This window comes from Methylobacterium bullatum (assembly GCF_014845095.1).
Classification (GTDB): Bacteria; Pseudomonadota; Alphaproteobacteria; order Rhizobiales; family Beijerinckiaceae; genus Methylobacterium; species Methylobacterium bullatum.
Genome location: NZ_NKUG01000072.1, coordinates 1 through 50,145, shown reverse-complemented (window position 1 = coordinate 50,145; position 50,145 = coordinate 1). Strand labels below are relative to the sequence as shown.

At 63.3% G+C, this 50,145-nt stretch carries 79 protein-coding genes (1 of these 79 only partly in view); 23 read left to right on the top strand and 56 right to left on the bottom strand.

Annotation, left to right across the window (positions count from 1 at the left end; all coding sequences use genetic code 11):
* The 10 genes from MBTS_RS11310 to MBTS_RS11265 all read left to right on the top strand — a co-directional run.
* A protein-coding gene (locus MBTS_RS11310; RefSeq protein WP_192215691.1) for a hypothetical protein crosses the window boundary here: on the top strand, window positions 1–240 show its 3' portion. It extends 12 nt beyond the left edge of the window; only the last 240 of its 252 coding nucleotides appear in the window; the start codon falls outside the window, past its left edge; the stop codon is at window positions 238–240.
* Window positions 240–461, top strand: coding sequence for a hypothetical protein (locus MBTS_RS11305; RefSeq protein ID WP_210322764.1), 222 nt, complete (start codon window positions 240–242; stop codon window positions 459–461). The genes MBTS_RS11310 and MBTS_RS11305 overlap by 1 nt, the downstream gene beginning before the upstream one ends.
* Entirely contained in the window at window positions 458–706 is a 249-nt protein-coding gene (locus MBTS_RS11300; RefSeq protein WP_192215689.1) for a hypothetical protein, read from the top strand. Before MBTS_RS11305 ends, MBTS_RS11300 begins: the two co-directional genes overlap by 4 nt.
* Window positions 703–969 carry a hypothetical protein gene (locus MBTS_RS11295; protein WP_192215688.1) on the top strand — a complete coding sequence of 89 codons (267 nt, stop codon included), beginning with the start codon at window positions 703–705 and terminating at the stop codon, window positions 967–969. Before MBTS_RS11300 ends, MBTS_RS11295 begins: the two co-directional genes overlap by 4 nt.
* A 118-nt stretch (window positions 970–1,087) precedes the next feature.
* Window positions 1,088–1,291, top strand: coding sequence for a hypothetical protein (locus MBTS_RS11290; RefSeq protein ID WP_192215687.1), 204 nt, complete (start codon window positions 1,088–1,090; stop codon window positions 1,289–1,291).
* On the top strand, window positions 1,288–1,686 hold the full coding sequence (locus MBTS_RS11285) for a hypothetical protein (RefSeq protein WP_192215686.1): 399 nt from the start codon (window positions 1,288–1,290) through the stop codon (window positions 1,684–1,686). Before MBTS_RS11290 ends, MBTS_RS11285 begins: the two co-directional genes overlap by 4 nt.
* 54 nt (window positions 1,687–1,740) lie before the next feature.
* Window positions 1,741–2,031: a hypothetical protein gene (locus MBTS_RS11280; protein ID WP_192215685.1), complete on the top strand. Its 291-nt coding sequence runs from the start codon at window positions 1,741–1,743 to the stop codon at window positions 2,029–2,031.
* Window positions 2,032–2,088: 57 nt separating this feature from the next.
* Window positions 2,089–2,370: a hypothetical protein gene (locus MBTS_RS11275; RefSeq protein ID WP_192215684.1), complete on the top strand. Its 282-nt coding sequence runs from the start codon at window positions 2,089–2,091 to the stop codon at window positions 2,368–2,370.
* Window positions 2,371–2,378: 8 nt separating this feature from the next.
* Window positions 2,379–2,669, top strand: a complete 291-nt coding sequence (locus tag MBTS_RS11270; protein WP_210322763.1) for a hypothetical protein — start codon at window positions 2,379–2,381, stop codon at window positions 2,667–2,669.
* 44 nt (window positions 2,670–2,713) lie between these two features.
* Entirely contained in the window at window positions 2,714–2,938 is a 225-nt protein-coding gene (locus MBTS_RS11265; protein WP_192215682.1) for a hypothetical protein, read from the top strand.
* Window positions 2,939–3,189: 251 nt separating this feature from the next.
* Here MBTS_RS11265 and MBTS_RS11260 read toward each other — a convergent pair whose 3' ends face one another.
* The 56 genes from MBTS_RS11260 to MBTS_RS10990 form a co-directional block, all read right to left on the bottom strand.
* Window positions 3,190–3,798 (bottom strand): hypothetical protein, encoded by a 609-nt coding sequence (locus tag MBTS_RS11260; RefSeq protein ID WP_192215681.1) that lies wholly within the window; start codon window positions 3,796–3,798, stop codon window positions 3,190–3,192.
* Entirely contained in the window at window positions 3,795–4,040 is a 246-nt protein-coding gene (locus MBTS_RS11255) for a hypothetical protein (protein WP_192215680.1), read from the bottom strand. The genes MBTS_RS11260 and MBTS_RS11255 overlap by 4 nt, the downstream gene beginning before the upstream one ends.
* Window positions 4,037–4,390 (bottom strand): hypothetical protein, encoded by a 354-nt coding sequence (locus MBTS_RS11250; protein WP_192215679.1) that lies wholly within the window; start codon window positions 4,388–4,390, stop codon window positions 4,037–4,039. Before MBTS_RS11250 ends, MBTS_RS11255 begins: the two co-directional genes overlap by 4 nt.
* Before the next feature lie 29 nt (window positions 4,391–4,419).
* Entirely contained in the window at window positions 4,420–4,932 is a 513-nt protein-coding gene (locus MBTS_RS11245) for a hypothetical protein (RefSeq protein ID WP_192215678.1), read from the bottom strand.
* Window positions 4,933–5,165: 233 nt separating this feature from the next.
* Window positions 5,166–6,005, bottom strand: a complete 840-nt coding sequence (locus MBTS_RS11240) for a hypothetical protein (protein ID WP_192215677.1) — start codon at window positions 6,003–6,005, stop codon at window positions 5,166–5,168.
* A 669-nt stretch (window positions 6,006–6,674) separates the two neighbouring features.
* Entirely contained in the window at window positions 6,675–6,950 is a 276-nt protein-coding gene (locus tag MBTS_RS11235; RefSeq protein WP_192215676.1) for a hypothetical protein, read from the bottom strand.
* Window positions 6,951–7,264: 314 nt separating this feature from the next.
* Complete coding sequence (locus tag MBTS_RS11230; protein WP_192215675.1) at window positions 7,265–7,498, bottom strand: hypothetical protein; 234 nt, start codon at window positions 7,496–7,498, stop codon at window positions 7,265–7,267.
* Between the two features lie 110 nt (window positions 7,499–7,608).
* The gene (locus MBTS_RS11225; protein WP_192215674.1) at window positions 7,609–9,804 is read right to left on the bottom strand and encodes a hypothetical protein; all 2,196 of its coding nucleotides are present in this window, start codon (window positions 9,802–9,804) and stop codon (window positions 7,609–7,611) included.
* 403 nt (window positions 9,805–10,207) lie between these two features.
* Window positions 10,208–10,858, bottom strand: coding sequence for a hypothetical protein (locus MBTS_RS11220; RefSeq protein ID WP_192215673.1), 651 nt, complete (start codon window positions 10,856–10,858; stop codon window positions 10,208–10,210).
* 44 nt (window positions 10,859–10,902) lie between these two features.
* Window positions 10,903–13,560 (bottom strand): phage tail protein, encoded by a 2,658-nt coding sequence (locus MBTS_RS11215; protein WP_192215672.1) that lies wholly within the window; start codon window positions 13,558–13,560, stop codon window positions 10,903–10,905.
* Window positions 13,553–13,888, bottom strand: a complete 336-nt coding sequence (locus tag MBTS_RS11210) for a DUF6950 family protein (RefSeq protein ID WP_396660869.1) — start codon at window positions 13,886–13,888, stop codon at window positions 13,553–13,555. Before MBTS_RS11210 ends, MBTS_RS11215 begins: the two co-directional genes overlap by 8 nt.
* 47 nt (window positions 13,889–13,935) lie before the next feature.
* Window positions 13,936–14,511: a hypothetical protein gene (locus tag MBTS_RS11205; RefSeq protein ID WP_192215670.1), complete on the bottom strand. Its 576-nt coding sequence runs from the start codon at window positions 14,509–14,511 to the stop codon at window positions 13,936–13,938.
* Between the two features lies 1 nt (window position 14,512).
* On the bottom strand, window positions 14,513–17,686 hold the full coding sequence (locus MBTS_RS11200; RefSeq protein ID WP_192215669.1) for a phage tail length tape measure family protein: 3,174 nt from the start codon (window positions 17,684–17,686) through the stop codon (window positions 14,513–14,515).
* Between the two features lie 414 nt (window positions 17,687–18,100).
* Complete coding sequence (locus MBTS_RS11195; RefSeq protein WP_192215668.1) at window positions 18,101–18,268, bottom strand: hypothetical protein; 168 nt, start codon at window positions 18,266–18,268, stop codon at window positions 18,101–18,103.
* The gene (locus MBTS_RS11190; RefSeq protein ID WP_192215667.1) at window positions 18,268–18,702 is read right to left on the bottom strand and encodes a gene transfer agent family protein; all 435 of its coding nucleotides are present in this window, start codon (window positions 18,700–18,702) and stop codon (window positions 18,268–18,270) included. Before MBTS_RS11190 ends, MBTS_RS11195 begins: the two co-directional genes overlap by 1 nt.
* Window positions 18,702–19,151, bottom strand: a complete 450-nt coding sequence (locus tag MBTS_RS11185) for a phage tail tube protein (protein WP_192215666.1) — start codon at window positions 19,149–19,151, stop codon at window positions 18,702–18,704. Before MBTS_RS11185 ends, MBTS_RS11190 begins: the two co-directional genes overlap by 1 nt.
* A gap of 24 nt (window positions 19,152–19,175) precedes the next feature.
* Window positions 19,176–19,586, bottom strand: a complete 411-nt coding sequence (locus MBTS_RS11180) for a DUF3168 domain-containing protein (RefSeq protein ID WP_192215665.1) — start codon at window positions 19,584–19,586, stop codon at window positions 19,176–19,178.
* The gene (locus MBTS_RS11175; RefSeq protein WP_192215664.1) at window positions 19,579–20,037 is read right to left on the bottom strand and encodes an HK97-gp10 family putative phage morphogenesis protein; all 459 of its coding nucleotides are present in this window, start codon (window positions 20,035–20,037) and stop codon (window positions 19,579–19,581) included. The genes MBTS_RS11180 and MBTS_RS11175 overlap by 8 nt, the downstream gene beginning before the upstream one ends.
* Window positions 20,037–20,390 carry a phage head closure protein gene (locus MBTS_RS11170; protein WP_192215663.1) on the bottom strand — a complete coding sequence of 118 codons (354 nt, stop codon included), beginning with the start codon at window positions 20,388–20,390 and terminating at the stop codon, window positions 20,037–20,039. Before MBTS_RS11170 ends, MBTS_RS11175 begins: the two co-directional genes overlap by 1 nt.
* Before the next feature lie 23 nt (window positions 20,391–20,413).
* Window positions 20,414–20,701, bottom strand: coding sequence for a head-tail connector protein (locus MBTS_RS11165; RefSeq protein WP_192215662.1), 288 nt, complete (start codon window positions 20,699–20,701; stop codon window positions 20,414–20,416).
* 57 nt (window positions 20,702–20,758) lie between these two features.
* Complete coding sequence (locus MBTS_RS11160; RefSeq protein ID WP_192215661.1) at window positions 20,759–21,637, bottom strand: glycine-rich domain-containing protein; 879 nt, start codon at window positions 21,635–21,637, stop codon at window positions 20,759–20,761.
* Complete coding sequence (locus MBTS_RS11155; protein ID WP_192215660.1) at window positions 21,637–22,428, bottom strand: hypothetical protein; 792 nt, start codon at window positions 22,426–22,428, stop codon at window positions 21,637–21,639. The genes MBTS_RS11160 and MBTS_RS11155 overlap by 1 nt, the downstream gene beginning before the upstream one ends.
* A gap of 12 nt (window positions 22,429–22,440) precedes the next feature.
* Window positions 22,441–22,779: a hypothetical protein gene (locus MBTS_RS11150; RefSeq protein WP_192215659.1), complete on the bottom strand. Its 339-nt coding sequence runs from the start codon at window positions 22,777–22,779 to the stop codon at window positions 22,441–22,443.
* Window positions 22,776–23,102 (bottom strand): hypothetical protein, encoded by a 327-nt coding sequence (locus MBTS_RS11145; RefSeq protein ID WP_192215658.1) that lies wholly within the window; start codon window positions 23,100–23,102, stop codon window positions 22,776–22,778. Before MBTS_RS11145 ends, MBTS_RS11150 begins: the two co-directional genes overlap by 4 nt.
* Window positions 23,102–23,281 carry a hypothetical protein gene (locus MBTS_RS23770; RefSeq protein ID WP_238254172.1) on the bottom strand — a complete coding sequence of 60 codons (180 nt, stop codon included), beginning with the start codon at window positions 23,279–23,281 and terminating at the stop codon, window positions 23,102–23,104. Before MBTS_RS23770 ends, MBTS_RS11145 begins: the two co-directional genes overlap by 1 nt.
* A 500-nt stretch (window positions 23,282–23,781) precedes the next feature.
* On the bottom strand, window positions 23,782–24,111 hold the full coding sequence (locus MBTS_RS23765) for a hypothetical protein (RefSeq protein WP_238254173.1): 330 nt from the start codon (window positions 24,109–24,111) through the stop codon (window positions 23,782–23,784).
* 79 nt (window positions 24,112–24,190) lie between these two features.
* The gene (locus MBTS_RS11135; protein ID WP_192215656.1) at window positions 24,191–24,634 is read right to left on the bottom strand and encodes a hypothetical protein; all 444 of its coding nucleotides are present in this window, start codon (window positions 24,632–24,634) and stop codon (window positions 24,191–24,193) included.
* 5 nt (window positions 24,635–24,639) lie between these two features.
* Complete coding sequence (locus MBTS_RS11130; protein ID WP_238254175.1) at window positions 24,640–25,770, bottom strand: collagen-like domain-containing protein; 1,131 nt, start codon at window positions 25,768–25,770, stop codon at window positions 24,640–24,642.
* Between the two features lie 18 nt (window positions 25,771–25,788).
* Window positions 25,789–27,168, bottom strand: a complete 1,380-nt coding sequence (locus MBTS_RS11125) for a phage portal protein (protein WP_192215655.1) — start codon at window positions 27,166–27,168, stop codon at window positions 25,789–25,791.
* Between the two features lie 2 nt (window positions 27,169–27,170).
* Window positions 27,171–27,491, bottom strand: coding sequence for a hypothetical protein (locus MBTS_RS11120; RefSeq protein WP_192215654.1), 321 nt, complete (start codon window positions 27,489–27,491; stop codon window positions 27,171–27,173).
* 63 nt (window positions 27,492–27,554) lie between these two features.
* The gene (locus tag MBTS_RS11115) at window positions 27,555–29,507 is read right to left on the bottom strand and encodes a phage major capsid protein (protein ID WP_192215653.1); all 1,953 of its coding nucleotides are present in this window, start codon (window positions 29,505–29,507) and stop codon (window positions 27,555–27,557) included.
* 19 nt (window positions 29,508–29,526) lie between these two features.
* The gene (locus MBTS_RS11110; protein WP_238254176.1) at window positions 29,527–30,957 is read right to left on the bottom strand and encodes a terminase large subunit; all 1,431 of its coding nucleotides are present in this window, start codon (window positions 30,955–30,957) and stop codon (window positions 29,527–29,529) included.
* 70 nt (window positions 30,958–31,027) lie between these two features.
* Window positions 31,028–31,780 (bottom strand): HNH endonuclease signature motif containing protein, encoded by a 753-nt coding sequence (locus MBTS_RS11105; RefSeq protein ID WP_192215651.1) that lies wholly within the window; start codon window positions 31,778–31,780, stop codon window positions 31,028–31,030.
* Between the two features lie 39 nt (window positions 31,781–31,819).
* Window positions 31,820–32,230, bottom strand: a complete 411-nt coding sequence (locus tag MBTS_RS11100; RefSeq protein WP_192215650.1) for a hypothetical protein — start codon at window positions 32,228–32,230, stop codon at window positions 31,820–31,822.
* Between the two features lie 653 nt (window positions 32,231–32,883).
* Window positions 32,884–33,117, bottom strand: a complete 234-nt coding sequence (locus MBTS_RS11095; protein WP_192215649.1) for a hypothetical protein — start codon at window positions 33,115–33,117, stop codon at window positions 32,884–32,886.
* Between the two features lie 158 nt (window positions 33,118–33,275).
* Entirely contained in the window at window positions 33,276–33,887 is a 612-nt protein-coding gene (locus MBTS_RS11090; protein ID WP_192215648.1) for a hypothetical protein, read from the bottom strand.
* Window positions 33,888–33,908: 21 nt separating this feature from the next.
* Complete coding sequence (locus MBTS_RS11085) at window positions 33,909–34,169, bottom strand: hypothetical protein (RefSeq protein WP_192215647.1); 261 nt, start codon at window positions 34,167–34,169, stop codon at window positions 33,909–33,911.
* On the bottom strand, window positions 34,166–34,609 hold the full coding sequence (locus MBTS_RS11080) for a hypothetical protein (RefSeq protein ID WP_192215646.1): 444 nt from the start codon (window positions 34,607–34,609) through the stop codon (window positions 34,166–34,168). The genes MBTS_RS11085 and MBTS_RS11080 overlap by 4 nt, the downstream gene beginning before the upstream one ends.
* Window positions 34,606–34,746: a hypothetical protein gene (locus MBTS_RS11075; RefSeq protein WP_192215645.1), complete on the bottom strand. Its 141-nt coding sequence runs from the start codon at window positions 34,744–34,746 to the stop codon at window positions 34,606–34,608. Before MBTS_RS11075 ends, MBTS_RS11080 begins: the two co-directional genes overlap by 4 nt.
* Window positions 34,743–34,925 (bottom strand): hypothetical protein, encoded by a 183-nt coding sequence (locus MBTS_RS11070; protein ID WP_192215644.1) that lies wholly within the window; start codon window positions 34,923–34,925, stop codon window positions 34,743–34,745. The genes MBTS_RS11075 and MBTS_RS11070 overlap by 4 nt, the downstream gene beginning before the upstream one ends.
* Window positions 34,922–35,575 carry a DNA-methyltransferase gene (locus MBTS_RS11065; RefSeq protein WP_192215643.1) on the bottom strand — a complete coding sequence of 218 codons (654 nt, stop codon included), beginning with the start codon at window positions 35,573–35,575 and terminating at the stop codon, window positions 34,922–34,924. The genes MBTS_RS11070 and MBTS_RS11065 overlap by 4 nt, the downstream gene beginning before the upstream one ends.
* Window positions 35,572–35,766, bottom strand: coding sequence for a hypothetical protein (locus MBTS_RS11060; RefSeq protein WP_192215642.1), 195 nt, complete (start codon window positions 35,764–35,766; stop codon window positions 35,572–35,574). The genes MBTS_RS11065 and MBTS_RS11060 overlap by 4 nt, the downstream gene beginning before the upstream one ends.
* Complete coding sequence (locus MBTS_RS11055) at window positions 35,763–36,701, bottom strand: hypothetical protein (RefSeq protein ID WP_192215641.1); 939 nt, start codon at window positions 36,699–36,701, stop codon at window positions 35,763–35,765. Before MBTS_RS11055 ends, MBTS_RS11060 begins: the two co-directional genes overlap by 4 nt.
* Window positions 36,698–38,110, bottom strand: coding sequence for a replicative DNA helicase (locus tag MBTS_RS11050; RefSeq protein WP_192215640.1), 1,413 nt, complete (start codon window positions 38,108–38,110; stop codon window positions 36,698–36,700). The genes MBTS_RS11055 and MBTS_RS11050 overlap by 4 nt, the downstream gene beginning before the upstream one ends.
* A complete protein-coding gene (locus tag MBTS_RS11045) occupies window positions 38,107–38,328 on the bottom strand; it encodes a hypothetical protein (protein WP_056157953.1) in 222 nt (73 codons plus the stop codon). Before MBTS_RS11045 ends, MBTS_RS11050 begins: the two co-directional genes overlap by 4 nt.
* Window positions 38,329–38,332: 4 nt before the next feature.
* Complete coding sequence (locus MBTS_RS11040; RefSeq protein ID WP_192215639.1) at window positions 38,333–38,590, bottom strand: hypothetical protein; 258 nt, start codon at window positions 38,588–38,590, stop codon at window positions 38,333–38,335.
* A complete protein-coding gene (locus tag MBTS_RS11035; RefSeq protein ID WP_192215638.1) occupies window positions 38,587–38,784 on the bottom strand; it encodes a hypothetical protein in 198 nt (65 codons plus the stop codon). Before MBTS_RS11035 ends, MBTS_RS11040 begins: the two co-directional genes overlap by 4 nt.
* Window positions 38,781–39,176: a RusA family crossover junction endodeoxyribonuclease gene (locus tag MBTS_RS11030; protein WP_192215637.1), complete on the bottom strand. Its 396-nt coding sequence runs from the start codon at window positions 39,174–39,176 to the stop codon at window positions 38,781–38,783. Before MBTS_RS11030 ends, MBTS_RS11035 begins: the two co-directional genes overlap by 4 nt.
* Entirely contained in the window at window positions 39,173–39,661 is a 489-nt protein-coding gene (gene dcd, locus MBTS_RS11025) for a dCTP deaminase (protein WP_238254177.1), read from the bottom strand. The genes MBTS_RS11030 and dcd overlap by 4 nt, the downstream gene beginning before the upstream one ends.
* 205 nt (window positions 39,662–39,866) lie before the next feature.
* The gene (locus MBTS_RS11020; protein ID WP_192215636.1) at window positions 39,867–40,370 is read right to left on the bottom strand and encodes a RuvC family protein; all 504 of its coding nucleotides are present in this window, start codon (window positions 40,368–40,370) and stop codon (window positions 39,867–39,869) included.
* Window positions 40,371–40,375: 5 nt separating this feature from the next.
* Window positions 40,376–40,636, bottom strand: coding sequence for a DUF2312 domain-containing protein (locus tag MBTS_RS11015; protein WP_192215635.1), 261 nt, complete (start codon window positions 40,634–40,636; stop codon window positions 40,376–40,378).
* Between the two features lie 15 nt (window positions 40,637–40,651).
* Window positions 40,652–40,957 (bottom strand): helix-turn-helix domain-containing protein, encoded by a 306-nt coding sequence (locus tag MBTS_RS11010; protein ID WP_192215634.1) that lies wholly within the window; start codon window positions 40,955–40,957, stop codon window positions 40,652–40,654.
* The gene (locus MBTS_RS11005) at window positions 40,954–41,358 is read right to left on the bottom strand and encodes a hypothetical protein (RefSeq protein WP_192215633.1); all 405 of its coding nucleotides are present in this window, start codon (window positions 41,356–41,358) and stop codon (window positions 40,954–40,956) included. Before MBTS_RS11005 ends, MBTS_RS11010 begins: the two co-directional genes overlap by 4 nt.
* 297 nt (window positions 41,359–41,655) lie before the next feature.
* A complete protein-coding gene (locus MBTS_RS11000; protein ID WP_192215632.1) occupies window positions 41,656–42,228 on the bottom strand; it encodes a helix-turn-helix domain-containing protein in 573 nt (190 codons plus the stop codon).
* A 3-nt stretch (window positions 42,229–42,231) separates the two neighbouring features.
* Window positions 42,232–42,429: a hypothetical protein gene (locus MBTS_RS10995; protein ID WP_192215631.1), complete on the bottom strand. Its 198-nt coding sequence runs from the start codon at window positions 42,427–42,429 to the stop codon at window positions 42,232–42,234.
* Complete coding sequence (locus MBTS_RS10990) at window positions 42,426–43,070, bottom strand: hypothetical protein (protein ID WP_192215630.1); 645 nt, start codon at window positions 43,068–43,070, stop codon at window positions 42,426–42,428. Before MBTS_RS10990 ends, MBTS_RS10995 begins: the two co-directional genes overlap by 4 nt.
* A 501-nt stretch (window positions 43,071–43,571) precedes the next feature.
* On the opposite strand from MBTS_RS10990, the gene MBTS_RS10985 reads away from it, so the two are divergent.
* The 13 genes from MBTS_RS10985 to MBTS_RS10925 all read left to right on the top strand — a co-directional run bounded on the left by MBTS_RS10985 (window position 43,572) and on the right by MBTS_RS10925 (window position 50,109).
* The gene (locus MBTS_RS10985) at window positions 43,572–44,249 is read left to right on the top strand and encodes a LexA family transcriptional regulator (RefSeq protein ID WP_192215629.1); all 678 of its coding nucleotides are present in this window, start codon (window positions 43,572–43,574) and stop codon (window positions 44,247–44,249) included.
* Window positions 44,250–44,344: 95 nt separating this feature from the next.
* Window positions 44,345–44,896, top strand: a complete 552-nt coding sequence (locus MBTS_RS10980) for a hypothetical protein (protein WP_210322761.1) — start codon at window positions 44,345–44,347, stop codon at window positions 44,894–44,896.
* Window positions 44,897–44,899: 3 nt separating this feature from the next.
* Window positions 44,900–45,049, top strand: a complete 150-nt coding sequence (locus MBTS_RS10975) for a hypothetical protein (RefSeq protein ID WP_192215627.1) — start codon at window positions 44,900–44,902, stop codon at window positions 45,047–45,049.
* A gap of 1 nt (window position 45,050) precedes the next feature.
* Complete coding sequence (locus tag MBTS_RS10970; protein ID WP_192215626.1) at window positions 45,051–45,347, top strand: hypothetical protein; 297 nt, start codon at window positions 45,051–45,053, stop codon at window positions 45,345–45,347.
* A 3-nt stretch (window positions 45,348–45,350) separates the two neighbouring features.
* Entirely contained in the window at window positions 45,351–45,680 is a 330-nt protein-coding gene (locus MBTS_RS10965) for a hypothetical protein (protein ID WP_192215625.1), read from the top strand.
* A gap of 3 nt (window positions 45,681–45,683) precedes the next feature.
* The gene (locus MBTS_RS10960; RefSeq protein ID WP_192215624.1) at window positions 45,684–45,992 is read left to right on the top strand and encodes a hypothetical protein; all 309 of its coding nucleotides are present in this window, start codon (window positions 45,684–45,686) and stop codon (window positions 45,990–45,992) included.
* Window positions 45,992–46,333, top strand: a complete 342-nt coding sequence (locus MBTS_RS10955) for a hypothetical protein (protein ID WP_192215623.1) — start codon at window positions 45,992–45,994, stop codon at window positions 46,331–46,333. Before MBTS_RS10960 ends, MBTS_RS10955 begins: the two co-directional genes overlap by 1 nt.
* A 105-nt stretch (window positions 46,334–46,438) precedes the next feature.
* Window positions 46,439–47,221 (top strand): ERF family protein, encoded by a 783-nt coding sequence (locus MBTS_RS10950; RefSeq protein WP_192215622.1) that lies wholly within the window; start codon window positions 46,439–46,441, stop codon window positions 47,219–47,221.
* On the top strand, window positions 47,218–47,847 hold the full coding sequence (locus tag MBTS_RS10945) for a lambda exonuclease family protein (protein WP_192215621.1): 630 nt from the start codon (window positions 47,218–47,220) through the stop codon (window positions 47,845–47,847). Before MBTS_RS10950 ends, MBTS_RS10945 begins: the two co-directional genes overlap by 4 nt.
* Complete coding sequence (locus tag MBTS_RS10940) at window positions 47,844–48,368, top strand: hypothetical protein (protein WP_192215620.1); 525 nt, start codon at window positions 47,844–47,846, stop codon at window positions 48,366–48,368. Before MBTS_RS10945 ends, MBTS_RS10940 begins: the two co-directional genes overlap by 4 nt.
* Complete coding sequence (locus MBTS_RS10935; protein WP_192215619.1) at window positions 48,369–48,758, top strand: HNH endonuclease; 390 nt, start codon at window positions 48,369–48,371, stop codon at window positions 48,756–48,758.
* Window positions 48,755–49,900 (top strand): WYL domain-containing protein, encoded by a 1,146-nt coding sequence (locus MBTS_RS10930; protein ID WP_192215618.1) that lies wholly within the window; start codon window positions 48,755–48,757, stop codon window positions 49,898–49,900. Before MBTS_RS10935 ends, MBTS_RS10930 begins: the two co-directional genes overlap by 4 nt.
* Complete coding sequence (locus MBTS_RS10925) at window positions 49,900–50,109, top strand: hypothetical protein (RefSeq protein WP_192215617.1); 210 nt, start codon at window positions 49,900–49,902, stop codon at window positions 50,107–50,109. The genes MBTS_RS10930 and MBTS_RS10925 overlap by 1 nt, the downstream gene beginning before the upstream one ends.
* Window positions 50,110–50,145 lie beyond the last annotated feature (36 nt).

The following is a 50,145-nucleotide window of genomic DNA, read 5'->3' as shown; positions in this document are numbered from 1 at the left end:
ATCCTCACAATCGATGACGACGCGGCGTGGCGCACCGACGCAAAAGAGCATGGTTGGGTGCTGCCCCCGAAAGCAGCATGGCCGCTTCGCCTGCCTGTCGTGCGATGGCTTCGCGCCACCTACCACACGATACGGGTCCACCACTTCACTGGCGTTTGGGCGTCAGCCGGTGTCGGGCTCGGGCCGCCGAACCAGCGCGATTTATGGGTGATCTATGCCATCTCGCGGGGGTGGTGCTGATGAAACGCATCCCCATCAGCGCGGCCCGCCAGATCGCCGAAGCCTATGGCTACGATCAGGTCGTCATTTACGCCCGCAAGGTCGGCGACGATCCGGCTCCGCACGGCGAGCACATGACGACCTACGGCGCGAACAAGGAGCACTGCTCTGTCGCTTCCAGGATCGCCGACACCCTTCAGGCTTTCATGGGCTGGAAGCCCGCCACCAAGGACGTCGCGTGATGGAGATCAACAACACCGAGAAGCACGAACGGGTGCTCTATGCTCATCTCCGGCGCGGCCAACTTGACGCCCTCATCGAGCGCGCCGTGGCCGAGGCGTCAGGCATTCCCGTCGAGACCATCCGCAAGCACGGGAAGGTCGAGATCGAGAAGAACATGGAGGGCTCACCTTCCTACCACAGCGGCTACACGGCGACCGTCCGCGCGACGATCCCGCTCTCGGAGTTGGGGGAGGAGTTGCCGTGAGCGAGCAATACGAAAAGGCCCGCGCCATTGCCGAGGGCGCTGCCAATGGCTGGGACAAGTTCTCAGATACGGCAGGCGTGACGTGGCTCGCCGACCAGATCAGTCATGCGATTAGCGATGCGGTCGCCAACGAGGTCCGGCAGCGTGACGGCTGGAAGGCGCTCTATGAGCAGACCGACCCGAACAGACCGAGCGAGCTATGCAACTGCCGGATCGGCGACTGCACGCGGGTGACGGTTCGGTGTCGGGAGTTTGCACGATGACTCGCCGGACCAAGCTTGCCGATGCACCCACCCAGCAAGGCTTCATCCTGTTGCGGTGGCGCGGCAAGTGCCTCTTGCTGAGGGTGTACGTCACCACTCGCATCGTGAGTGACGGGCCATGGTGAACGCCCAAGACAAGGCCAATGCCGCGCTGCTTATCGCTGAAGCAGACCGCTTGGAACGGCTGGCCGACGAAATGGCAGCGGATAGCACCCGGCATTGTGGCGGCACCGCAGAGAAACTGCGGGGCCTCAAACAAGCTCATCTCGTCAGGATGGAAGCACAGGGTTTGCGAGAAAAGGCAGAGAGGTTGACGTCATGAAAAAGCGCATCCCCCTCGGCCCCGACTATCACGCCGAACCCGGCGAGACGAAGGGCCACCAGCACGACGTCTACACGACGAAGGGCGAGCTTCACGGCTACACCCGCATCCACGTTGGGACGCTGATGAAGAGCGCGGTGGAGGATCTGGCGAAGGCGCTAGCGCAAGGTGACGAGGCCGACTCGCGCCTTGCCGATGCCATGGACGGCGCGATGGCCGATGCCCTCACGATAGATGAGGCACGGTGGCGGATCGCGGACCTTGAGCATGCGCTGACGGAAATCCGTGGCCTGCCGGGCGAGATGAAGTGCGACAAGTACAAGATCGATCGCGCTCAGCTTGTCGCCAGCAATGCGCTTCGAGGCATCACGCGCGCACCGCGTCCCCCTCGGTAGCCACCCCCCTAACACTCACCTCGGGCATCCGGCGGGAGAAGAGGAACAGGACGCATGAGTGAGACGATGAACACCCAACAGAATTTGCCCGAAGGCTGCGAATGCCGCCTCGATTTTTACCTCGTGTCCGACACCGCAGACGTCGAAGTGGTGGTTGGACTTGGGGGGATGACGAAGGTTCCTCAGGTGGAGGGCGTCGACAAAATCCTGGCCGTCGTCCGCTCGCTTGGTGTGGCGACCGCTCCACTTGAAGGAATGGCCGACGACTGGAGGCTGATGAACCGGGCCGAGATCGCGGACTACAAACGCCGACAGGAAGAAGACATCGAGGAGGAGGAATTTTGACCGCCCCCTCTCCAAGCTGGAGGCGCTGAGCCCCTTCCCCCAAACAGGACGCCCATCATGAGTGAACCCAAGATTGCCTACGTGACGAAGTACGCACTGAGCGGCGGGATCGCGGTCCGCGAGATCATTCGCGCCGACGAAGACGGATATGCCGTGGTCCGGTGGCCAGGCGGATTGAATGGACAGTTTGGTATCGGCAAAGGCGATTGGTCTCCGACTCTCCAAGCCGCCATTGCCCGCGCCGAGGCTATGCGCGTCGCCAAGATCGCCTCTCTCAAGAAGCAGATCGCCAAGCTCGAAAAGCTGGAGTTCTCAATCCCGCAAGCGCCTTCGGTCTGAGGAGAAGGATGGTTCAGATGCTAGGCTGGAAATACCGCCTGTCGATCAAAGAGCTTTGGCAGGATCGCGAAGACGATGATGACGATCAGGCTCGCGACGTAGCCCCTGAGGTGGCGAAGCGCATCCGAGCTCTGGCGGCACGAGTGGCCGCTAAGAGCTTACGCCTTTCGGCCGAGCTCGACGAAATCGCGGAACGGTTCGAATGCGTTCCAGAGGTTGAGGCGCCTGCGCATTACTTCAATGGAGCCCTGACCGATCTCTATAATGCGGGAGACGATTACCGGATTTCGGTGTCGTAGGTCCTCCCCAGACTGATCCGCCCGGCGGAGAGGAGAACGAGCGCATGGCAACGCAGAAGCGAATATGGCCGACGATGTTGGTGGGCGGGGTTGTAGGAGCCTGCGCGTTCCTTGCCGCGGCCTACTTCGGCACGCCATCGGCGATCCGGCAATTCAACGGGGGCTACGCCTTAGCGAGCAGCGCTCCGTATGTTCACCCACTCCTGATTTGGATTGCGGTGAGCGTCGCCGCATCCATCGCCTACGATCTGGCTTTCGAGAGCCGCTAACCCCTTCCCCGCCCTGACGGCGGCCGGGCTTGAGGAGAGGATGCCCCCGAAACGCAAAAAGACCTCGCCCAGCCGAAGCTGAACGAGGCCATTCGCAACACCAATGCAGGGCGAGGCGGCAGTACGTAAGGAATCCTTACCAACTGGCCGGCCGCGAAACGAACTAACAAAAACCCCGCTCCAGCTTTCGCCGGGCGGGGTCTCTCGTTCTCTCAGGACGACCGACAGGCGCGGTAGCGCGTCGGGTGGAGCTACCTAAACCAAGCTCGCATTCCGGCTGACGCTCGATCGATCAGCCCAAGGAACCACGAGGCGGTATCCTCAAGGACGAACCGGCTGGCCTCGACGTAGTCGGAGATGTCCGGTCGGGTCCACAGCACGATGCAGATCCCCATCACGGCCACGCCCATGCCCATGCCGAGAACGATGCGGTTGCGCCGCGGCACCACCCCATCGACAGCGCCAGGCGCGACGATATGCAGGACGCCGGAGATCGCGCTCATCAGGATCCAGAGCGAGTTGGCGTCGATGTTCGTGAACCACATCGGCATGCCGGCAAGGCGGAAGATCACCGAGAACATCGCCTGACAGAACGTGGCGCACCACCCGATGGTCACACCGACGATGAGGTAGTCCCCGCGCTCGGGGGCTTCCGAGAGCCACGCGGCTCGGGCATCAGGCCAGTAGACCACCACCACCGTCGCAGCGACTGACGCCTGGAAGATGCGCTCGGCCAGGATCAGATCGGCGTTCGGCACGAAGAAATTGAGCATGAACACCGTGCCGACGAGCACAATGGTGGCGAATACGATTTGCTTCTTGATGGTCTCAGGCGAGGCGTCGTCATACCGCGGCATCATTGTTCGACTTCCTCGCCATCGATCCGATCGTGCCGGAGCCGGTCGACGGCGGAGTTCGCCACCTTCCTCATATCTCCGACGCGCAAACCGGTTTTTCTGCTCTCGTTCGCCGCGTTCTGCGCCGACAGGATGTGAAGCTTTTCAGCTCGCTCGAGCCTGTCCTCGCCTGGGGTGTTGTGATGCCCCCCAAGGTGGGGGCACAGGGCGCGGCAGAACCCTTCCCGGATGCGATCAAGGATCATGATGCGCGTGCTCCCGTATTCCGGTCGATCGCCTTACGGGATTCCTCGATCTCTTTCAGAATGGCCTTGTCGTTTGCTGCGCTGGTGAGGGCGGCTTCGGTCGCGGTCTTGAGGATGGCGGCCTGCCCCTCGCGCAGTTCCTTGATTGCCTCCGTGTGGTCGACACTGGTCGCCGATTGCCTCTCGATCGCGGTGGCGACGCGCTCCACCATCGTCTGCTTGTCGTCCAGGCGAGCCTGCCACGACTCCTTGAGCCATTTGACCAGAACGCCGATGGCCGCGCCCGCCAGGGCCAAGGCGCCGACCAGTCCGTAGTCCTTGAGGAGGCCGGCGATCACGGCAGCGGTCATCTGCTCGGCCTCTCCAGGCATCCGCCCGCCTACTTCACGAACGACAGCGTCGACAGCGCCTGGACCAGCGGCGTCAGGGTGTTCTTGTCCGACACCGTCTCATCGAACTTGAAGACGCGGAACAGGCGCTCGGAGATGCCCTTCGGCCCGCCCATCTCCTTGATGAGCCAGTCGGGGGTCGAGCCGAGGATGCGCTCGAGCGCCACCTTCAGGACGGTGTAGCCGACATCGACCGAGATGGCCTTGCCAGCGGTCGCGCCCTCTACCGCGTTCAGGGCGTAATCGGCGCCGGTCTGCAGCGCCCGGTCGATCCGCTGCGTCGTGAGCCACATGGAGACCCACCAGGGCAGCTTGCCGGCGGCATAGGCCACAGCCGCCAGCACGACGGGATACAGGGCCTCCACCGCGACCTTGAACAGGCCATTGGCCATGTCGCCCCACTGGATCGGGAGGACGGTGGTCGAGGGCGTAGCGCCCTGCGCGAAGGCGACAGAGACGGCACAGGCGAACGCCAGCGCCGCGAGCAGAAGCTTGCGGGTCATGATGGTCTCACGATGTGGGAGGGGTGCGCCGGTTTCGCCGGGGCTCGGGTGGTGATAAGATCGCTGCCAAGCGAGCAGCGGGTGCGCCAAAGACTTCGTAGCTCAGAGCACAGAGTACCGCTTTAAAGGTAGCGGGGGTCGGAGGTAGCGGAAAATCCTCTCGGGGGCTGTCGATAGACAGTGATGGCGCATCGGGCCGAGTTCGTGATTCAATCAAGCGCCTTGGGTGTCCCTCACCCGAACCAGGGCCGCATCAGCCAGGACGCGAGCCGCGAGCCCCACGAGGGCTTCACGTCGTAGACGGGCTCCGGCAGTGGCTTCGGAGCCGGCAGCACGCCACTGTTCCGAGGCGCGGGCTGGACGAGGGGGCCGGGGGATGCGGGCGGCACCATGGGAGCGCCGCTGACGGGCGGGACAGGCACAGTCGCCACCACGCCGCCAGGAAGGTGTCCAGCGGCCAGCAAGGCAGTCTGGAAGCCCCGGAAGTAGCCGGCGATGATGGAGGCCTTGTCGGTGCCGTTGATGATGGCGCGGGCGCCGACCGGGATGCTCTTGGTCGGGCCGAAATAGTCCGAGAGCTTGCGGCCGGTGAACCATCCTTCCTGCATGCCGATGAACATGATCGCTGCGGCGATGTCCGGCACCATGGCGCTGTCAGGCGTCTGCGTCAGATCCTGCGAGCGGGTGAGGTAGCCGCGGTTCTGGAGCTCGCCGGTCGCGCGCCGATAGTTAGCCCGCCCCGTGAGCTGGACGTAGCCGCGGCCCGCGAACTTGGCACCGTCACCAGGGACCGTGTTGCCGAGCGCTTTGGCGACCGCCGGCCGGCTTCCGGCGATGTCGTACATCTTCGTGTAGTAGGCCGAGCCGCCGTACTCCTTGATCGGGAGCATGGTCCGCGCGGTCTCATGCAGACTGGTCGCCAAGCAGTACGCCAGCGCGTCGCTGTCGAGATCGGGCGGACACGCGTCGAGAATGGCTTCCATGCCGGAAACCTGCCCTTGCGTCAGGGCGCCTCCGAACACGAGTTTGCGCGCGGACGCGAAGAACGCGGCCCGGTTCAGGCTTGCGGCCATGGTTCTGGTCTCACAGTTTCGGAGGAAGCATCAGCGCCGCCGGGTCGGCCGGGAGCAGACGAGGGACGGGATGCCCTCGATGTCGACGGCCACGCAGACCGGGCGATGACGAGCGGCCATGGCTGGTGACGCCAGCGCGCATAGGAGAGCGATCGCGAGCAGGGCGCGGCCCATTGCAGTTCTCGCGATGTAGGGGTTGCGCGGCGACCGGCCGGCTCGGGAGGGGATTCCTCAGGGCACGAGGTGTGCTATCGTCCGCAGATCAGTGCGGCGGCGTGGGCTATCACGCGCGGCTAGGAGTAGACCGGCGCAGCAGCAAGGCAGGCGCCGGGACGAAACGACCCTCCGCGCCTACCGCTTGCCTCGGTGGGCCGGCCGGATTAGCGCCCGGCCCACATTGACCTTCCCCCTCCCGCCGGCCTTAGGGTCCGACTGGGGTGCGTGTCAGTCCGCGAACCGACTGATCCACCGCTTAGCGACCGAGATGAATATCGAGACTGAGCGTGGCTCGCCGGAGATTGTAAACCGGATGGTAGGGCCTGCCCTTTCGTGGCTGCAACTCAACCCGTTCTGAAGAGCGGCTTCTTTGAACATGCTGATGAGCTGCCACCGGATCAGAAGCCCGGCAATGACTACGAAGCTTTCCGATGACATGGCAGTCTCGTCCCTCTAACCCCTAGGCGGCAGCCAATCGCTCGTCTTGACCGCAGCGTCCGCCGCAGGCGGCTTGATCTCATAGGTCCGCCGCACGAAGACCCGCATGTCGTTCCCTCTCACTTGCGCGACTGTGTGGTTCTCCGACGACAGCCGCATGCTCTGGGGAATGTAATCGCTCTGGGGGTCGAGCAGTTTCGCAACCCACTGAGACGGCTGTCCGCCATCACTCGTGTACAGGATGGTATCGGTGATCTTCAGGATTTTGGGGCGGTCGTTCGCGGCAACCATTGCAGCCTCCTACTCCGGCAACGGCATCCATTCCGTTGGATCAGCATAATCACTACGGAGCGCGCTGTCCCAGGCCGCGAAGTACCAAGAGCCTACCGTGCGCAGGTAGTCATCGTACTCTTCGCGGGTTTCGTCGGGGGGCTCGCGGAACTCACGTTCTCGCTCGGGCACCCACTTTGCGACCACGGCGGGAGGAGGGTCGGCGGGATCGTCGCCGTACCCCTCTTCCCAGGACGGTTTACCGCCCCGGACCAAGACCCACGTTCCATCGCGCGGCGCGCCGTCTATTGATTGCCAGCCCATAGCTCTGTCCCCTACTTCACCACCGACAACTTCGGCCGCCGCTTCGGCTTGAAGGTGTCGCCGACCGGACCGGGAGCCGCGGCAACCTCGTCCATCGCCGGGCTGTCCAGAAGCTCCAGAGCGGCAAGCAACGCTTTGCGCGCCACATCCCGTTCCGCCTTGTTCGGCGGGGAGCAGGAGCCATCCCCGAAGTCCACAAAAATTTCCGTTTCACCGACGCGGACATGGACCTGAGGTGCGGACATTCTTGGCCTTCAACCGGCAAAATGATGCACACACCCTACGATCTAGGCGTTTATTTTTGCAAGGCCCTCGCGTCTCAGTACGCATTCGGACAGAGACGCGAAAGGCTCAATTACGCGACCACAATCCCATCGAACGAGACGCACCAATTGCAGGACAGATATCCGTCCTCCAGGTTCGGCGCATAGAGGTCGTCATGTAGACAGCCACGCTGACCGAGCACCGGCCCGTCGTCGTTCGTGTTTCCGTCGTTGCGCTTGGTGGCGTAGACGGCCTGGATAGCTCCATCGCCGAGGAGCGTCCCATCCGCCGTGAGGGTGTGCGTACCCGTCCCGGCCGAACTCAGGGTGACGACCGTCCCGGCGAGCGCGCTGGCGAGGCTGGTGGCGAGCTTGATCTGAGCCGTCGCGGTACGAACCACGTAATAGTCCGTGCCAGCTGAGAGGCCGCCCGGCAGCGTCCCGCCAGAGTTCGAGATCCGCACCAGCGCGCCGGTCTCCCAGCCGATGCGCGGCGACACGTTGAAGAGGTTGCCCGGCGCGGAGACGTTGGCCGCCGTCACGGCCACATTGGACAGGCCGTGCGTGATGATGAGCTTCCGGCCGTTCGGGGCGACGACCATGCTGCTGATCGGCAGCACCCGCCCCTCACGGACCGAGCGTAGGGCCATGCCGGCATAGCCTTGGATGCCATCGAGCTTCACCTCAGCATCCGACAAGTCGATGACGAGCTTTGGATGCGCCATGAGCGGCCGAGGTGGCGGCGGCATCGCGAACTCGATCTCCAGCGTGGTCGGGCTGGTGCGGCGCGAGCGCTCGAAGATCGGATGCAAATGCGTCCAGCCGCACTGGTTGCTCTCGGCGTGGTCGACACGGGAGACCTGCTGGCCCAGACGGTTGTAGCCAGCGTTCGTCTTATGCGAGGCATCGCTCGCCGGGTAGTGATAGGTGCCACCCGTGATGCGGATGTTCGGATAGGTGGCGAGCCGCTGCATCGCGCGAACGTAGGGCTGGTTCCACTGATCGAAGTCAGGGTGGTTCGTGGGGGCCGGGTCGATGATCATCACCGGCTCTAGAGTCTGCCCGGTGATGGCCTTGGTCGCGTCGGCACGGTCCCGCTGGATCTGTAGAACCTGCGCGACCATATCGTTCGCGGTGTGGTCCAGCCCGGCGACGCTCTCCGAGTTGCCGACCATGAGCAGCCAGCACGGGTTGACGATGCTCGCCCCGATGGCCGCAGCTGCAGCCTTGGCGCCGCGCAGGGCATTGTCGATCCAGTCCTGGCGAACCGATCCCTTCTTGAGCTGAAGATACTTCGCGCCGAGCAGAAACGACGTGAAGTAGATGCTCTTTGGCAGGGAGGTTCCCCACTTGATCGCGGACACCGATCCCTTCGGCGCCGTGGTGTAGCCGCTGCCGCCATCATCGACCTGCAGCGTGAGCTCACCACCGGTCTCCACGGACGAAACGACCGGGCGGATGACGACGCCGGTCCCGCCCGTCCCCGTGTTGTCGATGGTGATCGTCGGCAAGCCGTCGAAGCCGAAGTAGCGCCGCTTGAGCGTAGCGGACACGACCGTGCCGCCGCTCACCGCCATGGTGAACTGCGGTGTCGTGAACGGCTCGATCGCGTCGAGGTAGTGGTTGGCCCAGCCCGAAAGGGGGGTCTCCCGCCCGGACCCCTCCACCCGCTCCACGAGATCGACGATGGTGTCGGACGGCGTCGTGCGCAGTCGCGGGCCGCTGTTGGGCAGGGTCTTGGGCTCCACCGTCAAGGCAAGGCCAGGCCACCGCGGGGTGGCGGAAATGATCGGGTCGGAGGAATTGTTGTTCACGCCGCCGGTCAGCGACTGCCCAAGAGCGAACTTGACGGCGATCTGATTCATCGCCGGAGCCGGCGTGCTCTCGCCGGTGACGTTGTCGTGGTTGTAGTCCTGATTCGGGAGCGCGCCCTCGATGGTCTTCCGGCGGATCATGGAAATCCGCATCGTTCCGTTCGTCGAGCCGGCGCTGAGATAGGGCTTGGCGCGAACAGCGGTCGGAAACGCTGCTAGGACGGTATTCGCGAGAACGCGGACCACCTCGCGCTTGAACCCGTCCGCGACGGTCGGGCTGCGGCTCAGGATGGTCAGCTGCCCAAGATTGACGTCGGCGGCATCGAAGACGGAAAGCCGGCCGAGGAGCGCGGCGTTCGATCCGTCGACCATGCGCTGGATCGGGAAGATGTAGTCATATACCTCGCCGGCCACGATCTCATCGGCATAGATCGGACCTACTCCATAGGTCGCGCCGCCCGCGATCTGAAGCACCTGCCCGTCAGCGCCTGTAACGAGCGAATAGTTCCCCCCTACAATCAGTGGCGCTGCGGAAGCGCTGAGCGTTGTGTTGGCGGTCCAGCTCGCAAGAACATCGGCTGGCCGATAAGACGAGGACACGCGCGTCAGCGCCTTCGCAGCGGCGACGTCTGCAACCAGCGTTGACCCGTTCGGGATGTTGGCGAGGGTTTCGAGGGTCGTCAGCCTGCCTTCTGCGGACGTGAAGCTGCTTTCGACCCAGCCGGCCCAGACCCGGATTTCGGCTTTCTCTGGCCTGTAAGCTCCAAGTAGCGGATTGAGCGGGTCGCTTAGGTCGCGCCAGACCTGCGCAGCTACCTTAGGAGGCGCCATCGTTCATTTCCTACGATCCGGAGGGAATTAAAGGAGAACGTGAGCCTCAGAAGGCTTCGACGAACTCAAGGGAGGGCGTGCCGAACCTGTTAAGCGACAGCGAAAGAGCCGCGCCCTCATCCGTCGCGAGGCGCATCCGGCAAACCGCACGGTCGAAATTCAGTGGCGTTCCAGCGGGGTAATCCGCCCGAAGCCACGGGCCGATGATCACGGTCCATAGGTTGGCGCCATTGAACCCGACGATGTCCGCGATTTCGTGCATCCGCCCATCCGGCAGCGAGAAGCGCATGCCGGGCAGCATCCTCAAACCCGTAGCGAGGGTTACAGTAATCTGCGTGGCGTTCATCGCCGCGACAGCGTTCAGCACGGCGCCCGTGAATTCCTGCGCGTACTCGGTGTCGTCCGAATGTGGTGTCCCGTCCGAATGCGGGACGCTTCCGCCGCAAGGAACGATTCGAGCGCGGTGGGCAGGCCCCCTTCCGTCACGATGGGGGACCATGATGGTCGCTGCCCGCCCGCCGCTGACGATCCACCGGAAGGCGAGAACGGCGTCCTGCCGCTCAAGGGGGCCATAACGTCGGTCGGTGATCGGAATCGTGACCGTTGCCTTCCACCGTCCCGCAGGCGAGATGACGACTTGCTCCTGCCCCGAAATGGTCTGCCCGCCCGAGCGCGACGATCCGAGGATCTGAAACATCGCCTCCGAATAGCGAAGCACTGGAGGCCACTGCCGATCTGCCATCAGGTCACCGGAGCAAGAGAGCAGGCCCAGGCGAGAAGGCCCTTGGTAGTATCGCCGGCATAGGAAATGACCGCGCCGCCTGAGCCGAGGTTCAGACGATCCTCAATCGCTATGACACCACCCGTGCCGGAGGAGGCGGACGTGTCGGCGGTAATGACGATCAGCCAGAAGTCGGCCGATACCCGCTGGATCGTAGCTGTCACACCGCTGAAGGTCGCTCCATTAGGAGTGCCCACGGTCACGGTGCCGGCCGTCAGGTCGAAGACGGTACGGACGTAATCGCCATTTCCGGTACCGGCACTGTTGAGCAGGTCGATCCGGCCAGCAGTCCGACCAGCGGCCTTCAGTCCCCAGACGGCGCGGACCTTTGCGCCCGAAACGAAGGTCGTGGACTTGTAGGAAACGATATGGGTTCCGGTGGTCGCGGTCTCCGCGATCATCGTGGCCGCGTTGCCATCCGGCCCGGCCCCGCTCAGCGTCGCGGTTGAGCCTGTTTTGACCCACTCGGCGTTGGTGAGATCGTTCGGGAACGAGTTCTTTGCGCCGGGCTGCGTGACGTAGAGCAGCGACTTGGGATCGCTGGCCGGGCTCGATACGCCGGAAGCGTTCTGTGCCGTTAGCCACCAGTTGATGTAGCCGAGCGAGATCGTGTCGGTGAGCGTGTCGGTCTGGTTCGGGCTCAGCGCCTCCGTGACGGAAAGGGCGGCATCCGCAAACACCTTCCCGAAGCCGTTGACGCGAGACAGTCGAATGTTGCGGGCATTGGCCGAGGACGACTGCTTGACCGCGTGGTTGACCGTCGTCCCGCTCAGCGTTGCGGAGGTGTAGGTCGGCGCGGAGGGGGCGACGTTGTCCGACGTCGCAATGATGGTGATCGGGTTCGTGCCGAGCCAGACGCTTTGCGCAGCGCGATCGTAGCCGGCAAGCGCACCCTGCGGCTCATATTCTGCGCCATCCGCCAGGACGTCGGATACGACGCGGGAGCGGCTATCGCTGTCCGCGCGCATGTCGATCCAGTCCGTGGTGCCGACCCTGCGGTAGCGTCCGATCAGCGACAAGTCGAGGCGGCTGGGCGGGCTCGCCGTGAGGACGAGGAAGGCCGCGTTGACGTTCCCGCCCACGGCGCGGCGCTCGATGTAGGCGAGAAGCCCAACTGGCGGCGCGAGGGGCTCGGCGCCCGTGCTTTCGTTCGGTAAGGCCGGAGTAATGCCCTCTTCCGTCGCCGCGTTGAAGTCGTAGCAGGTCGGATCAAGCGAGGTCATATCGAAGGTACAGGTGGACCCGTCGGCCGAAGCAACTGCCCGGTCCACGGTGAATACGGCATCGATTCCGTACCGGGGCAGGACGAGGCGGATGATGTCTTCGAACAGCGCCGGCAGCCCCGAGCGATCCGTGACCATGCCGGTGATGCGCCATTCTGGATTGCCCTTGGCGCAGAAGATCTTGGCGAGGCGGCGAAGCTGGTTGTGGTCCTGGACCCAGGGGCGAGCGAAGTCGGTCTCCAGGATCTCCCCGGCCTCGGACTGCGCGTCGTAATCCTCCCACGGGTCGCCCTCGATGACCTGGTAGTCGTGCCGCGGGGAGACGTAGCTGATCTTCATCCGATTGAAGCTGGCCCGCTTCTTCGAGCCCTTCTCGACCGTGACGGAGATGATTTGCGGGTCGCGTAGCGTCACCTCGGGAGCGACGTAGGTGCCGCCGCTGATGCCGATCTTGCCGTCTACGGTCAGGAAGAGGCGGCCATCGCAGGCGTTAAGCATGCCCTGGAGCACGTCGGCCGGCTCCTCGGTCAGGTCGAAGGCGCCGCCGAGAGCGTAGCGCGCGATGACAGCGCCATCTTTCCTGGTCACCGGAGCGGAGTCGGTGAAGGCCTTTGCTCCGAACGACACGTCGTCGATCAAGCTCTCCGGCACCTTCATGCCCCAAAGCTGATGCGTGAGGTGATCCCGGATGCAGAGGGCCGGGGTTTCCGACCACTGCCACGTTGCCGGGTTCGACGTCTGCGCGGGGTCGTTGACGTTGCGCACGACAGATCCGCGCAGAACGACGCGGTGCTCTGGCCACGTCCCGCTCGGATAGAACTTCTTGAAGTCCTTCTCCGCAGGCGGGGCGTGGAACGCCACGGTGTAGGCGCAGCCAGCCAGGCGGTCGTTCGCCGTCCACCACGGAAGGCGGGTCGTCAGGACATTCGACGCAATCTGGTCCTCGGTGCCGAGATGAGCTTCGACCGAGACGTATTGCTGCCAGGGGGCGATGCCTGTGAAGCCACCGAGCGAGCCGGTTGGCAGGGCGGACTTCTTGTCCTCGAACCAGAACTCGTCGTAGCCCCCGATCGGGCCTTCGCAGTGATAGAGCGCGTTGACGAAGCAGCCGTTGTAGCCCTTCCACTCCAGCTTCGGGCCAGCGAGCTTCGTCCGGCCGTAGACGCGACGCCGAGCTGGCAGGGATTGGCGCGTCGAGAATTGCTGCGCTTGGACCTTCTGGCGGGTGTCGGGCGTCGTGAGAGCGGAGACAAGCAGGGAGCCGCCAAGAACGACGGCGGTGCCGACGATCGTTCCGATGGACACGCCGAGCACGGTGGTCGTCGCGATGGCAGAGGCGAGCGCGGCCGAAGTCGTGAACGCCGAGATGATCGCCAGACCGATCGCTTCAACCACGCGGGATGCTCCAGGCGACGATCATGCGGAAATCCTCGATCACGACGCCGGTCTCAGACTTCGCGGCCCACGCCCGGGCGAAGCGGATGGCGGAGACGGTGTTGCCGGCGGCGTCGAGCACCACGGCGACATCGCCGGGCTGCGGGGCCATGGTGGTGTTGAAGCCGGCGGCCGACATGCAGACCCGCCACATGGTCTCGAAGTCGCCGTAGCGGGCAATCTGGCGGGCGGCGCCGAACGGGCCGGTGTAGGTGCCCCGGAGATGAGCGGCCGGGTCGGTGCCGGAGCAGGCTTCGACCCAGTCCGCGACGAACATGCAGCAATCCATGCCGGCAGCCCGGTCGAAGGGCGCCTCCATGCCGGCATGGACGTGCTTCAGTAGGTCGGGAACTTCTCGTTTGCCTGCGTCAGGCGCGCGATCTGACGGCATCCACCATCCCCAGGATGAAGGCGCTCCTGCGAGGCGGGGTTCAGGTAGCCGAAAGCAGGCCGGCGCCGGTTGTAGAGGAGCGTCACGGTCACGACGGAAATGGTCGCCGTGGCGCCCTGATCGGCGATGGAGATCCGGTCCATGAGGCCGGAGTAGATTGCGAGCGGGACGTCGGCGAGGACGATGTTCCCGCCCGTCTCGGTGTAGTGCTGATCGTAGATCCGAACGGGACGGCCCTTCACCTCGGCAGAGGCCGCAAGGGTCTTAGCGATGAGATCTGGTTCAACACCCGATAGCGTCAGCGTCGGAGATCCACCGGTAGGGACTACGGCGCGATCGATGTCCGAGATCTGACCAAGTTCCCCGATGCCGCTCCAGATGCGCCCGTCCGCCGTGCGGAGCGGGCCGGCGCCCTGGTGGAGGAGCTTCGTTTGCGTGGCGAAGTCGAGTTGGACGAGGCGGGCAACACGCACGGTCTGGCCACGCTGGAGGGCCGCCAGCGTCTCTGGCATACGCGGCACGTCAGTTGTCCTCTTTCCAGTTCGAGAGCTGCTGGCCGATGGTCCGCCGGCTCTCTGCGGCCTGGGCCGCGACGAGGGCGGCCAGACGCTGCTCCACGCCGGAGTCCGCACCGCGCGCGTCAATGATCGTGTCGCCCATGCGGACTGAAGGGCGGGAGGAGCCTGACGAGGCTGGTCGCGCAGTCGAGATCGACGGCAACGCCCCAACGAAGCCGCCAGCCGCGTAGGCAGGCATACCGCGCCGGATAGCTTCCAACGTGCCGACGCCAAGGCGCGAGGTCGTCGCCTTGTCGAAGACGTACTCGCCTTTATGCACGACGCCGGCCGGGTCGTTGCGGGCACCGTCGCCGGTATAGCCGCCAGCCGCAAAGCCGCCCGTAAAGAACTTGGTCACTCCCGCGAACAGGCTTGCCCCGCCGCCGCCTGGCGCGAACAGGCTGGAAACGAGCTTGTCGAGCGCGGCGTCTCCGGCCTTCGACAGCAGGCGCTGAAGCGAGCCAAGCGCCGCATCGCCAAAGCTCTTGGCTTGCATCAGATCGTAGTTCAGATCCTTAAGGAACGAACCGGTGTAGTTCTTTGCGGTCGTGAGGCCCTGGATCTCCTCAATGCCGGCCTTGGCGTTTTTGAACTCCTCAGAGCCCGGCGTCCCATACGCCTTCGCGCCTGTATAGGCCGCCTGCTCCTCATAGGTCCGCCCAAGGGCCTCTCGCGCGGCAGTCTGATCTTGTTGAAAGCGCGTATTGAGCTGCGCGGCGACGGCGCGCTCACGGGCATCCGCATTGGCTTTGATCTGGTCCGTCTGCGACTTCAACTCGCCGGTAAGCCCAGCCGAGGAGGCCTTTAGAAGCTCTTCAGCATTTTTGAACCGCAGCCCAACCGCCTCGCCATTCTCACGCGCCGAACGGAGGTCGTCGTTGATGGACTTCAGCCGGGCCGCTTCGGTGGCACTACGGCCCATCGCGGCCGTTTGCGCGTCCGTTGCGATCACGTCTTCCTTGGCCGCGCGCGCGCTGGCGCCGTTCGCCTGGGTCTTCTTTTCGAGGATCGCCAACGACTCGGTTACGGTCTTGCCGCTTCCGTAATAGGCGCTATTCGCGGAGGTTAGCCGCTTGTCGATCGGGTCGAGCACGCTTTGCGCGGTTTCGCCGCCGCGACCCTCACGCTCAGCCCGAAGTAGAGCGGCCGCGCCGCCTGTACCGATATTGTGCGCCGCGTAAAGATTGCGCGATGTTGGCGCGAAGCCCTGCCGATCAAGAGCGGCGGCATTCCGCTGCGTAAATACGCGAACAAGCTCCTCTTGTAAGGCGGGGTCATTCCGCAACGCGAGCACCGCCGCATTGACTGCGGCTGCGTCTACATTCCCGTCTGCGCCTGTATTCGCCTTTTGGATCTCGGCGTAGCGGGACGATTTCACTTGCTGAAAAAGTTCGAGCCATGTGCTCTTGATGAACTGATAGCGGCCGACAGCGCCCGTAGAACTCACAGCGTTATCGTTCGTGCCCGACTCCGCGGCGCGGATGACGTTGAAGAACTCTTGCGGCACTGCGATCTCGCCGCGAGCACGTTCAACGTTTTGTGCCCGGTATGCATCCTGCGCTCGCATGCCAGCGGCCTCAAAGCCCCTAGCCTGCCCTTCATTGCCAGCCTCACGAGCTGCGCGAGCCATCTCCTGATACTGCTGAACGATGGCGCGCAGTCCGCGCTCGTAGCTGGAAAGTCCGGCCGTATTGGTCGCATAATCAGCCGCGACCAAAGCCGCGCGCGCCGATGCCCCGCCCTTGTCGTATGCATCCTTGAGGAGGTCGACGCGGGTCTTCAACTCCCCGTACTTGGTGACGTATTTGTCGAGTTCGCTGGAGTTCGCGTTGCTCGGGTCGAGGTTGAGCGTCGCGATGCTGCGACCTAGGCTCTCAAGGTCGTTCTGAGCCTTTTCCAGCTGAGATCCGGCAGGATCAAGCGAGCGGACGATTGGCCCCGCATTTCGGGTAGCCTCGGCGCCGTTGATGTCATCGGTAAGCTTCTTACGGGCAACGCCTGCCGCTTCGAGCTTCCTGGTCAGCTGGTCAACCTGCTGCTGCATGGCGTCGAGCGCCGTGTTCGCGAGCGAGTCGTCTCCGCCGAACAGGCTGGGCAGCGCCGCCTTAACTTGTTTTGCCAACTCAAGCTGTCGCTGGGCGGTGCGAAGCTGGTCTTCCTCCGTACCCTCCGGATTGACCGTAGCCGCAGCGACGCGGCCGGTATAATCCAGCGCCTGCGATCCACGCTGAACGATCGTGTCGAGCAGCTTTCGGCCTGGGCTTCGACCGTCTTGCGCCGCGTCAAGCACGGGCTGCACCGCGTTCTGCAACACGATGATAGCCTGCTGACGGTTTCCTTGCTCTGTCAGGTTTTTGATTAGCTCGCGGGTCTGGTCGTTGATGCCGCCGAGCTTTTTGATGAAGGTGTCCGCGCCAGCGATGGGCTCGGCAAAAATGCCGGCGAGTTCGGCGCCTGCCGTCTGAAGGTCGGTGCCCATAAGACGCGCGAAGCCTGGGGCGAGACCTGCCACGCCCTCGATGTTACCGGCGCCGACCTTGCCCGTCGCTGCGATGGCGGTAGCGATATCGCGAGCGGCGTTGATCGAGATCGACTTAGCTGCAGAGATCCGCTCAGCGATCTGATTGATGTCGTTTACCGTCGCCCCGGAGGCGGCCCCGATTCCCTGAAGGCCCTTTTTGATGTCGTCCTGTGCCGCGGCATACTGATAGCCGGCAAAAATCGCACCAGCGGCGAGGGTGCCGAAACCGGCCAGAGCCAAGCGAGTAGGCGTCGCCAGTTCGAGGAGCCCGGTCTTGACCCCCTGGAGGCCCTGGCCGATGCCGCCGTTCATCGACAGGGCTTGATAGACCTGCCCGCCCTGCTGCGCGAGCACCTGGAACGGCGACGACCCCGAGCCGAGAGAGGTGGCGATGTCGTTAAGCTGAAACCCAAGCTGCTGGGTCTGGGTGCTCGAAAGGCGCGCGTTGTCGTTGATCTTTCCTAGGTTGCTGGAAACGTCGTCTGCGGCCCGCTTCGCTTTGCGCGTGGCGTCCTTGCCGAAATCGTCTATCTCGACACCGGCCCGCTTGAGCTGGCGGGTCAGTTTCGTGATGTCGGCGTCTAGCGAGACGACAAGCCGTTCGAGGTCAGTGGCCATGCGGAAGATCTTACTCTTGGTGTGCGCCGCGCTGTGCGCATCGCCTGCCTTGGCGGAGCAGACCGCGAGTACCCAGAGGTACAAGTCGGAGTTCGCACGAGGGGCACAGGTGGCGCGCAATGCCCTGAAGAAGACCGGGGCAACCGGAATGAAGATCGCGGTGGATGATTGCTACCGATCTGCCGCCCGCCAACGGGGCGAGAGTGCAGTTCTCCGATGCTACGCGATCCAAAGATCTGCCGGAGACCTGGACGAAGCTTTCTCCCGCATCTCAGGCGTTGATGTGCGGGAACCTTCACTAACGAAGGGCGCGGCCCTAGTGCGCGCTATCAATGCCCTCAAGGACCGAGGGGTCCCGGAGGATACCGCCCACCAGACGATAGCGATCTGGGATTTCTACGGTCGCGAGGACAACTAGCTCGCCCAGACCGGGGGCGCGTCCAGCATCTCGCCGATCTGCAGGGCTTCCTTGTCGGAAAGCTCTGCGCCTTCCTTTCCGCCGTGCGCCTTGTTCCACCCGTCGATGGCCGCTTTGAGCTGCCAGAGAGACAGCTTGCGTACGTCCCCAGGGGACAACCCCATTACGAGGCCGGAGCCGATGAAGCCCGCGAAGTCGAGCCGGTCGTATTCCGGCTCCGCCCCTTTGTCCGCGCGGGCGCGGGCTTTCCCGCGTTGGGGTCCTGCTTTTCGATGCCGACCGCTTCCGCGAGGATCAAGACGGCGAGGCCAACGTTCGCCATCAAAGGCTGGTCATCGACATAGCGTCGAACCAGCTTGAGCGCGTCTACCGGGGGCATCCCGCCACCGATGAGGCCGAGCCGGATGGTCTCTCGAACGTCAGCGATCTTCCACGTTCCGTCCCAGAGCCGAGAGAGCACGGCAAGCGGCCCGGAGGGGTAGCCCATCGGGCGCCCTTCCGAGATCTTCTCGTCGTGCTCCTGAAGCTCGCCCAGGCCGAGCCTGAACGTATAGGTGCCGTCCGCCCAATCGAGGGTCGTATTGCCGTCGCTCGACATTATGCGGTCGCCGCAGTCCAGACCCACTCACCGTCGTTCGACATCTCGACGTTGCTCTTGAGCTTGTCGCCGAGGGTGCCGTCGATGCGCCAGGAAGTGAGAACGGCCCTGCCCTGCCAGTAGCCGCCGCCGTCAGCCGCCGGCGCGTTGATCTCGACGCGGACGAGGCGGGAGCCGTTGAGGAAGAATGAGCGCCATTCCTCCGAGCTTTCCATCGCCAGCACACCTTGGCCGGTGACGCGGGCGTTGCGGGTGCGGATATCCCTCTCATTCCAGATCGCGCCATCGGGATCGTCACAGTCCGGAACCGCGATATCGGAAGCGTCTGCGGTGAGCTCCAGCGACTTGTCGGTGAAGCCGCACGGCATCTCGAACGTAGGGGTGCTGGTCGTGCTGGTGTCCAGGTAGACGCGCAGGTCTCCGAACCGCCGGGTGACGGGCTTGGCCATGTCGTGATCCTCTCAGGTGGTGGGTTAGGCCGCGTCGATCAAAGCGCGGAAGACGACGACGCCGTGCGTGGTCAACGGATCGTCTCCGTCCACGAACCGGGTACTGTCGTGCTCGATAAGCACGAGGTGAAGGTCTGTGCCGAGGTCGAGGTCCGCGCCATCCAGCGCGTCTACAATCGCCCCTACCGCGCGCTTTGCTTCGGGGCGGCCAACGGCCGCGGACCAGACATGAAGCGTGGCGTAAATCTCTACGCTGCGCTCGAAACACTCAGCGCGATCGGGGACAACCTGGTCCTCGCCGACGCGCACGTAAGGCTTAGCGGCCGCGGTAGGGACGCGGTCGTAAATGCGTTCACCGAGCACAGCTCGCACGGGCGCTGCGCCCTTCAAGGCGGCGACGATGGCACCTTGCAATGCGAGGGTTGGTTCAGTCACCGGAAACCTCACTCTGCGGTGAAGCGGCGGATGAAACGGCCTGATCCTCAACGATGGCCTTGCGCGCGGCGCGAGAGATGCGAGCTTTCATGCGCTTCTTCAGCGAGCGATATCCTGGATAGAAGCTCGGCTTGGCGACCATATTCTCCGTGCCGAACTCAAGGGCCGCCGAGTAATCGTAGGCGCCGACCCCAGACGCGGCCTCTTCGCTGCTAATCCGCGAATTTGCGGCAACCGTCGTCAGCTTGCCGCCGCCTACAACGCGAACGGAAAGTTCGTTGGTGCCTGGCTCTTTACGAATGGACGAGGCGAACCTGCCTGTCTTCCGCGGCGCCAAACGCTTCTGCAGCGCCACGAGCTCGTCAGCGTTCTGGTCGATAGCGTCCTTGACGGCAGCACGGACGCGCTCAGGCATGGATTGGATCTGACGGACGAGGCGATTGGTCTCCATCACGCCACCTCCCCCGCGACACACACCAGCGACCACCACTGACGCTTTCGATCCATGTCGGCTGATGCCCTGATGGCGTATGCGGTGCCGTCTCGCGTATCGACCGCCCGCCAGTCAGTTCCGATGGTTCGGGTCTGATCGTCGTAGCGCAGGATCATCGTCACGGGCTGAGTGCCCTGAAGGCGGGCGGCCAAAACGCTCTCGCTGCCAGGCTTCATGATGAAGTGAGCGGCTCGCATGAACTGGTCTTCCCATTGGCCTGGCACTTCATTGCCGTAGCCGTCCTCAGTGCCGCCGCGTTTCTGGAATTTGACGCGCTCGCGGAGGTCGCCTGCGCCGAATTGCTTTGCCATGCCCTATCCCTTGGTGGCGGAGATCAGGCCAGCGCAGGATCGCGCATCCGATGGAGAAGAGAGCGAACAGCATCCGACAAGGGATCAACCTGTCCCTCGCGGTCCTCGTAAATGACGCCGAGCGTAAGCAGGATGGCGGCCCGAACGCGGCCGGGGACGGTCTCAAACGTCCATCCATGATCGGGACGCTTCAGGTAGTCGACCACGATGTCCGTGGCCTCTTCCGCCTTGGCTTGGATGTCCTCGTCCCGGTCATCGTAGTCGATGAGCAAATGCCGCTTCGCGGTCTCCAGTGAGATCAAGGCTGGCATTTCAGATCCTTGTCACGCTCATGTCTCACCCGAATTCCCAGATGCGGATTTCGCAGGTCATGACTGAATGGTCGTAACCACGACGACGCGACCCTTGCCGCCATCGCCGCCCTTGCCGGACGGGTTGCCGTTCAAGGAAGCGCCACCGCCGCCACCGCCGCCGCCACGCGATCCGTTCGCGCCTGCGCCCGCCGTGCCGTCCACATTCGACCAGCCGCCGGGGCCACCGTTGCCGAAAAGACCATAGGAAAGGGCGAATGGAGTTATGGGTGCGACGGCATCGGTTTTGGTGGAGCCGACGCCAGCAGCGCCGATGAAGGCGGCGGTTTGCGGACGTAAGTCAAAGTAGTATCTGCCGCCGTTATAGTTGCCTGGAGTTGTGGTCTGCCCAGCGCCCGCGCCACCCGGCGCAACACCGTATCCTGAAGGTCCGGCCTGAGTAGAACCCGAACCGCCTGCCGCGCTCGATGCAGTCGCTGTAAGAGTAAGCGCATAGCGACCGCCGCCATGGGCGCCGACTCCTGTCGCGGTGCCGAAAATCCCGCCTGTCGTAGCCACATAATAGGAAGAGGATGGCGAGCCAAAAGCTGAGCCGCCTCCTACTGTTCCTTGCGTCCCCGCCGTGCTGTCTGTCGTGACGCTAGCACCGCCAGTGCCGCCAGTGCCGACAAATATCTGAGCTGTCGCCGGCAAATCAGCCGCGTCGAACTCATCCCAATTGAAGCCGCCGGAACCGCCAGGATTGCCGCCGCGAGAGACCGTGCCCGACGCCTGCCGCCCGCCGGAAGACCCACCACCGCCGCCGCCCTGAACGAACACCTGAACTCGAACCGCGCCGGCCGGCTTCGTCCATGTGCCGTTGGCGTCGAAGATCTGGATGTTGATGGAGAGGAACGCAGAAACGCCCCCCTTCAGGACGTCAGAAAGGGCATCCATCAGCCGGTGACCACGACCCGAAGAGCATTGGCTGCCGGCGCGGCCGCGAAGTTCAGGCGCACCGAGTTGACCGTCGGACGGCTCACATCGCAGATGACGGTCGCGTAGGCGCCGCTGGCGTAGAAGACTTCCACGACGACATCGCGCGTGTTCAGGTTGTGCGTGACGTCGATCTGGGTGGCCGAACCGTCACCGATGGCCTGGGGGAACTTGCGAACGCGGCCGGACCACGCGGCCAGCTTTGCCGGGGTAACAATGCGCTGGTCATCGGTTCCGCCATCCGTCTCGGCCTGGGTGGCGATCTCGGCGATGCCGGCCGTCGCTTCGGTCGCAGCGCCTGCCGCAGTTCCGAACGAGGTCCAGGCGACAGCGCCTGAGCCGATGGTGAAATTGACGGACGTCTGCCGATACGTGGCTCCGGCGGAGGTGCCTTCCTCCACGGTAACGACTGCCCCCTCCAACTCGTCGCTGGTGTTGGCGTCGAGGGAGCGGGTCAGAGCCGTGGCTGACCCATTCCAGATGTAGATGCCGTTCTCGGAACCCGTCGTCTGCGCGCGGACGAGGACGCGGTCATTCGCCGACATGGTGATGCCGTCGATTGTCGCCCCAGGCGACGCGATGCTGATGTTGCCCTGCGTCGAGACGCGGACCGAGTCCTTCCAGGCCAGCCCTTCGATCTGGGCCTTCAGCTGCGCAAGGGTCGCGGGCTCCTGATCGCCGACGGCGTTCGGCAGGTTGAGGATACGGGCGACGCCGCCGAAATCCTGATCTGAGAGGATAGGCTTAGACATGCTTTAGAACCCTCAGATGACGTGCGCGTAGCCGGCCACAGGCACGACGAAGGCGATCGACAAGACGTTATTCGAGAGGTGCTGGACGGCGCCGACAATCTCCACGCCGCCGACGGAGAAGGTCTGAACGCCGGGGCGTGCCCCGAGATTGTGGGCGACAGTCCACAGCATTGAGGGCGAGGGCTGCTGGTGGTCGTATCCGATGCCAGAGCCCGGAGGCCCGGCCGGCCCCTGCTCGTTAGCAACAGTGGCCGTTGCCGCCTGCTGGTAGGCGACGGCCGAAGAGGCCCCGCGCTCCGTTGTGATGGTGGCCGTGGCAACGACCTGTTCGACGACAGCCGCGCTGCTCACGGTGTCTCTCCAACGACAGGCCAGACGTAGTCGGTGACGACGCCCTGGCTGTCGGTGACGATGAGTTGAAGTTCCGCCAGGCGCCCGGCTGGCAGATCCTGAGTGAGAGCAGCGGCGCCCGTGAGGAGGATGCGTCCCGAGGATGCCGCCGAGAGCGAAACCGTCAGATCTTTCGACGTGCTGCCCCAAACGAGGGCCGCTTGCGCCGTGGCGCCAGTGAGATTGATCGCTGATCCGTCCGGCGCGCTCAGGGCGACAGGCCAGGACACAGGGCGGTTGACGGTCTGATACAGCGGCTGGCTGCTTCGAGCGATACGAGACATCAGCGGTTCACCGCATAGACCGCGACGGGGATGGAGTAGGAGGCGCCGAGCGTGAGTGCCGGCGCGTTGATGACGGCCCGGAACGTGTTGGCCGCCGTCGGGATCGCGTGGTGTATGGCGATGCCATTGGAGACGCCCAGCGCAGTCGTCAGACTGGCGAGGCTGGTTGGGTAGGCCACGAGCACGTCAGTCGCGAGGACGCCAGCACAGGTGGCCGCGGGCGTGACCCGTGTGCCCGAGCTGATCGCGAGCGCTACGGTTTCGGCGATTGTAGCGTTGCAGACGAAGGTGGATGACTTCGGGCCGGCGGGGCCGGTCGGCCCCTGCGGGCCTGTTCCCCCGGTGGCACCCGTGGCGCCTGTAGCACCCGTTGGGCCTGAAGGACCGGGTTCGCCCTTAGGTCCAGCCGTTCCGACGGCTCCAGGTAAACCATCGGCCCCTCTAGGACCTGCTGGTCCCACCGGGCCTTGAAGTCCGCGAGGGCCTTCGGATCCAATCGATCCGGCGTCACCACGTAAGCCTGCATCGCCCTTATCTCCCTTCGGTCCCGGCTCACCCTGCGGCCCGGCAGGCCCCATTGGACCGACACGACCCGGCGGAGGAGAAGTGATGACGCCGCCAGCTAGAACGGGCGCAGCAAGAGACAGCGCGAGAAGTGAGGCGGCAATCGGCTTGAGCATCAGCTGTGCCCCGTGCCGTATTGGAGCTCGACGAAGCCGCGGCCCGCCTTCTGATCGGGGCTCGTGGAAGCGTAGGGACCGTCTACCGACATGACAGAGACGAACTCTGGGCGAACAGAGGTACGAACCGCCTGCGTTCCTGGCATCCAAAGCCATCCGGTCGAAGGTGTCACGATCGCGAAGGGGCGGCCCTGCCGAGTGCCGATCAGACGAACCGCGAAGGGGTTGTTGTTCGTGTAGAGGAACGAGGTGACGTTGGCCGGGAGGGCAACCTTGAAGGGCTGATCTGCCGTGTCAGGGCCAACCGGGATGATTAGCGGCTCGCCCATCCGAAAGAACGGCACAGACGGCCCAACGGGTACGCCCGCAAGATTGGGGGCAGCGGAAGGAGATAGACCACCCATGGCATCAAGCCTTCAGGACGAGAATGGTCGTGCCGGCCGCGGAGACTGCGTGGATATCCACCCCGAGGACCATCGGCTCGTCGAAGGTCAGGCCGCCGCCCTGACGTCCCACCTGGGGAGCAGCGTCGCAGGGATAGCCGGCGTCCACGACTGCGATCTCGCCGAAGCTGAGGTTGGCATTTCCAGCGCCGATATTGATGATCGCCAGGATGCGGTCGCCGGCCGTGGCAACAATTCCCGACTGTCCCGCAGCGAGATCCGTTTCTTCCTGCGCGAGATGAACCGGCATTCCGCTGCCGATGGGAGAACCGTCCGTTCCTACAGGAACAACGCCCTCGGCGTAGACGCCCGGAGACACCTCGAAAGAACGCACGATCACGGACGGCTGCGTCTCGAAAGCTGTGGCCGTCTTCCGCTTCACGGTCTTGCGGTAAGCGTCATCCGTCATCGGGATCACCACTTCTGGCCGTTGGGGCCAAGCTGGGTCAGGTCTTTGCCGGCCTCGCCTGTCTTGCCCTGAAGACCGCGCTCACCGTCTTTTCCGTCCTTGCCATCGCGTCCACGCTTGACGGCAAGGCGCCAATCCTCGCCGCCGCCATCCGGGCGGGCCTGAGTGTCCTTACGAGCAAGCCACCACGAGCCGCCCAAAGTGACGCCGTCCCCGGCCTTATAGGCTTGCCCGTCCTTGTAGACGCCGCGATCGATCGGGACCGCGAGGGTATGGCGAAATTCCTTGACCTCATCGCCGCTCTGGTAGCGCCGAACGATGGTGCGCCCATCATCCTCAACGGTCTCGGTCATGTCATCGAACCCGAGGCCATCAGCGCCGGGAGCGCCGTCCTTGCCGTCGGAACCGTCACGACCGGAGGCCCCATCCTTGCCGATGACGAGGCCAAGATCCTTGGTATCGCCATTCGTCAGGGTGACGATCAGCTCGCCGTTTCTGCCGATCAGAGCACTCGCAAGCCCGACGCCATCCTTACCGTCGATGCCATCGCGGCCATCCTTGCCATTCTGTGGCACAGGAAGCGCTGCCACGGCCTTTGAGACCTCCGAGGCTACAGTAGCAGCGATTTCCTCTGGATCGGCGTCCTTGCCGTCCTGTCCGCGTTCGCCGGGAGTGCCATCGGTGCCGTCACGGCCATCGGCTCCGTCACGCGGGACCGGAAGCGCCGAAATGGCCTTGGCGACCTCTTCCGCAACGGCTAAAATAATCCGCTCTGGGTCGGCGTCTTTGCCATTCGCGCCATCGGCACCATCGCGACCGTCGGAACCATCCTTGCCGTTGATGCCGTCGCGGCCGTCGGCTCCTCGAACTAGTCCGGCCTCAACGACCGAACCGTCCGTAAAAGTGAGGAGCAAGATGCCGTCTTCGCTCACAATCGCTTTATGGATGCCGATGCCATTGGCGCCTGCCATTCCATCGCGCCCGTCCACACCCGGAGACCCGTCTTTGCCATGCAACGGCTCGCGTTTCTCCATAGCCTCAAGGCGAGCAAGGACAGGCTGCATAGATGCGCTGACATAATCGCGAATGACCGGCGCAAGCTCAGTCATCATCGCCTTAAGCTCGCGATGGTTCATGCGGATCTCCGATAGGTATCAATGAACCGACGGAGGGCCAACAGTTTGAAGGGCCTTCGCGAGATAAACACTTGACGCAAAAGCCTTATCTTCAACCTCCTCTTCAGAAGGCTCTACATTTTCGACCGGCTTTGGCTCCGGGGTATTTGCGCCAAAAGGGTCGGCCTGCGCGTCGCGCTTGGCTAACGCCTCAAGGCTGAATTCCTGCTGCTGAAGCATGGGGCTGTTGCCGCCGAGCTTTGGCTTCAGGTCCAACTTCTTACGCTGCTCGTTCGGGGACATGATCCCCTTGGACTTCTCCAGAACCTCCATCTGCGTAACGCTATCCATGCGCAGCAAATTGTCGGTGTCGAACTCGGTGCCAAGCTTTTCCCCAATACCAAGACCTTCATCAAGGCAAAGCTCAATGCTCTCCATGAGAACTTGAAGGCACTGGGAATAGTACTCGGTGTTAAGGGCCTGTACGTTGTTGTAGGCCGGCATTTGACCGATGCCGATCTTATATGGCGGGACGTGGTAGGTCGAGCACACCACATCAGCCGACCATTTCAACTGCTCAATCAACTGCGCATCTACAGCCTTAACGGACATCGCCTCGTAGCGAAGGCCGTCGCCAAGAACCGCGACCTTGCCCACGTTCGCGCCGGTATAATTGGCGTCCCAATGCGCCTTAAGACGCTTGGCGGTTTCGTCCGCGATAGCGCCTGGAGCAGTAAGAATGCCGCCAGGGTTCGACCCGTTTTGAAAGAACCGAGTTGCATTTTCCTGGATCGAGAGGCCGTGCATCGCAGCGAGGCCGTTCGCGAATATCGGAGAAACGCCTACCAGAGGGTGAAAAAGGCAGTTGAAGCGATCATGGATGATCTCGCTCGCGGGGACCGGGACCGCTGCGTCGAAGTCGTCGACACCGGCCAGATCATCACGCGAGAGCTGATAGTAAACCGATCCATCAGGGGCGACGAGCGGCTTCACCGCATTCGGGTCAAGTACGTAGAGCCCAACCACGACACCACGACCGTCCCGCTCTTTGAGAACGTAGGTGTTGCCCTTTTGAAGCTTGGAAATCACCCAGCTCTCGAAGAACTGGATGCGGTTCTGGGAGCGGTTCGGCTTCCGCAGCACAGGCGAGTAAGCCGGGCTCTTGACCTCGGACCACACACCGCCGTCGTCCTGCTCCACGAGCTTGATGCGCAGCTTCGCGATGTCGGATGCAATAAGGGTTTTGCAAGCGAAGTCAGCGTGGAACGACAGGACGGCGTCGTGCCGGATTTCAACGTTCTGCTGCCAAGCCCCGGTGAAGGACTCTTTGATGATCGGCCACCAGCCGCCGCGGGCATCGGGGGTGGAAAGCGCACGAGCGGCCTTCTGTCGTGAGACCTGTAGGCCGAAAATGCGCATGATCAGTCCTCGGCGCGCAGATCGCGACGCTGATAGGTCTGCGTCTTGGCCTTCACAGCCGCGGCAATTTCCTGCTCAAGGCGCGGCACGCCCCAACGCATATCGGGGTCTTCGCCCTTGGCCTTCTGGTACTCGCCACGCAGGCGCTCCAGTAGCTTCTGGCGTTCGACCTCTTCGGGATCGACCTCGGGGGCGGCTTCGGCTTTGCCGATGGCTCCGAGCGTGCGCGCATCACGGCGAGAAGCCTGGAAAGGCTCGCCAACGGTGAGCGCGCGGCCACCGTATCGCATCGACTTGGTGGCGATCAGATCGACCTTGGACATAGTCGCCTCACGAAATGAGAGGGGCCGGCGCGATGTGCGCCAGCCCCGTTAGCGGGTAGTCGATCAGACGGTGCCGTAAGCGGCATTGTCGATGAACTGGACGGCACCAGCGCGGCGCTTGGCCCAGTTCACGTACCGCTCGGCGCGAATGCCGACCATGTTGTGCTGCCACAGCGAGACCATGACGGTGGTCGCGGACGGCGTGGCGGGGGCGCTATCCATCTCCAGGGAGGCCTGGTTGCTGGAGTCGAGAAGCACCTCGCCGTCGTCGGCGAGAAGGATCTCGTTGGCCTTGGCGAGGATGATCCGCGAGCCGGTAGCGCCGGCAGGGATGTTCTCCGACAGGATGACCGGCAGACCGAAGAAGGTGCCGCCCGTGCCGCCGTTGATGGCGAGGCCGTTGAACTCGGCCTGACCCAGCGGGTTCTGCATCATCGCGAGAGCAAGAGCTTCCTGCTCGGTCATGATCCAGACCGCACCCGCGAGGGACATGTTCGCCACGACGAACTTGTTCATCACAGCGCGCACATCGGCGCGAACGGCATCGGCATCCGTGCCGCTGGCTGCCACGGGGGTGACGCCGTTGGTGATGGAGGCCGGCGACACATCGGCGACGGCAGCCTTGCCGGGATCGACGAAGTCACGGTCCATCGTCTGAACGATGGTGGCCGCGAGATCCTGGCGGACGATGCCTTCCGCCGCAGGGTTAGACAGGCGCACGAGCTCGTCGGTCAGGACGACGATACCGGCGAGCTTGGTGTGGCCAAGCAAGATCTGATCGAACGCCAGAGCGCTGACCGGCTTCGGCTTGCCCTCACCGACCCAAGACGCGGACGAGCCTGCGGTCTGACGAGGGATCTTGATGTTGAAGGGAACGCGACGAAGCCCCTCGATGCGACCGACGATGGTCATGGGGCGCAGAAGCTCGGCGAACTCCGAGGCCATGTTCTGGTACTCGACCAGGGGCTTGGCCCAGTTGGGGTCGGTGGTGTTGCCGGCGGCCACGGCTGCCTTCAGCACCTTCTCGACCTCAGGGGTGCTGTCGCCCCAGCCCTTGGCGATCTCAGCGGACTGCATGAGGTTGCCCTTGCCGAGGGCAAGGGCCATCGCATAGCGGGTGAAGCTGGTGCCCTTGGGCAGGTTGTTGCCCTTCACCTCGACGCGGACGCCGGAACGGACCTGAGAGCCGGTCTCGGTGCCCTTCACGCCTTCGACGGGCTTGGCGGCGGCGCGGTTGGCCTTCTCCAGATCGGAGAGGCGAACAAGGTGGGCGTCGATCGACTTCACCTCATCGGCGAGGCCGTCGTATTCCTCGGTCTGGCTCGCATCGAGGGTCGAGCCCTCGTCGGCGGCCTTGTTCATGAGTTCCGACATGCGGGCCGACTTGGCCTGTCGGGTCGCCTCGAAGGCGGTGATCTGTTCTGCGAAGGTCTTGGACATGATGCGAGCCCCTTTCGACGGGCTGATGGGTGATTGGGAGCCCGTAGCGCCGGGGGTCGCGGGTCGGTCAGCGTCGCTCGGCTGCTTGCCTGTCGCGGCCAGCAAAGGGGCGTCGATCGACTTGATGAGGGAGATCTTGGCGTCGGCATTGGCCGGGATGGTCACGAGCGAAAGCTCCATGACCTCGGTCTGAAGGTAGCGGATGCCGCCATCCTTCATGACCTCGTAGCCGTCCGACAGAGTGCGGAAGCCGATGGAGACGGCACGGACCAGTCCGGCCTTCACCTCGCCCCACGCAGTGTCGACGCGGTCCTTCAGGGGACCGGGCTCGTCGATCCGAGGCAAGGAAGCCTCGAATTGGATGCCATCCTTGGTAGGACGGTCGAATTTCACGGTGCCGACCGGACGCCCGCTGTCATGCTGGTGCAAGAGCGGCATCGGGTTTGTGAACTTGACGCCCAGGGGGTCAACGATGTCGCCAACGCGATCGGGGTTCGGCGTGGTGGCAACGCCGCGGATCACGCGCTGGTCATCGTCCACCGCCTTTACGGCGAGGATGGAATACGCACGGTTCATGTGATTGTCCCTTGCCGGGTCAGACGAAGAGCATCTGATAGGAGCGCTCAGGTTCGACCGTGTGCGTAGAGGCGACCGACATCGCCATCGCGAGCGCCACCATGCCGTCGATGCGGCCTCGGCTGCGTGATTTGGATAGCTTGCGGTTGCCGGCCGGATCGGGTTGGACGACCGCGTTCGCCGCACACATCGTCAAAACAGGGTGGGCGCCGTGAGCAAGCTTCTCATTGAGAAGCAGGCTTTCCAACTCTCGAAGGGCCGGAGACATGCTCTGGAACCCCTGGCCGAACTCCTGAAAGCGCCCGAGCTCTTCCTCGGTGAAGCCGGCCTTTTCGAGCCACGGCTTCAAATGCTTGAAGTTCCACCGATCGAACGCGATCTGGCGCACATCGTAGCGGTCGAACGTGTCACGTAACTGTTTCGCAACCCACTCGTACTCGATCGAACGACCGGGGACCGCGATTAGGTGGCCTTGATTGCGCCAGATGTCATAGGGCACCCGGTCTTTACGAGCACGCTCAGCCAACTCGTCACCAGGAAGCCAGAACGTTGGCCTAACATGCCAGAGGCCGGCAACCGGTGCTGTGAGAACTAAGGCTGTGAGATCGTTCGTCTCCGAAAGATCCAATCCGCCATAGATCGGCAGTCCCTCGAAATCTGCGACCGCTTCCCCCGTATTGGCCAACCAGACGCCACGGGAGATGAACGGTGTATTGGTTTCAACCCGTCTGTTGGTAACGAGGTTTTCGTACTCTGCCTGTCGGCTGGGCATCCGACGCGCGTCCTCAGCCATCGCCAGGACTTCGGCCTTGTTCATGAAGATGTCGAAAGCCGGGTTGGCCGCCCGAATAGCTTCCTCGGAGAACGGATCTAGGTCCATAGGGGCGGTGTTGAACCGCAACACCGTGCGTGGGTCTGCGCCAGTGAGGGCGTCGTCGATCAGAACCGAGAGCAGGTCAGCTTCAGTTGGCGCCTGCGTACTGATGACGATCGAAAGCGGCTCGGCCTGTGCCGCGGTAGCGGTCTCTAGGGCTTCGTAAAGTGGCGAACGGGGGCCTTTGACCTGCCCTAGTTCGTCATGCACCACGAGCGATGGTGAAAGACCAAAAGCGGTAGACGCATCCGCCGAAAGAGCCCGGTAAAGCGTGCCAAGCTCGGCACAGAAGAGCTGCTTGGCCGTGTCTCTGACGGTGACGAAGCCGGACAGGTCGGGCGAAAGTCGCACCATCTTCGCCGCAAGGGCGAACAGAACGGCAGCCTGGTCGCGAGACTGGGCCGCGCTGAACAACTGCGAGTTTGGATTAGCCTCAGGGCCGCAAAGGTGCAGCAAGAGGATCATCGCGCTCTCGGTGGTCTTGGAGTTCTTTCTGGCCCTCGAAATGATTGCCCGACGAGTTCCGTGGGGATTGTCGTAGATCGCCCGGAAATCGTCTTTCATGAAGTCGGCCATCTGCAATGGCTGGCCGACAAATTTGCCTTCAGGAATACGAAGGTACTTCTCGCACCACGCTATGTTGCGGTCAGACCGAAGCGCTTGCGATTTTGAGCCAACGCGCGCCCCGCCCGGTTGTCGGGAGCGCGGTGCCCTCGACGTACCAGCCATTCGCGACCTTCACCTTCCCGCGCGCAAGATTACATGCCGCGCTCTTTGTGACGCCGTGCTCTCGATGAAGCTGAAACTGTGTCCCAGAGAACGAGCGCCCATCCACGTGAAGGAAGTTGATAAGTTCCGCCCTGTGCATGGGGTGGGCAGCGCCATTGCGCGATCCACGTCCGACGTAGGGTGGGCGCTTTCCGGCTGGGAACCAGCCGTTGGCCGAGCCGATGCGTCCTTTGATTAGCAGGTTGGCGAGTGCCCTCGTCATTCCAAGAACAACGTGCATATCCGCCTGCGTGCCTACCCAGACGCGCCCATCGTCGTGTTCAAGACGGTGTTCCGTCCAATCGTACTGACGCGCATTCTTGCCTGATGCGGCCCGCGCCATCGCTCGCGATGCCCAGCCATACCGAGCACGCGAAACGATCGGCCGGTAGTCTTTGCGGGAGCCACCCACCATAAAGGCGATCGGAGCCCAGAGCTTACCGCCGTGGATCTTCGCGAGTAACAGGTGCGCGAAAAAGTGATCCTCTGCCGTTAGGTCGATCAGGTTCTCGTTATCGTCGCCGCCACCGAGGGCGCGGGGAACAATGTGATGGCGCTCGCTATAGCCATATGGCGTCGATCGCGCGCGCCGATTGGCGATAAATTCGGAATAGATGCGAGAGTAATTCACCCGCAAAAGATACCACAGCCGGACTAAACTGAAAGCTGTTTAGGCTTCCCACGGCCGTTTAGCTGCCGAAGGTTTCTTCTTCGATTTGTCGTAGGTCGTTTGCTGCGAAAGCCGCATGCGGGTCGCGAGCGATGAGAGTGCGCGGCCCTCGCGCTCCTGCATCTTCAAGAGCCTGTCGTAGGCCTCAACATCGAATGGGTCAGACCCTTCGGCATTCCCTATGAGCTGAGACACGCGGCGTGCCGCAACGACGTGCCTACAATACTGCGCCAGCATCGAATGCGTTTCTCGCGGAAACCAATCCGCCGGCATCCGATTGACGACGGCCCACCACTCTTCGGATTGTTCGTCTGTGAGGTCGTATGGGGCGTCGGGGCGCTGGATCACATCGACAGGCGTCGCACTGGCGACGCTCATTGATGCTGAAGAAATTTTACCGCGCGAACCCATGTCCGAAATCTTTTTTGAGGGCGTTTATGGAAGAAGAGATTGGGCCCCGGTCCGGAGGATTTTGCCTCCTAGACTTCAGATACCCCCCCCTGCCCTAGCGTGACCTATTTGCAACGCACGAAGGGCTGGCGGACAGGGTTCCAAACGTTGCATCGATGCAACACATGGATCATGTCGAAGACCCTGCGACCCCGATTTTTGCCATAGGACACAGGGTTACGGCTCGAACTCTCTACTAATTTCCGGGCACGCCCGGATTTTCGGAGCAGGACGCAGGGTTAGCTCTGATCGCTGCTGCTAATTTCTGGGGCCTATATCGGCCACCCATCAGCACCAACCATCTGCCTTGCCTGTCCGCCTCTCTCGATGCGCTGCTCATCGATGTCGTGGCAGTCGGAGCAGGACGAGGCCAGAAGGCTACCGAAGAACAATGCCTCGTCGCCGTGGTGTCGCTCCTTGTGGTGAACCACAGTGGCGATGATCGGACGATCGTCGGTGCTGCATCTCTCGCAGAGTGGAGAGCGGGTCAGCTGCTCGGCTCTCAGTGCCTGCCAGCGGGCGGTACCATACAGCTTACGCCAGGGCTTCGACTGCCTGCGCCTAGCGTCGTACTCTCTGTTGCGTTCTCGCTTATTGAGAGGTTTGGGCACTGCTCAGTCGCCGCCGCCGCACGATCCGCTATCACTGGACGATGAGCCGCTATCGGACGGCGAGCATTCGGCTGAGTGTGTGGTGTGACCACCGGCGCCTGAGACACCGAGCGGCCAGGGGTAGCTGCTAACGATGCCGGCCGAGTCATTGTTGAAGCGAGCGAGCCGGGCGCGATCTTCGGCTTCACGCTTGCGCTTCTGTTCGTCCTCGCTGCGTCGGGTGAACATGCCGAACATGCGGGCCTCGCGGAGGAAGTTTCAGCGGCGAATTGGGGGATGGGCGGGACGATGCGGGCGGAAAAACAAAAGGGCCAGCCCCTGCGGACCAGCCCTGAGGACGCAAAGCGCCCGATAACGACGTGACCATGGAATTTTTTGAACGCCGTGTCAACGCCCTACTTCCACGTTTTGTGGAGGGCGTTTAGGCCGACTCTGAGCGCGCCGAGTTCGGCGTCGTTCCTCGGGTTCTTGAGCATCACGCCAATGGCGACGAGGGCGCCGGCGCAAGCGGACCATTCGCCGGTGTCGGCTAGGGCAGTCTGGGCTTCATGCCACTGCGCCTTGATCTTGTCGGCCTCCTCGAACGTCATCTCCCGGCCGGTGCCCTTCCCTCCCGGCGCATCGCTGATGGCTTGGCACGGGAACTTCGGCGCGACGCCGACCACCTGATGGGCATACCTCTCGTAGAGCTCGATGTAGCGGTGGCTGGTGTTGAACTGGTCGATGGTGAGTTGGCCTTCGAGGTAGAGGCGGCCGATGGGGTATCCCACCCGCTGGTCGCGCATGCCGAGTTTCGGATCCAGGCGCGAGGACTTGAACGGCCTCCGATGCGGCTGGCTCAGGGCGACGCTCAGTGCTTCGGTCTCAGACATGTCGTCCTTTGCCTTCCTGGCCTCCACACGGCCTGCCGAGGTGGTTGGGCGCTGCTTCCGGCCATTGGCCTCACGACGGGGCGCTGCGAGGCTCCTGAAGCGTTCGATCTGTTCTGGCGTGCGTGCGAAGGCCATCGGGCGTCTCCGGGATGAGGGTTAGGCGGAGGGAGGGGCGACTTCGCCAGCGTCGTCGAACTCTGGCGCGGGAGGCAGATGCCCGCCGCGATTGATCAGCGCCGCCACAGCTTCCGAGCGAGCAATCCGAGATGACGTGCCGAAGTCACGGCCTTGGCTTTTTAGCTCGCCGTAGCGGTGGCTGGCCTGCTCAACGAGAGGTTCGACGTACCGGAGCCCGTCGTACTTGTTCGCGATGGCGTCCAGCAGACGGACGATCTGTTCGGCGATTGTCTCGCTCATCGCGCCACCTCCGCGTTGCCGAGGGCGGCGTCGATGGAAGTGCGATAACTCGACAGGTCTTCCCAACTTTGCCGGTGGTCGCGGACCTTTTCGATTGCCATTCTGGCGGCGGCCTCGTCAGTTTCTCCACGAAACTTGAGGCGATTAAACCAGCCGGCATAACGCATCTCGTCGGTCGGCTCGCGCATTGCGGCGATGGCAGCACGCGCGATTGTCCGGCAGACTTCCATTGCCGCCGGAATACCCTTGTCGTCACCATGGACTTGCACGACGTCCGAGGCGTGGATCATCGTACCGATGGTGTCTCCGTCTACGCTATTCTCGGCATCCCAGATCGCCCTCGCGACCCTCTCGACCATCTCCGGTACGTCTCCCACGGTCCCCTCCTCTGTTTCGGTTCTGGCGAAGCTGGCTGCCTTGTCGGTGAGGGGAGGCATCATTCTGGCTCCCGATGGTGATGGATGTGGACGGTGGTCTTCCCCGCCCCCTTGGCAGCCCAAGCGACGGCCCAGGCCACGCCGACCACGCAGAGGACGAAGGCCCACACGAGGTTCGCGACGATGTTGGGGTCGCTCATGCTCGCGCGTCCCTCTCTGCGGTCGGGGACTGACGGGGAGAGGGGGAGCCCTCGCCCGCCCAGATCATCAGGATGGAATAGGCCCCGTGCGTCGAGCCGAGGTCAGACGCGAAGCGCCAGCCGTTGGCCTCGTAAACGGGCACGTCGATATGGCGGACGTAGTGGAGCCAGGAGATCACAGCAGCGCTCCCTGAGACTGCCGGGCAACAGGCTCGGCGAAGAGTTGCGGGCGGCGCAGTTCGTCAGCGATCCGACGACACGCGATGTCGAAGAACCTCGGCTCGACCTCACAGCCGACAAATCGCCTGCCGAGTTTCACAGCAGCGACGCCCGTCGTTCCTGACCCCATGAACGGATCAAAGATCATCTCGTCGGCTTCGCTGTGCCGCTTGATGAGGTCAGCCATCAGCCCAGAATGCTTCTGCGTCGGGTGCTCTGTCGCCTCCCAGCAGCCAGTCAGGCCAAGGGCGACAACCGGATAGGACAGCACACGGCTAGCGCGCTTCTTTCCGTCCCGGTTGAAGACAAAAACCGGCTCATAGTTGTCCGGCCGGTTGGTGTTGCTACGGTGCCAGATGTGGATGCCAACCAAGGGCAACGGTACGGGCGGAGCCTCAATCTCGGTCCAGAAAATGAGCCACCGATCGCAGGCAAACGTCCGGCAAACCTTCTCGGCCGCCGCGATGCCGTCGAGAAAATGCCCGGCACTGTTCGGGTACGGCGGATCGCTCACGACGACGTCGACGCCCGTCACCAGTTCGGCGACCTCTTCCGCGTCCCCCAGATACAGCGTCACGCCCTCGGCGAGGTGTTCGACCCGGTTGCTCATGCCGCCACCTCGTTCATGAATAGCGCCACGACCCACATCGGAATCAAGGCGATGACTGCCAAGCGCAGGATCATTCCCCGCATCAGTTCCACCTGCTGCTCGTCCCGTCCGGTCAGCAGCACCCCGCCCCGGTCGTCCCGGTCCGCGCAGACGGTCTTCTCGCCCTTGGAGGTGAGGAGGAGGCGGGTCATGCGGCCCTCACTGAAAGCAGGTCGTGGACGTCGCGAAAGCTTCTCGGCTGGATGCCGAACTCCGTCAGGAAGCGTTGGGGAACCTTGGTTTTCGGGCTGTCCGGTGGGCTGGAATGGCGGGAGAGATCCCACTGGCCGCCGGTCTTCTTCCACTGGCGGAGGGCGTCTCTCCAGCGGTCATCGGTGAGCTTGGAGAGGTAGTCCTCGGAGGAAGCTGCGGCTGTCGGAGCGGACTGCGCTCTGGGCCCAACGAATTCCTTCCACCGACCCTGATTGAGCCACGTCGAAGCCATCGCGACGAATTTCGTATTCAGGATCTCGGTGGATCGGCACTGAGCGCTGTAGCCTTCAAGGCCGGCAGCGATCTCCTCATGGGTGGCGCCGTTTTTGATGGCCTTGAGGTAAGCGGCCTCTGCCGGATCTGGCGGATTTGAGCCTTGGCGCTTCGGATAGTTCGGCCAGAACGCTTCCCGGAATATGCGCCGATCCGAGGCAGTCGAGGATGTATGTGTTTTAATGTTTTTAATGTCTTCTAGTTTGTCCCGCTGCTGTCCCATCTCTGTCCCGGCAGGTGTCCCATTACTGTCCCGCTCAGGCATAGACACCCTCTGAAATTCCTCGTATTTACAGATGGTTACGACGGATTGTGCTGTCCCATTATCGCGCCGAATGGTATCCCGGTTTTCGAGGCGCGAAAGAAACCGATCCACGCGGGATTTTGACCAGCGCCAAGCCTCGGCCATGAAGCGCACCGAATGGCAAAGCTGTCCGCGCTGGATGTCGACGGTCGACGATCCGGAGCGCACGCGTCGCTCCTTCCAGGCTGCTTCGGCGACAAGCCAAAGAAATGCCTCTCGCTCCGTAAAGGGCTCATCGGCGAAATCGGGGTCGGTGAAGATCCCGCGGTCAACGGCGAACACGCCACGATCACTCATTGGGCCATCTCCGCGAGGACGTTGCAGGCGATGTCGCAGAAGCAGTCGATGCGAACCGTGGGGCCGGAGCGCTGCTTCAGGATCTCGATTTCGAGGACATTGCGACGGTGGCAGAGACGGTCGGTCTCCTCGTCCGTCCGCTCGACTTTCCGCTCCAGGTAGTAGGCTTCCCGGAACAGGCCGATCACCACGTCAGCGTCCTGCTCGATGGAGCCGCTGTCGCGGAGGTCCGAGAGCACCGGGCGCTTGTCTTCTCGGCTCTCGACGCTGCGGTTGAGCTGAGAGAGGGCCACCACCGGCGAGCCGAGTTCCTTCGCCAGGCCCTTGAGGGCCGCGGAAATCTCGGTGATCTCTTGGACCCGGTTGCCGGCGTACCGCTTGGATGGGCGGATGAGGCCGATGTGATCCACCACCAGGGCGGCGAAGGGCATTCCCATCCGCTCGGCCCGCATCTTCATCTGACGGGCGCGCGCGCTGATCTGGGAGATGGTCAGGCCGGGCTGCTGCTCAATCCAGAGCGGGATGTCGGCGCACTCATCGGCGGCGCGGCGCAGGCGCTCCATGGCGATCCGCGAGAGGCCACGCGCCTCGGCAATGGACCGATAGCTGATCTCGTCGATCTCACGGGGATTGTAGGCTGCCGAGGCGAGGACGCGCTCGGCGAGCTCGTCGGCGCCCATCTCCAGGCTGACGAAGCCAACGGCACCGGCAGTGCGGGCGCTGGACATGCCGATGTGGATGGCGGTCGCAGTCTTCCCCATGCCGGGCCGGCCGGCGAGGATGATAAGCTGGTTCTCGCGCATCCCGAGGGTGGCGCGGTCGAGGCTGGGAAGGCCGTAGGGGGCGCCCGTGATCACCCGCCCTGCCCTAGCGTTGTCCACGCGGGTGATGACGCTCTGGACGCTCTGACCGATAGAGGTGCGGCGAAGTCCGGCGGACAGTGCCGACGTGGCCACCTCGTCCAGATCCTCGATCATCTGCGCGGCGTAATCGGCGGGACTCGCTACGGCGCCGGCCATCATGGCGGCGGTGCCGGCCTGACAGGTCTCCAGAACCCGGCGCATCTGTGCGGCATGGGCGATGAGGCGGGCATAGCCGGGAGCGCCGCTGACGGTGGTTGCTTCGGCGACGAGGCGACCGAGGTACTGACCCACCGTAGCCCCGCCGAGATCGGCATCGCCGAGGACGGCCTTCATGAGCTTGAAGTCAATGGTCTCGCCGACGTCGCGGCGCTGGCACATCGTCTCGAAGATGTGGCGGTTCACGTCCTCGGCGAAATCCTCCGCGCGCACGTACTCACGCACCCGGTCGAGGATGTCCGGGTTGTGAAGCACAGCACCGATCAGGCCCTGCTCGGCCTCGATAGCGTTCGGTGGCGCCTCTGCGCCAGGATGCGCGTACCCACTCATCCGCGGCGACGCTGCGCCAGCGAGTGATCGACGGCCTCATGTGCCGCGGTCTGCTCAGGTGTCTGGAACAGCGTCAGGAAGGTGCGCCAAGCCTTGCCGGCGGCGATCCCGTCAGAGAGGTTCCGGCTGTGCTCAGCGGCGTCACGAGCTCGCACATAGCTATCCCAGGCCGCGGCGGCGCGGTCCTCCTGGTGACGCGTGAAGTCGACCACGTTCATGCGGTTACTCCTTCGATAGCTTGGAGAGGGCGGCGTAGCGGCTGAGCACGTACCGACGCGGCAACGACGGCATGGCGTTCAGAATGGCGAGGGCTTCGGCGCGGCGCGCAGGCTCAGCGACCCGGCCAAGCGCGATGGCAGCGGGGCGAGCTTCGGGAGCAGCAGCGCAGGCCTTGGTGAGGCGCAGGGCGAGCTTGCCGCGCATGGCATTGGTGAGGTTGTCGGCGAATGGTCCCAAGCCGTGGAAGTCGCAGCCGGTCATGCGCGCCTCGACGACAGAAGCGTGTTGCGGCGGTTGCGCTGCTGTCTGGCGATAACCCGGCAGACGTCTGCCTCAGAGATTTTGAGGCGGTCGCCGATCTCCACAGTATCGAGGCGCTTCCACCACAGGTCGGCGATGCTGATAAGCTGAGAGCGCGTCAGCTTTTCGAATGGGGTGAGCGTGACCTGCTTCATGCCGACACCTCGGCAGATGCGAGTGCGGTCTTGCGTGTCGGGACGGCCTTCGTCTCCATGACGCGGACGAAGGCGCCGTCCACGTTCGGCGACCATTCCATCTCGATCCGCTGGCAGTCGCCGTCGTCGTTGACGGCGCCGATGCTGACGAGGAGGTCCGAGATCGGCTTCTCAAGATTGCCGATGTCCCGCTTGCGGTTGTCGGGCTTACCGATCTGGATGCAGAGGGCATAAGGACCGTCGATCCGCTTCGCCCGGATCGCCAGCTTGGCGACTATGGACGCTTCCTTGATCCATGCTTTGTAAGCATCGGACTTCACGCGCCCACGGCCGGGCACGCTGAAGAACAGGTTGTTCGTGGAAGGCGGGATGGCGACGGTGAAGCAGATCATGCCTCGATGTCCTCCATGATGGCGGACACGGGCTCGTCGGCTTGGTTGTCGTACTTCCCGCCGGCATAGGTCCGCTCGGGAGGCGCGGCCATCTGGTGGAAGATAATCTGAGCAATTGGATCGCCGGCACGGATGCGGAGCGTGTCGTTTCCGAGATTGCTGGCCTCAATCGTTAGCCAGCCTTTCCAGGCGCATTCGATCACGGTGTTGTAGACGGTGAGACCGCGACGCGCCCAAGTCGACTTGTCGTGGACGAAGGCCGTCACATCATCGGGCATCCAGAAATGTTCGACGCTGGACAGCAGTGCGAAACCCTTCGGCTCTAGGGTTACGTCCTGCTTGGCGCGGATGTCGTATCCGGCGCACGAAACGCCGTAGGACATGCCATTGGCGACGGTGCGCTCGCTCCATGGTTCCAAGATGTGCCGCTCACCGGCATCGCCGAGGACCATCCGCTCGCGGATCATGTAATCGGGGAGGATCATGCCGACCTCCCCATCTTGCGGGCGAAGCAGCGAGCGTCCTGTTGATCCGCCAGCACACGACAGACAGCACTCTCCGACAAGGCGAGGGTTTGCGCGATCTCCGCGCTATCCCAATCGCCCTGAGCCCAAAGCTCGGCGATGACCGCCTGATTTCTATCCGAAGGTAGAGGTGCGGCGACCTCGTGTTGTTCAGCGTGCATGGCGATCACCCGTTGAGAATGTCGGCGGCGAACTTGGCGAGCAGAGCGGCCTCGGCGCGGTTGTGGTCGCCCTTGCGGCGGAACCGATCGGAGGAGGCCGGAAACAGACGCAGAGCTTCCCCGCGGGAAATCTCCTTGGCTTCACCGCCACCGCGCAGATGGAAGTGAGCGCGCCACGTCTTCGGTGACACGAGGTGCATCGGCACCTTGCAGCACTGGACGGTGGCCTTGGCTGCGTGAAAGGCGCCGCCGAAATTGAAGGCGCTGGCGGCACCCATGGACCGACGCTTGCCGTCCTTGCCGGGAATGCTCGGCATGGCGTTGACGATCTCGACGGCAGCCAGGGCCGGCGCGAACGAGCGAATGCAGCGCTCTAACTCAGGAACGTTCACCTCCCCGTTCACGACGGGCATATCCTCGACAGCAATCCGCTCGGGATGCTCCGGGAAATAGAAAGCGACGGCGCCGGTCAGGCCGGGGTCAATCGCCATGAGGCAAAGCTCGGCCATGGCGATCAGTCCATGCCCAGCGCTTGCTGGTAGAGTTCGAGGATCGCCTGCTCTTCCTGGCGCTCGGCGTGATCCTTCTTCCGAAGAGCTACGATTTTGCGGAGAGCCTTCACGTCGAAGCCAGTAGCCTTGGCCTCCGCGTAGATGTCCTTGCGATCACCAGCCAGGCCGTCGATCTCCTCGGACACGCGCTCGATGCGCTCGATGAAAGCCTTGAGCTGATCGGCAGCGACGGACGAGTTATCGACGGCGGGGGAAGCGGCCATGGTGGTACTCCGAGGCTAGAGGGAAGGGTTGAAGTCAGGGCCGTCACAGCCGGGCATGACGAGAACGTCAGCGGGGCGGAGGCCAAGGGCGCGGTTGCAGGTGTCGATGATCCGCTGCTGACGCAGGGCGACGCGCAGCATCACATCCCGCTTGGATTGCATCGTCCGGACGAGCGGAGCTTCCACGTCGCTGGCGTGATCGCGCACCGTCTCGTGCGAGCGGCCGAGAGCCTGAGCGATGGCGCAGTAGCTCATGCCCTCGGCACGCCACTCGCGCATCTTGCGCCGTTCGCTCATCATGACGGGGCGGGCGCTAGTCATCGCCGGCCCTCGTCCACCATGTCAGGAACCATCCCAGAGGCTCGCCGCGCTCCAGTCTTGCGGACGCTTTTCGCAGCGCCCAACGGTCGATCTTCAGCTTTAACCACCGCATGAGACTCCCTACTCAGTGCCAGGAACCGCGCCTTTTCGGCCGCAACGTCTTCTTCGAGCCGCGCGCAGGCGGCTTCGTATTCGTTGATGAGGTTGGTCACGACGCGCCATGAAGGCTCAGCTACCGGCTGGTTGCCGAGCACCTTCCGAACCCAAGAAGCCGATGTGCCGACCGCCCTGGCGACATTCGCGTAGGCGAGCATCCGCGAGCCGGTGGCGTACTCGGCACGCTTCACGAGAAGCGAGAGGCGCGGCGTCACCACGCTGAAGGCGTCAGAGGACGTCAGCATTGTCCGTTTCCGACCAAAAAAAGTTCGCAACGGGTTTCTCCATCGGTGTTGAGTGAACCTCGACACCGGGGAGAGACACGGAATGACCGATAGAAAGGAGCTGCCGATCGGAAGACTTATTTTCGAGGAGATCGCTGCCGATAGTTCTTTCCTGGAGCATATCGACAGAGCGCGTGCTGGAAGCCGAAGTTACCGTCCTGGCAGGGAGGTGGCTCGGCCCACTCAATTCGAGCGTCCGAAGGCTGGCAGGCCAAACCGGACGGGAGAACAACTCAAACTGGACCTGCGGGGCGAGCATCATTTGCTCCCCCGAGGCCAATCCAAAGACCAGAGAGTGGTGATTAAGCTCTGGGCATCATCGTGATGCTGGACACCAGCGAGATCCAAGACGTGAGCAACGCGACTGCACCCGTACATGATCGTTGTATGGTCGCGGCCACCAAATCTACGGCCGATTTTCGGGTAAGACTGACCTGTAAATTCCCGCGCGATATAGAAGGCTATGTGCCGAGCCTTCACGATGTGAGCCGAATGGCGCGCGCCACACATGTGAATGACGGATATGCCGGTGATCCGGCTGACCATTTCCCGCACATCGCTAACCATCAGTGCCGCGGGGAAGAAGTACTCAGGCTCGCCATCGCTGGCCGGCGCCTCTTCTGTGGCAGGCGCGACGACCTCGGCCTCCTCAACGACCACGACCGGAGGCACAAAAACCGGCGGATCGACCAGCTTCGGAGCCGGGTGACGCGGCGGAGGAGTCGGGATCGGAGCGAACATCTTGGCGCGCAGGGCAGCGGCGCGAGCTTTCATCTCGGCGACGTCGCCGGGGCCGTATTCACGGACGGGAAGCGGACCACCACCAGCCATCGCTCAGGCTCCCAGAAGCCAAGCGGCGGCCGCGCCGAGGAACACGTAGGGAATGCTGAGCAAGACCAGCACGCCGAGCGTTGCGATGCGGTCCTCCAAAGGGCCGATCAGTCCGAGCGAACTCGAATGATCGGCCAAGTCAGAGGAAGCGCCCAGGAGGGCCTCGGACGCGCTGATGCGCGGAACGGTGAGAACGCTCATCGGGCAGACCCCTTGCTGCTCTTTGATGCAAACAAATCGGGGTGGTGCTTCCAGCACCAAAAGTGAGCGCCCGTCGAAGTAATCTGGAAGCCTTCGTGCTCAGCAAAAGCTGCCGCAACGGCTTGCCAAGTCGCACCTTCCGATCTCAACTTGAGGGCTATCGCTCGCCGATGAGAAAAGTCACGGAACTTGCTGCAGCGGGAAGAGACACCCGCATCCTTGACCATTGTTTTCGATTGGCCTCGGTTCATCCCGAGCATCTGATCGATGCGCCTGAACGAGAACCCATTCGCGAGGTGCTGCAGTATTATTGGTCGCAGCGTTTCGCGGCGATAGCCTTCAGACAGCCCGAGGCGGCAACGCTCGCCAGCAACCATCGTGACAGACGCCATCAGGGTCTTGGCAATGAGGGCGTCGGACATGCCCGCCTTCACCAAGTCCTCGACCTGAGCGCGCGCTGCCGCGATACCCTCATTCCCGGTCGGCGCGACCACGCCAGCCTTGCGGACGATCTGGCCAATGCGCTGCTTGCTGACACCAAGCTCGCGGCCGATCTCAGTCATCTTCCTGCCCGCGAGCACGGCGGAGATGACTGCAGATTGATCGACTGGGGTTCTGAGGCTTCCAGATGTGACGCTCATCGGATCGTGTTCCAATTGAGAGGAGCGGAGATGGGATGAAGGTCAGGGCCGGGACCGCGGATCAGCACGAAGGCAACCCAGGCGGCGCAGAGGGCCGCGACGGCGAGGCAGAGAGCGTCCTCAGCAGTCATGCGATGTTAGCCGTCTGATGCGCGGGCTCATTCGAGGTGATGACCTGGCCCGCAGTATGAAGGCGTTCCAGCGAGCGATGAGTGACGCCCTCGATGCCACGGCGGCTAGCGCTTAAGACCGCTTGATCCCACCAGCGCTTCGGGATCTTGTTTCGGATCTTCATGACCCGAGCGTACGACGGATACTTAAGGCCAAGGTCGCGCGCGAAAACTTCGGCGCTTGGCCAAAGCTCAATGAGAGATCGGGGGTCGTGGGGCGCGTGATCCATGCACCCTTTGTATCATTAGTAGCGATACAGCGTCAACACCTATGATGCACGGGCTTCGATACAAGGGCGCGATACAACCCGTTACGAAAGCGACCTGCCAAATGAGTGCGAACGACGAGCGCCGCGAGCGTCTTCAGATTGCGAGGCTTGAGGCGAACCTGAGCAGTGTGGCGATTGCTGCGGAGAGGTTCCAGATCGCGCAGAGCACTTGGCGCTCGCACGAGAACGGGACACGCGAGATGACCAAGAACGCGGCTTTAACTTATGCGAAGAAGCTTTCGTTAAATTTTGATTGGCTGTGGAACGGAACTGGGGAGATGCGCGCTACTGTTGCTTATCTGCCGGAGCCAAACGCGAGGCCGGAACCGCGAGAAATTGTCGACGGCCTTAAAACTCTGCCTGTAGTAGGGCGTGCCAAGGGTGGTAGCGGGAGCGCAGTAGTGCTGGATGGTACCGTGACGGACCACATTCCATCGCCTAGGTCGCTAGACGATGTGCCGGGAGCTTACGCCCTAGAGGTTGTCGGAGAGAGCATGGAGCCCCGCTACTTTGCGGGAGAGATCGTCTACATTCACCCTACCCGCACGATCCATAAAGGGGCTCATATCGTCCTTCAGGTCCGGGACCAGGGAGGTGAGCTTCACGCTTACATCAAGCGGTACGTCTCCGGCTCGAACGAGCACGTTGTGGTCGCGCAGTATAATCCTGCCAGCGAGCTTCGCTTTGAGCGCGGGGCGGTTGAGGCAATGCATCTGATCGTTAAATCGGGCATCCGCTAAAATATCCTGCATCGTTTGTATCGATAGTGCTTGACATGTAGCGATACAAAGCGATACAGTCACTCCATCAGCTCCCCGAGCCGATGGAGATCGAAGTGTCCCAGCCCACCACCATTCGACGTAGCGATGACGAGGTTGTCGCCAAGATCCGCAGCCTTGAGGACGGCATCGCCGACTTCTTCGGCGCCGTCCACTCGGATCTAATTGAAACCCTTCCGTTCGAGGCTGCATCGCCATTCTTGATCCCCGAGGCGATAGCTGATGACTGGTCGCCGGCGGGACGTGATGATGTCTCGGTCGTCGAAAGAATTCGCGACTATCTCAGCTTCGCTTGGGATAAGGCCAATGACTGCCGTGGCCTGAGCGCTGGCCGATCCATCTGTCACATGCAGGCTTGGCTCTGGCTTCTCGGCGAAGACGAGGCCGCCAAGCAGATTGAGGATTACGACCTCTACGGTAAGCCGCAGCTTCGCGCGATTTCCGAGGCCGTTGGTGTCGATTGGACGTCTCTCGATAACGGCGAGTGGACGAACGACGAGGGCAGTTCAGGAAGCGGCCCGGATAGCGTCGCGCCTCTGAAGCTGAATTTTGTCGGAGCCCTCGCGAATGGCGCTTTCCAGGCAGCTTCTTCTGAGAAGGCAGCCTGAGCCATGGGCACTTTCCTCGAAAACCTCGCCCCGTTCGCGCTTCTGCTGATCCTTCTCGGCGGCCTCGCCATCGGCTTCCAGCGCGAAGCCCTCCGCCACCATCGCGCTCGCACTGCTGACCGGCAGGCCTCCTCGTTCGTGTGGAGGGCGTGAGATGGCTCAGGCAGTATCTCTTAGCGATCTCTCGCTTGGTTCAGCCGAGCGCCTTGACGGCACGCCCGTCACTGACAGCGCCGTCATATACGCCGGCGAAATCACCATCATGTTCGATGGCGAAGGTTCAGACGCCCTCGCTGTCGAGGTGGTCCGCGCCGCCATTTTACATGTCGATATGATCTGCGCCCTGAAGCTGGCTCTCGAATATTGGGCTCACCGGCAGCAGCGGTACAAAAACCGGCATCCTGTTTGGGTTCAGTCGGCTCGCGCCGCTCTCGCCAAAGCGGAGGCCTGAGCCATGGCAAAGACCCGCTTCTTCAAGACGGGCTTGTGCCTGTCCATCAACGACGGCGGCGAGCGCGAGCTTTCCCTGATCGTCGGCTACGATTTCACCCCGGCTTTCAAGGGTAGCTACGACGAGCCGGGCCATGGTGCGGACGCGGAAGTCGTCTCCATCAAGCTCTGGCACGGGCAGAGCGAGCTTCCTGTCCCGGATTGGCTGACGAACTTCGTCGAAACCGACACGGATCTGCTCGATAGCCTCGTCGCCGATGCGGTCGAAGCCGACCAGGCCGACCGCGAGGATGCCGCCGAATATCGCGCTGAACTCCTGCGCGAGGAGGCCTGAGCCATGGTCTCCTACGGCAACCCCAAGATCGCCAGCTACTTCGAGAAGCTGGATGCCAAGCTCTCCGGCATGCCCGACGACGGCGAGAAGGCGATCTGCCTTCAGAACCTAGCGGCTCAGAACGCCCGGTTTCAGCGCAAGCTTGCCGACGATCCCTGGTCGATGACGGCCTCTGCCTTCGACCTCACCGAGATTGCTGACGGCATCGAGCTTCGGCTTTCCCGTCTCCGCGAGAGCATCCGCGCCAAGATCGCGGAGGCCACCAGCCAGATCCCGCCCTGCCACGACATCTCTGACATGAGGGCCGCTTAATGTCCGTCACCACCAGCTGCCGTCTCACCGACAACATCATGTTCGTTGGCAACTCCCTTTGGACGCTGACGACGCCGATGCAGACCATCGCTCACGCGGCTCCCTTCGCTGACGAGGGATACGACGACCTCATCCGGCGCATGGCGGAAGTCCGCGGCAACCTCACAGACATGCTCGCGCAGATCGACGTCGCGATGATGTCAGTTGAGGCCACGAAGGCGGCGGCCCTCACACCTGCCGAGCGTAGCGCACGGGTCGAGCTCGTCGCCGAGGCCAAGCAGGCTCGCGTGGTTTCATCCGGCCCGCCGGACAGCGACTTCCGCTCAAGCGCAGCGGCCTGATGCCATGTCCCACGGCCTCGCGCTGATCCCCCTCTTCACCGTCCTCGCCCTGATCGTCTGGCTCGGCCTGTGGTCCCTGCAATCCTCTCGCTCGGAGAAGGTGTGATGAACGCCCAACACGAACTCATGCCTGCCGAAGAGATACGCCGCGAGCCGGTCGTGATCCAGGCCAATGCCACCTCCCTGATGGAGGTCATCGGCCGCGCCGCCAGCGATCCGTCAACCGACGTGACCAAGCTCGAACGGCTGATGGACCTCTACGAGCGGATCACCTCCCGCACGGCTGAGGCGGCCTATTCGGCGGCCCTTTCCGAGATGCAGCCCGAACTGCCGATCATCGGCGAGCGCGGTGGGATCAAGGACAAGTACGGCAAGGTCCAAAGCACCTACGCGAAGTGGGACGACATCAACGAGGCGATCAAGCCGGTTCTGGCGCGTCACGGTTTCTCCATCAGCTTCCTGTGCGGTCGCGAGGAAGGCCAGATCATCGTGACCGGCGTACTGCGCCATCGCGACGGTCACAAGGAGCAGACCACGATCCATCTGCCGCTCGACACGTCGGGCAGCAAGAATGCCGTCCAGGCGGTCGGCTCATCCACCAGCTACGGGCAGCGATACACCGCCCGCGCCTTACTCAACCTGACGAGCCGGCTGGCGGAGGATCGTGACGACGACGGGCAGGGTTCTGCGCCGGCGCGCTTCATCACCGACGAGCAGGCCGATGAAATCCGCGCCCTCGTCACCAAGGCCGAAGCCAACATCGGCAAGTTCCTCGCGGTTCTGAAGGCCGAAAGCATCTCGGACATCCTGACGAAGGATCACGCGCGAGCGCTCGGCATCCTTCAGGACCGCATCGACGCCAAGTCTCGCCAGGGAGCGAAGCCATGATGCAGATCATTGAATGCGCCCAGGGCAGCGAAGAGTGGTTCCGCGTTCGCGCCGGGATGCCGACCGCCTCCGAGTTCTCGACGGTCATGGCGTCCGGCAAGGCTGGCGCTGAGAGCAAGACGCGACGCACCTACATGCTCAAGCTGGCCGGAGAAATCCTGACCGGCGAGCCCATGGAGAGCTTCAGCAACGCACACATGGAGCGGGGCAAGGCCATGGAGGACGAGGCCCGTGACCTCTACGCCTTCACGGCTGACGTGGAGCCACAACAGGTAGGCTTCATCGTCAACGGCCCCAAGGGATGCAGCCCCGACAGCCTGATCGGTGACGTGGGCGCGGTTGAGGTGAAGACCAAGCTCCCTCACCTGCTCATCGACGCCCTCCTCAAGGACGAGTTCCTGCCGGAGCATAAGGCGCAGTGCCAGGGCGTGCTTTGGGTCGCCGAGCGCGAGTGGATCGACCTCGTCGTCTACTGGCCCAAGCTGCCCCTCCTCGTGAAGCGCGCCTACCGCGACGAGACCTACATCGCGATCATGTCCAAGGCCGTGGACGCCTTCAACGACGAGCTTCGCGCCACCGTCGAGAAGATCCGCGCCTATGGCTCTGACGTAAGGGCCGCGGCATGAGCGACGCGCTTCCCCCTCTGCCATTCCGCTGGGATGGAGAAGCCCTCGTTCCGCTGAACCAGCATTGGGCGAAGCGGGCCGATGCCGCCTACACCATCGGCGAAACTTACACGCTCGTCCCTCACGAGGAGCGTTCGGCCAACAGCCATCGGCACTACTTCGCGAGCGTCCGCGAGGCATGGGAGCAGTTGCCCGAGGACGTTTCTCGGCACTTCCCGACGCCGGAGCATCTTCGCAAACACGCTTTGATCCAGACGGGCTTCCGCGACGAGCGGTCTATCGTCTGCGCGTCAAAATCCGAGGCACGGCGGGTCGCCGCTTTCGTGTCGCCCATGGACGACTACGCCGCTGTGGTCATCCACGAGGCCATGGTCGTCGTGATGACGGCCAAGAGCCAGAACCTGAAGGCGATGGATCGGCGCACCTTTGCCGATAGCAAGGACAAGGTGCTCGCCCTGCTCGACGAGATGGTCGGCGTGTCGGCTGGAACGCTCTCCCACGAAGCCGGGAGGGCTGCGTAGATGCCCTACCAGGACGTCGGCACCACCAAGCGCAAGTCTATGACCCCGACCCGCGTCCTCCGCATCTGGGAGGCGCATGAGGGCCACTGTGTGACGTGCGGCGGCCAGATCGACGGCACACGCGACGCTTGGTTCATCGAACACGTCCGCGCTCTGGAGCTCGGAGGCGCGGACACCGACGCTAACTGCGGTCCCGCGCACCTGTCCTGCAAGGCCGGGAAAGACGCGGACGATCACAGCCGCGCCGCCAAGGCGAAGCGCAACAAGCGAGCCGCGCTGGGCATCCGCCCGCCGAGCCAGATCAAATCCGCCGGCTTCTCGCCAGCCCCGCCACAGCGCCGGGCCAGCTCGCCAATCGAAAAGCTCAAGCTCGGATACCAGCGCCCATGACCACCCCCTCCCTCACCAACCCGAACCCGAAGCGCGAGGGGGCTAACCAGGCACGCCGCCTCAGGGTCAACGAGCCCACGGAGCGTGCCGCCGACGCGATCTACATCCACGACGAGGACGACAACGACATCGCGACGTTCTTCCATTCGGAGCACGCCACGGTCGGGCAGTCCTACGAGACGGCTCTTCGGCTGGCGACGCTGTTGGTCGAGGCGAATAATGGCGGGGGTGCATCCTCCCCCGGAGACCCGGTTCGGTCATCTGAAAAGGTCACCCTCGACTACACGAACTATCGCGGCGAGCGAGCCATCCGCACCATTACCCCTTGGGGCGTCGAGTGGGGCTCGACAGACTGGCATCCCGAGCCCGGCTGGCTGCTTACCTGCTACGATCACGACAAGGCTGCGTGCCGGACGTATGCGCTCTCTGGCATCCATTCGTGGAATGGTGTGGCGGTTTCCCCCTCCCCCGGAGACCCGGTTCGAGCGGCGTTGGAGGAAGCGCGGGACACCCTTCTCGATATCGCCAAGGATGTGTCTGCCTGCTCATGGCTAAACCATCCCGATGAGAACGGCGGCATCTTTCAGAGGATCGACGCCGCCCTCTCCGTCTCGACACCGACAGGTGAGGGGGAGCGCAGGATCGAAGCGACGCAGATCACGCTGGGCGAAGGCGTGGTCGATATCGGTCCCATCACGCACGAGGGAAAGACGGGCGTTCTGTTTCGGCCGCGCAAGGAGCACATCGCTTTCGGAGAAGCCGGGCAACTGCCGGAAGGCGAGTATTGGCCGGTTCCGGGAGACGTCGTGCTTTGGGTGTCCGGCAAGGGGCCTGGGGTTGCTATCGAGGCTCTCGCCGCCCTCGCCCATCCCCAACAAGGAGGGGAGCGGGACGGGTGGCCCGCTCCACAACCGATGGAGACAGCGCCGAAGGATGGAACGCGCATCCTTGTCGAGTTCGATCACAACGCCGGCATCCATGCTGTTGCGTGGGAAGAGAGCGTATCCGGCAGCACGATTTGGTGCGTCGATGACCGCAAGCATGGGCCGTTCCCCTTGAGGGGTTACATGAACGCTCTTCGGTGGTGGCCGCTCCCCACCGCCCCGACCTCACCTTCCAAAAGCTCAGGGGAGGAGGCGTGATGGCCGCCCTCGTCATCACAGCAGCCGTCCTAGTCATTCTTGGATCGGCTGCCATTTCGGCGCCATGGGTCATTCCAGACAATGGCAGGGGCGGATCACGGATCGAGCGTCAGGGTGAGGTGGTAATCCTCTTCTTCGCAGGAATTGGCTTGCTTGCCTGCGCCCTCATTCTGACGGTCATCAACGGTGCGCTGGCGGTGCTGTCATGACCGCCCCCACCCCAACACCACCGTGCCTGGGAGAGC

Coding starts and splice junctions, on each gene's coding strand:
- MBTS_RS11050 (WP_192215640.1), bottom strand. CDS start 38,110: ATGAGTGGGTACGCGCATCCTGGCGCAGAGGCGCCACCGAACGCTATC.
- MBTS_RS23765 (WP_238254173.1), bottom strand. CDS start 24,111: ATGGGCGAGCCGCTAATCATCCCGGTTGGCCCTGACACGGCAGATCAG.
- MBTS_RS11115 (WP_192215653.1), bottom strand. CDS start 29,507: ATGAACCGTGCGTATTCCATCCTCGCCGTAAAGGCGGTGGACGATGAC.
- MBTS_RS11170 (WP_192215663.1), bottom strand. CDS start 20,390: ATGGCAAAGCAATTCGGCGCAGGCGACCTCCGCGAGCGCGTCAAATTC.
- MBTS_RS11120 (WP_192215654.1), bottom strand. CDS start 27,491: ATGTCCAAGGTCGATCTGATCGCCACCAAGTCGATGCGATACGGTGGC.
- MBTS_RS11165 (WP_192215662.1), bottom strand. CDS start 20,701: ATGCCAGCCTTGATCTCACTGGAGACCGCGAAGCGGCATTTGCTCATC.
- MBTS_RS11255 (WP_192215680.1), bottom strand. CDS start 4,040: ATGATCCTTGATCGCATCCGGGAAGGGTTCTGCCGCGCCCTGTGCCCC.
- MBTS_RS11030 (WP_192215637.1), bottom strand. CDS start 39,176: ATGATCTGCTTCACCGTCGCCATCCCGCCTTCCACGAACAACCTGTTC.
- MBTS_RS11095 (WP_192215649.1), bottom strand. CDS start 33,117: ATGTTCGGCATGTTCACCCGACGCAGCGAGGACGAACAGAAGCGCAAG.
- MBTS_RS11075 (WP_192215645.1), bottom strand. CDS start 34,746: ATGAGCGACCCCAACATCGTCGCGAACCTCGTGTGGGCCTTCGTCCTC.
- MBTS_RS10995 (WP_192215631.1), bottom strand. CDS start 42,429: ATGAGCGTTCTCACCGTTCCGCGCATCAGCGCGTCCGAGGCCCTCCTG.
- MBTS_RS11190 (WP_192215667.1), bottom strand. CDS start 18,702: ATGTCGAGCGACGGCAATACGACCCTCGATTGGGCGGACGGCACCTAT.
- MBTS_RS11085 (WP_192215647.1), bottom strand. CDS start 34,169: ATGAGCGAGACAATCGCCGAACAGATCGTCCGTCTGCTGGACGCCATC.
- MBTS_RS11175 (WP_192215664.1), bottom strand. CDS start 20,037: ATGGAGACCAATCGCCTCGTCCGTCAGATCCAATCCATGCCTGAGCGC.
- MBTS_RS11130 (WP_238254175.1), bottom strand. CDS start 25,770: ATGAACCATCGCGAGCTTAAGGCGATGATGACTGAGCTTGCGCCGGTC.
- MBTS_RS11280 (WP_192215685.1), top strand. CDS start 1,741: ATGAGTGAGACGATGAACACCCAACAGAATTTGCCCGAAGGCTGCGAA.
- MBTS_RS11015 (WP_192215635.1), bottom strand. CDS start 40,636: ATGGCCGCTTCCCCCGCCGTCGATAACTCGTCCGTCGCTGCCGATCAG.
- MBTS_RS10940 (WP_192215620.1), top strand. CDS start 47,844: ATGAGCGACGCGCTTCCCCCTCTGCCATTCCGCTGGGATGGAGAAGCC.
- MBTS_RS10960 (WP_192215624.1), top strand. CDS start 45,684: ATGGTCTCCTACGGCAACCCCAAGATCGCCAGCTACTTCGAGAAGCTG.
- MBTS_RS11010 (WP_192215634.1), bottom strand. CDS start 40,957: ATGACTAGCGCCCGCCCCGTCATGATGAGCGAACGGCGCAAGATGCGC.
- MBTS_RS11020 (WP_192215636.1), bottom strand. CDS start 40,370: ATGGCCGAGCTTTGCCTCATGGCGATTGACCCCGGCCTGACCGGCGCC.
- MBTS_RS11240 (WP_192215677.1), bottom strand. CDS start 6,005: ATGGCCGCAAGCCTGAACCGGGCCGCGTTCTTCGCGTCCGCGCGCAAA.
- MBTS_RS10930 (WP_192215618.1), top strand. CDS start 48,755: ATGACCACCCCCTCCCTCACCAACCCGAACCCGAAGCGCGAGGGGGCT.
- MBTS_RS11160 (WP_192215661.1), bottom strand. CDS start 21,637: ATGGATGCCCTTTCTGACGTCCTGAAGGGGGGCGTTTCTGCGTTCCTC.
- MBTS_RS11285 (WP_192215686.1), top strand. CDS start 1,288: ATGAAAAAGCGCATCCCCCTCGGCCCCGACTATCACGCCGAACCCGGC.
- MBTS_RS11145 (WP_192215658.1), bottom strand. CDS start 23,102: ATGTCTCGTATCGCTCGAAGCAGCCAGCCGCTGTATCAGACCGTCAAC.
- MBTS_RS11245 (WP_192215678.1), bottom strand. CDS start 4,932: ATGACCCGCAAGCTTCTGCTCGCGGCGCTGGCGTTCGCCTGTGCCGTC.
- MBTS_RS10970 (WP_192215626.1), top strand. CDS start 45,051: ATGGCTCAGGCAGTATCTCTTAGCGATCTCTCGCTTGGTTCAGCCGAG.
- MBTS_RS10985 (WP_192215629.1), top strand. CDS start 43,572: ATGAGTGCGAACGACGAGCGCCGCGAGCGTCTTCAGATTGCGAGGCTT.
- MBTS_RS10965 (WP_192215625.1), top strand. CDS start 45,351: ATGGCAAAGACCCGCTTCTTCAAGACGGGCTTGTGCCTGTCCATCAAC.
- MBTS_RS11155 (WP_192215660.1), bottom strand. CDS start 22,428: ATGTCTAAGCCTATCCTCTCAGATCAGGATTTCGGCGGCGTCGCCCGT.
- MBTS_RS11270 (WP_210322763.1), top strand. CDS start 2,379: ATGGTTCAGATGCTAGGCTGGAAATACCGCCTGTCGATCAAAGAGCTT.
- MBTS_RS10975 (WP_192215627.1), top strand. CDS start 44,900: ATGGGCACTTTCCTCGAAAACCTCGCCCCGTTCGCGCTTCTGCTGATC.
- MBTS_RS11040 (WP_192215639.1), bottom strand. CDS start 38,590: ATGACCGGCTGCGACTTCCACGGCTTGGGACCATTCGCCGACAACCTC.
- MBTS_RS11290 (WP_192215687.1), top strand. CDS start 1,088: ATGGTGAACGCCCAAGACAAGGCCAATGCCGCGCTGCTTATCGCTGAA.
- MBTS_RS11055 (WP_192215641.1), bottom strand. CDS start 36,701: ATGAGTGATCGTGGCGTGTTCGCCGTTGACCGCGGGATCTTCACCGAC.
- MBTS_RS10945 (WP_192215621.1), top strand. CDS start 47,218: ATGATGCAGATCATTGAATGCGCCCAGGGCAGCGAAGAGTGGTTCCGC.
- MBTS_RS11060 (WP_192215642.1), bottom strand. CDS start 35,766: ATGACCCGCCTCCTCCTCACCTCCAAGGGCGAGAAGACCGTCTGCGCG.
- MBTS_RS10925 (WP_192215617.1), top strand. CDS start 49,900: ATGGCCGCCCTCGTCATCACAGCAGCCGTCCTAGTCATTCTTGGATCG.
- MBTS_RS11220 (WP_192215673.1), bottom strand. CDS start 10,858: ATGTTTCAGATCCTCGGATCGTCGCGCTCGGGCGGGCAGACCATTTCG.
- dcd (WP_238254177.1), bottom strand. CDS start 39,661: ATGATCCTCCCCGATTACATGATCCGCGAGCGGATGGTCCTCGGCGAT.
- MBTS_RS11275 (WP_192215684.1), top strand. CDS start 2,089: ATGAGTGAACCCAAGATTGCCTACGTGACGAAGTACGCACTGAGCGGC.
- MBTS_RS11125 (WP_192215655.1), bottom strand. CDS start 27,168: ATGCGCATTTTCGGCCTACAGGTCTCACGACAGAAGGCCGCTCGTGCG.
- MBTS_RS11000 (WP_192215632.1), bottom strand. CDS start 42,228: ATGGCTGGTGGTGGTCCGCTTCCCGTCCGTGAATACGGCCCCGGCGAC.
- MBTS_RS11005 (WP_192215633.1), bottom strand. CDS start 41,358: ATGCTGACGTCCTCTGACGCCTTCAGCGTGGTGACGCCGCGCCTCTCG.
- MBTS_RS11080 (WP_192215646.1), bottom strand. CDS start 34,609: ATGATGCCTCCCCTCACCGACAAGGCAGCCAGCTTCGCCAGAACCGAA.
- MBTS_RS11110 (WP_238254176.1), bottom strand. CDS start 30,957: ATGGCCGACTTCATGAAAGACGATTTCCGGGCGATCTACGACAATCCC.
- MBTS_RS10950 (WP_192215622.1), top strand. CDS start 46,439: ATGAACGCCCAACACGAACTCATGCCTGCCGAAGAGATACGCCGCGAG.
- MBTS_RS11045 (WP_056157953.1), bottom strand. CDS start 38,328: ATGAACGTGGTCGACTTCACGCGTCACCAGGAGGACCGCGCCGCCGCG.
- MBTS_RS11195 (WP_192215668.1), bottom strand. CDS start 18,268: ATGGGGTTGTCCCCTGGGGACGTACGCAAGCTGTCTCTCTGGCAGCTC.
- MBTS_RS11090 (WP_192215648.1), bottom strand. CDS start 33,887: ATGGCCTTCGCACGCACGCCAGAACAGATCGAACGCTTCAGGAGCCTC.
- MBTS_RS11250 (WP_192215679.1), bottom strand. CDS start 4,390: ATGACCGCTGCCGTGATCGCCGGCCTCCTCAAGGACTACGGACTGGTC.
- MBTS_RS11035 (WP_192215638.1), bottom strand. CDS start 38,784: ATGAAGCAGGTCACGCTCACCCCATTCGAAAAGCTGACGCGCTCTCAG.
- MBTS_RS11065 (WP_192215643.1), bottom strand. CDS start 35,575: ATGAGCAACCGGGTCGAACACCTCGCCGAGGGCGTGACGCTGTATCTG.
- MBTS_RS11230 (WP_192215675.1), bottom strand. CDS start 7,498: ATGTCCGCACCTCAGGTCCATGTCCGCGTCGGTGAAACGGAAATTTTT.
- MBTS_RS10935 (WP_192215619.1), top strand. CDS start 48,369: ATGCCCTACCAGGACGTCGGCACCACCAAGCGCAAGTCTATGACCCCG.
- MBTS_RS11100 (WP_192215650.1), bottom strand. CDS start 32,230: ATGGGTTCGCGCGGTAAAATTTCTTCAGCATCAATGAGCGTCGCCAGT.
- MBTS_RS11210 (WP_396660869.1), bottom strand. CDS start 13,888: ATGGATTGCTGCATGTTCGTCGCGGACTGGGTCGAAGCCTGCTCCGGC.
- MBTS_RS11235 (WP_192215676.1), bottom strand. CDS start 6,950: ATGGTTGCCGCGAACGACCGCCCCAAAATCCTGAAGATCACCGATACC.
- MBTS_RS11200 (WP_192215669.1), bottom strand. CDS start 17,686: ATGGCCACTGACCTCGAACGGCTTGTCGTCTCGCTAGACGCCGACATC.
- MBTS_RS10990 (WP_192215630.1), bottom strand. CDS start 43,070: ATGAGCGTCACATCTGGAAGCCTCAGAACCCCAGTCGATCAATCTGCA.
- MBTS_RS11135 (WP_192215656.1), bottom strand. CDS start 24,634: ATGACGGATGACGCTTACCGCAAGACCGTGAAGCGGAAGACGGCCACA.
- MBTS_RS11260 (WP_192215681.1), bottom strand. CDS start 3,798: ATGATGCCGCGGTATGACGACGCCTCGCCTGAGACCATCAAGAAGCAA.
- MBTS_RS11265 (WP_192215682.1), top strand. CDS start 2,714: ATGGCAACGCAGAAGCGAATATGGCCGACGATGTTGGTGGGCGGGGTT.
- MBTS_RS10955 (WP_192215623.1), top strand. CDS start 45,992: ATGTCCGTCACCACCAGCTGCCGTCTCACCGACAACATCATGTTCGTT.
- MBTS_RS11185 (WP_192215666.1), bottom strand. CDS start 19,151: ATGGCCAAGCCCGTCACCCGGCGGTTCGGAGACCTGCGCGTCTACCTG.
- MBTS_RS11305 (WP_210322764.1), top strand. CDS start 240: ATGAAACGCATCCCCATCAGCGCGGCCCGCCAGATCGCCGAAGCCTAT.